The 54695-nt window shown below is 68.4% G+C and carries 56 protein-coding genes, 1 tRNA gene and 1 other RNA gene (2 of these 58 cut by a window edge); 24 read left to right on the top strand and 34 right to left on the bottom strand.

The genetic code is table 11. The features are described 5' to 3' along the window. The 5 genes from SH203_RS10250 to SH203_RS10230 all read right to left on the bottom strand — a co-directional run. Window positions 1-486: the beginning of a substrate-binding domain-containing protein gene (locus SH203_RS10250; RefSeq protein WP_087120837.1), read on the bottom strand. Its footprint begins 585 nt before the window's first position; only the first 486 of its 1071 coding nucleotides appear in the window; the start codon lies at window positions 484-486; the stop codon falls past the left edge of the window. A gap of 80 nt (window positions 487-566) precedes the next feature. Further along, window positions 567-1379 carry a phosphonate ABC transporter, permease protein PhnE gene (phnE, locus tag SH203_RS10245; protein WP_087120836.1) on the bottom strand — a complete coding sequence of 271 codons (813 nt, stop codon included), beginning with the start codon at window positions 1377-1379 and terminating at the stop codon, window positions 567-569. Further along, window positions 1376-2401 carry a phosphate/phosphite/phosphonate ABC transporter substrate-binding protein gene (phnD, locus tag SH203_RS10240; RefSeq protein WP_087120835.1) on the bottom strand — a complete coding sequence of 342 codons (1026 nt, stop codon included), beginning with the start codon at window positions 2399-2401 and terminating at the stop codon, window positions 1376-1378. The genes phnE and phnD overlap by 4 nt, the downstream gene beginning before the upstream one ends. After that, complete coding sequence (gene phnC / locus SH203_RS10235; protein ID WP_087120834.1) at window positions 2398-3207, bottom strand: phosphonate ABC transporter ATP-binding protein; 810 nt, start codon at window positions 3205-3207, stop codon at window positions 2398-2400. Before phnC ends, phnD begins: the two co-directional genes overlap by 4 nt. Before the next feature lie 91 nt (window positions 3208-3298). Further along, on the bottom strand, window positions 3299-4522 hold the full coding sequence (locus SH203_RS10230; protein ID WP_087120833.1) for a DUF2254 domain-containing protein: 1224 nt from the start codon (window positions 4520-4522) through the stop codon (window positions 3299-3301). Between the two features lie 242 nt (window positions 4523-4764). On the opposite strand from SH203_RS10230, the gene SH203_RS10225 reads away from it, so the two are divergent. Genes SH203_RS10225 through SH203_RS10215 form a run of 3 tightly spaced genes read left to right on the top strand, consistent with a single transcriptional unit; the run spans window position 4765 to window position 7536 of the window. Beyond that, the gene (locus SH203_RS10225) at window positions 4765-6030 is read left to right on the top strand and encodes a type III PLP-dependent enzyme (RefSeq protein ID WP_087120832.1); all 1266 of its coding nucleotides are present in this window, start codon (window positions 4765-4767) and stop codon (window positions 6028-6030) included. Between the two features lie 49 nt (window positions 6031-6079). Further along, entirely contained in the window at window positions 6080-6454 is a 375-nt protein-coding gene (locus SH203_RS10220; RefSeq protein WP_087120831.1) for a four helix bundle protein, read from the top strand. 41 nt (window positions 6455-6495) lie between these two features. Beyond that, the gene (locus tag SH203_RS10215; RefSeq protein WP_087120830.1) at window positions 6496-7536 is read left to right on the top strand and encodes a deoxyhypusine synthase; all 1041 of its coding nucleotides are present in this window, start codon (window positions 6496-6498) and stop codon (window positions 7534-7536) included. 2 nt (window positions 7537-7538) lie between these two features. Here SH203_RS10215 and SH203_RS10210 read toward each other — a convergent pair whose 3' ends face one another. The 7 genes from SH203_RS10210 to SH203_RS10180 form a co-directional block, all read right to left on the bottom strand. Then, window positions 7539-7871: an endonuclease domain-containing protein gene (locus tag SH203_RS10210; protein ID WP_234989474.1), complete on the bottom strand. Its 333-nt coding sequence runs from the start codon at window positions 7869-7871 to the stop codon at window positions 7539-7541. Between the two features lie 163 nt (window positions 7872-8034). Then, on the bottom strand, window positions 8035-8418 hold the full coding sequence (locus tag SH203_RS10205) for a VOC family protein (protein WP_087120828.1): 384 nt from the start codon (window positions 8416-8418) through the stop codon (window positions 8035-8037). 61 nt (window positions 8419-8479) lie between these two features. After that, window positions 8480-9598: a GTP-binding protein gene (locus SH203_RS10200; protein WP_087120827.1), complete on the bottom strand. Its 1119-nt coding sequence runs from the start codon at window positions 9596-9598 to the stop codon at window positions 8480-8482. 42 nt (window positions 9599-9640) lie between these two features. Next, complete coding sequence (locus SH203_RS10195; protein WP_087120826.1) at window positions 9641-9865, bottom strand: alkylphosphonate utilization protein; 225 nt, start codon at window positions 9863-9865, stop codon at window positions 9641-9643. A gap of 59 nt (window positions 9866-9924) precedes the next feature. Continuing rightward, on the bottom strand, window positions 9925-11970 hold the full coding sequence (locus SH203_RS10190; RefSeq protein ID WP_087120825.1) for an NAD(+) synthase: 2046 nt from the start codon (window positions 11968-11970) through the stop codon (window positions 9925-9927). 157 nt (window positions 11971-12127) lie between these two features. Next, window positions 12128-12895, bottom strand: coding sequence for a type I methionyl aminopeptidase (gene map / locus SH203_RS10185; protein ID WP_087120824.1), 768 nt, complete (start codon window positions 12893-12895; stop codon window positions 12128-12130). Next, window positions 12892-13104, bottom strand: coding sequence for a ParD-like family protein (locus tag SH203_RS10180; RefSeq protein ID WP_087120823.1), 213 nt, complete (start codon window positions 13102-13104; stop codon window positions 12892-12894). Before SH203_RS10180 ends, map begins: the two co-directional genes overlap by 4 nt. A 118-nt stretch (window positions 13105-13222) precedes the next feature. Here SH203_RS10180 and ftsY point away from each other — a divergent pair, with 118 nt between their 5' ends. From ftsY to SH203_RS10165, 3 genes are all read left to right on the top strand, one after another. Then, on the top strand, window positions 13223-14158 hold the full coding sequence (gene ftsY, locus SH203_RS10175) for a signal recognition particle-docking protein FtsY (protein ID WP_087120822.1): 936 nt from the start codon (window positions 13223-13225) through the stop codon (window positions 14156-14158). A 1-nt stretch (window position 14159) separates the two neighbouring features. Further along, complete coding sequence (locus tag SH203_RS10170) at window positions 14160-14780, top strand: inner membrane-spanning protein YciB (protein ID WP_087120821.1); 621 nt, start codon at window positions 14160-14162, stop codon at window positions 14778-14780. A 97-nt stretch (window positions 14781-14877) separates the two neighbouring features. After that, window positions 14878-15492 carry a MarR family winged helix-turn-helix transcriptional regulator gene (locus tag SH203_RS10165; RefSeq protein ID WP_087120820.1) on the top strand — a complete coding sequence of 205 codons (615 nt, stop codon included), beginning with the start codon at window positions 14878-14880 and terminating at the stop codon, window positions 15490-15492. On the opposite strand, the gene SH203_RS10160 is transcribed toward SH203_RS10165, so the two are convergent. The 5 genes from SH203_RS10160 to SH203_RS10140 form a co-directional block, all read right to left on the bottom strand. Further along, entirely contained in the window at window positions 15489-15887 is a 399-nt protein-coding gene (locus SH203_RS10160) for a phasin family protein (protein ID WP_087120819.1), read from the bottom strand. The two genes, SH203_RS10165 and SH203_RS10160, sit on opposite strands and share 4 nt — an antisense overlap. Window positions 15888-15955: 68 nt before the next feature. Next, the gene (locus tag SH203_RS10155) at window positions 15956-16729 is read right to left on the bottom strand and encodes a creatininase family protein (RefSeq protein WP_087120818.1); all 774 of its coding nucleotides are present in this window, start codon (window positions 16727-16729) and stop codon (window positions 15956-15958) included. 51 nt (window positions 16730-16780) lie between these two features. Further along, window positions 16781-17413 (bottom strand): TetR/AcrR family transcriptional regulator C-terminal domain-containing protein, encoded by a 633-nt coding sequence (locus tag SH203_RS10150; RefSeq protein WP_087120817.1) that lies wholly within the window; start codon window positions 17411-17413, stop codon window positions 16781-16783. Continuing rightward, entirely contained in the window at window positions 17413-19023 is a 1611-nt protein-coding gene (locus SH203_RS10145; RefSeq protein ID WP_087120816.1) for a DHA2 family efflux MFS transporter permease subunit, read from the bottom strand. The genes SH203_RS10150 and SH203_RS10145 overlap by 1 nt, the downstream gene beginning before the upstream one ends. Continuing rightward, window positions 19020-20105 (bottom strand): HlyD family secretion protein, encoded by a 1086-nt coding sequence (locus SH203_RS10140; protein WP_087120815.1) that lies wholly within the window; start codon window positions 20103-20105, stop codon window positions 19020-19022. The genes SH203_RS10145 and SH203_RS10140 overlap by 4 nt, the downstream gene beginning before the upstream one ends. 119 nt (window positions 20106-20224) lie before the next feature. Between SH203_RS10140 and SH203_RS10135 the strand changes: the two genes are divergently transcribed. Beyond that, complete coding sequence (locus SH203_RS10135) at window positions 20225-21544, top strand: NAD(P)/FAD-dependent oxidoreductase (protein WP_234989463.1); 1320 nt, start codon at window positions 20225-20227, stop codon at window positions 21542-21544. Then, window positions 21541-22287, top strand: coding sequence for an endonuclease III (gene nth / locus SH203_RS10130; protein ID WP_087120813.1), 747 nt, complete (start codon window positions 21541-21543; stop codon window positions 22285-22287). Before SH203_RS10135 ends, nth begins: the two co-directional genes overlap by 4 nt. On the opposite strand, the gene SH203_RS10125 is transcribed toward nth, so the two are convergent. Then, window positions 22284-23156, bottom strand: coding sequence for a RimK family alpha-L-glutamate ligase (locus SH203_RS10125; RefSeq protein WP_087120812.1), 873 nt, complete (start codon window positions 23154-23156; stop codon window positions 22284-22286). The genes nth and SH203_RS10125 overlap by 4 nt on opposite strands. 92 nt (window positions 23157-23248) lie before the next feature. On the opposite strand from SH203_RS10125, the gene SH203_RS10120 reads away from it, so the two are divergent. After that, window positions 23249-24265 (top strand): adenosine kinase, encoded by a 1017-nt coding sequence (locus SH203_RS10120; RefSeq protein WP_087120811.1) that lies wholly within the window; start codon window positions 23249-23251, stop codon window positions 24263-24265. A 157-nt stretch (window positions 24266-24422) separates the two neighbouring features. Here SH203_RS10120 and SH203_RS10115 read toward each other — a convergent pair whose 3' ends face one another. Continuing rightward, window positions 24423-25535 carry an aromatic ring-hydroxylating dioxygenase subunit alpha gene (locus SH203_RS10115; RefSeq protein WP_087120810.1) on the bottom strand — a complete coding sequence of 371 codons (1113 nt, stop codon included), beginning with the start codon at window positions 25533-25535 and terminating at the stop codon, window positions 24423-24425. 154 nt (window positions 25536-25689) lie between these two features. On the opposite strand from SH203_RS10115, the gene SH203_RS10110 reads away from it, so the two are divergent. Both SH203_RS10110 and SH203_RS10105 read left to right on the top strand, forming a co-directional pair. Then, complete coding sequence (locus SH203_RS10110; RefSeq protein WP_087120809.1) at window positions 25690-26637, top strand: alpha/beta fold hydrolase; 948 nt, start codon at window positions 25690-25692, stop codon at window positions 26635-26637. A gap of 112 nt (window positions 26638-26749) precedes the next feature. Continuing rightward, window positions 26750-28858 carry a PBP1A family penicillin-binding protein gene (locus tag SH203_RS10105; protein WP_087120808.1) on the top strand — a complete coding sequence of 703 codons (2109 nt, stop codon included), beginning with the start codon at window positions 26750-26752 and terminating at the stop codon, window positions 28856-28858. An 81-nt stretch (window positions 28859-28939) separates the two neighbouring features. Here the strand turns inward: SH203_RS10105 and SH203_RS10100 are convergent, their stop codons facing one another. From SH203_RS10100 to SH203_RS10085, 4 genes are all read right to left on the bottom strand, one after another. Beyond that, window positions 28940-29317, bottom strand: a complete 378-nt coding sequence (locus tag SH203_RS10100; protein ID WP_087120807.1) for a lysozyme inhibitor LprI family protein — start codon at window positions 29315-29317, stop codon at window positions 28940-28942. A 74-nt stretch (window positions 29318-29391) separates the two neighbouring features. After that, on the bottom strand, window positions 29392-30114 hold the full coding sequence (locus tag SH203_RS10095) for a M48 family metallopeptidase (RefSeq protein ID WP_087120806.1): 723 nt from the start codon (window positions 30112-30114) through the stop codon (window positions 29392-29394). Next, a complete protein-coding gene (locus SH203_RS10090) occupies window positions 30080-31360 on the bottom strand; it encodes a polyhydroxyalkanoate depolymerase (RefSeq protein ID WP_087120805.1) in 1281 nt (426 codons plus the stop codon). Before SH203_RS10090 ends, SH203_RS10095 begins: the two co-directional genes overlap by 35 nt. A gap of 80 nt (window positions 31361-31440) precedes the next feature. After that, complete coding sequence (locus SH203_RS10085; protein WP_087120804.1) at window positions 31441-32064, bottom strand: SCO family protein; 624 nt, start codon at window positions 32062-32064, stop codon at window positions 31441-31443. 44 nt (window positions 32065-32108) lie between these two features. Between SH203_RS10085 and SH203_RS10080 the strand changes: the two genes are divergently transcribed. Beyond that, window positions 32109-33596, top strand: a complete 1488-nt coding sequence (locus tag SH203_RS10080) for an ActS/PrrB/RegB family redox-sensitive histidine kinase (RefSeq protein ID WP_234989462.1) — start codon at window positions 32109-32111, stop codon at window positions 33594-33596. Between the two features lie 90 nt (window positions 33597-33686). After that, window positions 33687-34241, top strand: a complete 555-nt coding sequence (locus SH203_RS10075; RefSeq protein WP_087120803.1) for an ActR/PrrA/RegA family redox response regulator transcription factor — start codon at window positions 33687-33689, stop codon at window positions 34239-34241. Window positions 34242-34433: 192 nt separating this feature from the next. On the opposite strand, the gene SH203_RS10070 is transcribed toward SH203_RS10075, so the two are convergent. The 3 genes from SH203_RS10070 to ffs all read right to left on the bottom strand — a co-directional run bounded on the left by SH203_RS10070 (window position 34434) and on the right by ffs (window position 36940). Beyond that, window positions 34434-36281, bottom strand: a complete 1848-nt coding sequence (locus SH203_RS10070; protein WP_087120802.1) for a DNA polymerase III subunit gamma/tau — start codon at window positions 36279-36281, stop codon at window positions 34434-34436. Window positions 36282-36368: 87 nt separating this feature from the next. Next, window positions 36369-36746: a hypothetical protein gene (locus SH203_RS10065; RefSeq protein ID WP_143275718.1), complete on the bottom strand. Its 378-nt coding sequence runs from the start codon at window positions 36744-36746 to the stop codon at window positions 36369-36371. A gap of 100 nt (window positions 36747-36846) precedes the next feature. After that, an RNA gene (gene ffs, locus SH203_RS10060) (signal recognition particle sRNA small type) lies at window positions 36847-36940 on the bottom strand. A gap of 48 nt (window positions 36941-36988) precedes the next feature. Here ffs and nudC point away from each other — a divergent pair. Then, window positions 36989-37909 (top strand): NAD(+) diphosphatase, encoded by a 921-nt coding sequence (gene nudC, locus SH203_RS10055; RefSeq protein ID WP_087120800.1) that lies wholly within the window; start codon window positions 36989-36991, stop codon window positions 37907-37909. A gap of 289 nt (window positions 37910-38198) precedes the next feature. Here the strand turns inward: nudC and SH203_RS10050 are convergent, their stop codons facing one another. Continuing rightward, window positions 38199-38921, bottom strand: coding sequence for a 3-deoxy-manno-octulosonate cytidylyltransferase (locus SH203_RS10050; protein WP_200808896.1), 723 nt, complete (start codon window positions 38919-38921; stop codon window positions 38199-38201). A gap of 139 nt (window positions 38922-39060) precedes the next feature. On the opposite strand from SH203_RS10050, the gene SH203_RS15910 reads away from it, so the two are divergent. Further along, on the top strand, window positions 39061-39783 hold the full coding sequence (locus SH203_RS15910; RefSeq protein ID WP_087120798.1) for a cytochrome c family protein: 723 nt from the start codon (window positions 39061-39063) through the stop codon (window positions 39781-39783). A 79-nt stretch (window positions 39784-39862) separates the two neighbouring features. Here the strand turns inward: SH203_RS15910 and SH203_RS10040 are convergent, their stop codons facing one another. Continuing rightward, entirely contained in the window at window positions 39863-40477 is a 615-nt protein-coding gene (locus tag SH203_RS10040) for a malonic semialdehyde reductase (RefSeq protein ID WP_087120797.1), read from the bottom strand. 158 nt (window positions 40478-40635) lie between these two features. Between SH203_RS10040 and SH203_RS10035 the strand changes: the two genes are divergently transcribed. Both SH203_RS10035 and recR read left to right on the top strand, forming a co-directional pair. Beyond that, a complete protein-coding gene (locus SH203_RS10035; RefSeq protein WP_087120796.1) occupies window positions 40636-40965 on the top strand; it encodes a YbaB/EbfC family nucleoid-associated protein in 330 nt (109 codons plus the stop codon). Next, window positions 40965-41567: a recombination mediator RecR gene (recR, locus tag SH203_RS10030; RefSeq protein ID WP_087120795.1), complete on the top strand. Its 603-nt coding sequence runs from the start codon at window positions 40965-40967 to the stop codon at window positions 41565-41567. Before SH203_RS10035 ends, recR begins: the two co-directional genes overlap by 1 nt. A gap of 6 nt (window positions 41568-41573) precedes the next feature. On the opposite strand, the gene SH203_RS10025 is transcribed toward recR, so the two are convergent. After that, window positions 41574-41930: a hypothetical protein gene (locus SH203_RS10025; RefSeq protein WP_087120794.1), complete on the bottom strand. Its 357-nt coding sequence runs from the start codon at window positions 41928-41930 to the stop codon at window positions 41574-41576. A gap of 139 nt (window positions 41931-42069) precedes the next feature. On the opposite strand from SH203_RS10025, the gene SH203_RS10020 reads away from it, so the two are divergent. The 6 genes from SH203_RS10020 to leuA all read left to right on the top strand — a co-directional run bounded on the left by SH203_RS10020 (window position 42070) and on the right by leuA (window position 47154). Beyond that, entirely contained in the window at window positions 42070-43287 is a 1218-nt protein-coding gene (locus SH203_RS10020; RefSeq protein WP_087120793.1) for a DNA recombination protein RmuC, read from the top strand. 91 nt (window positions 43288-43378) lie between these two features. Further along, on the top strand, window positions 43379-43822 hold the full coding sequence (locus tag SH203_RS10015; RefSeq protein ID WP_234989461.1) for a hypothetical protein: 444 nt from the start codon (window positions 43379-43381) through the stop codon (window positions 43820-43822). 3 nt (window positions 43823-43825) lie between these two features. Beyond that, window positions 43826-44014 carry a helix-turn-helix transcriptional regulator gene (locus SH203_RS10010; RefSeq protein WP_087120792.1) on the top strand — a complete coding sequence of 63 codons (189 nt, stop codon included), beginning with the start codon at window positions 43826-43828 and terminating at the stop codon, window positions 44012-44014. A 53-nt stretch (window positions 44015-44067) separates the two neighbouring features. Further along, window positions 44068-45051, top strand: coding sequence for a TraB/GumN family protein (locus SH203_RS10005; RefSeq protein WP_087120791.1), 984 nt, complete (start codon window positions 44068-44070; stop codon window positions 45049-45051). Window positions 45052-45136: 85 nt separating this feature from the next. Beyond that, window positions 45137-45210, top strand: a tRNA-Gly gene (locus tag SH203_RS10000). A gap of 234 nt (window positions 45211-45444) precedes the next feature. Next, window positions 45445-47154: a 2-isopropylmalate synthase gene (gene leuA, locus SH203_RS09995; protein WP_087120790.1), complete on the top strand. Its 1710-nt coding sequence runs from the start codon at window positions 45445-45447 to the stop codon at window positions 47152-47154. Here leuA and SH203_RS09990 read toward each other — a convergent pair. The 3 genes from SH203_RS09990 to SH203_RS09980 all read right to left on the bottom strand — a co-directional run bounded on the left by SH203_RS09990 (window position 47151) and on the right by SH203_RS09980 (window position 50372). After that, window positions 47151-48155 (bottom strand): bile acid:sodium symporter family protein, encoded by a 1005-nt coding sequence (locus SH203_RS09990; RefSeq protein ID WP_087120789.1) that lies wholly within the window; start codon window positions 48153-48155, stop codon window positions 47151-47153. The two genes, leuA and SH203_RS09990, sit on opposite strands and share 4 nt — an antisense overlap. Before the next feature lie 83 nt (window positions 48156-48238). Beyond that, window positions 48239-50209 (bottom strand): acetate--CoA ligase, encoded by a 1971-nt coding sequence (gene acs, locus SH203_RS09985; RefSeq protein ID WP_087120788.1) that lies wholly within the window; start codon window positions 50207-50209, stop codon window positions 48239-48241. After that, on the bottom strand, window positions 50199-50372 hold the full coding sequence (locus SH203_RS09980) for a hypothetical protein (RefSeq protein WP_200808916.1): 174 nt from the start codon (window positions 50370-50372) through the stop codon (window positions 50199-50201). The genes acs and SH203_RS09980 overlap by 11 nt, the downstream gene beginning before the upstream one ends. A gap of 162 nt (window positions 50373-50534) precedes the next feature. On the opposite strand from SH203_RS09980, the gene SH203_RS09975 reads away from it, so the two are divergent. Beyond that, entirely contained in the window at window positions 50535-51146 is a 612-nt protein-coding gene (locus tag SH203_RS09975) for a response regulator transcription factor (protein ID WP_087120786.1), read from the top strand. Here the strand turns inward: SH203_RS09975 and SH203_RS09970 are convergent, their stop codons facing one another. Both SH203_RS09970 and SH203_RS09965 read right to left on the bottom strand, forming a co-directional pair. Beyond that, window positions 51147-54515, bottom strand: a complete 3369-nt coding sequence (locus tag SH203_RS09970; RefSeq protein ID WP_087120785.1) for a hybrid sensor histidine kinase/response regulator — start codon at window positions 54513-54515, stop codon at window positions 51147-51149. Window positions 54516-54608: 93 nt separating this feature from the next. After that, window positions 54609-54695, bottom strand: partial view of an MFS transporter gene (locus SH203_RS09965; RefSeq protein ID WP_087120784.1) — the 3' portion only. 1587 nt of this gene lie beyond the right edge of the window; the window shows 87 of its 1674 coding nt (coding positions 1588-1674); its start codon lies off the right edge, out of view; it ends in the stop codon at window positions 54609-54611.

Below are 54695 nucleotides of genomic sequence, written 5' to 3'. Positions count from 1 at the left end.
CTTGGCCGGGTTGGCGACGAAGGCGCCGTTCGCGCCCGGCACTTCCTTGGCCAGACCTTCATAGAGGTCGTTCAGTTCGAAGTTGAAGCCGTTACCGTTGCGGGCGGTGGCGATGACGATGCCGTCGAAGCCGATCTTGATCTCGACGATGTCGGTGACGCCGTTCTTGGCGCACAGGTCGAACTCGGACGCCTTCATCTGACGCGAGGCGTTGGCGATGTCGGGGGTGTTGGGGCCGACGCCCTGGCAGAAGGCCTGGATGCCGCCGCCGGTGCCCAGCGATTCGACGCGCGGCGCGGCGCCGCCCGAGGTGCGGGCGAAGGTTTCGGCGACGCGGGTGGCGAACGGGAAGACGGTGGACGAACCCGCCGCCCAGATGCCCGACCGGGTTCCAGACGGCGAACCGCCCGAACCGCCGCCGTCGCCGCAGGCCGCCAGGGCCATGAGGGCGGTCGCCGCCACGGCGTATTTCAGTGAACGGATCATCAGTCGCTCTCCCTGAGCCTCGATTTCGCGACGCTTAGACCAGAGGTTTGTGACGGTTTTTGCCTCCGTTCAGCGGCCCGTCACAGCAGGCGGCGGCGCATGACCTGCGACAGGGTGTCGATCAGGGTCACGGCGACCACGACGACGATCACGATGGCCGAGACGGCGCGGAAGTCGAAGGCGTTCATGCTGTCGAACAGCACCTGGCCGATGCCGCCGGCGCCGATCAGGCCCAGCACCGTCGCCGACCGGCTGTTGGATTCGAAACGATACAGGGCGAACGACGTCCACAGCGGCGCGACCTGCGGCAGTACGCCCCAGACGATCTCGTGCAGCTTGCCGGCCCCGGTGGCGCGCACGCCTTCGACCGGCCCCTTGTCGATGGATTCCACGGCTTCCGAGAACAGCTTGGCCAGGACGCCGGCCGTGTTCAGGGTGATGGCCAGAACGCCGGCCAGCGGCCCCAGGCCCACGGCGGTCACGAACAGCAGGCCGATCACCAGATCGGGCACCGAACGCAGCAGGTTCATCACCCAGCGCACCGGGGTCACGATCCAGACGGGGGCGATGTTGCGCGCCGCCGCCAGACCCAGCGGAATGCCCAGGATCACGGCCAGGAAGGTGCCCCACAAGGCGATCTGGACCGTCTCCCACATCTTGGCGACGAACATCTTCCAGTCGGCGAAATCGGGCCGCAGAAGGTCGTGGACGAACAGCTTGGTGCTTTCGTTGCCCGCGAACAGGCGCGAGATATTGCCCAGGTCCACAGCGTCGATGCTGTAGAGCAGGACGGCGGCGACGCCGCCCCAGACCAGGATGTCTGCGACCCAGGCCAGGGTCGATTTCTTGGGCGCCGCCGGAATGGCGAGCGCGGGCGACGCGGCTGTGGTCAAGGCCGGACCTCGCGCAGGCTGCGCAGGCGTTGCAGTTCGCGCTCGGCGGCGGCCGCGCCGGCGGCATCGCCCTTGGCGCGGGCCTCGCCCAGCTTCTGGTCGGCGATCATCTCGCGGATCGGGTCCAGATAGCTGTCGTCGGCGGCGGCGAAGCGCGAATATTCCAGGTCCGCCAGAATCTTGCGCTGGCGTTCGGCCTCGGCCCCTTCGCCCTGGCCATAGGTCAGGAAGAAGCTGCGAATCTTTTCCTTCAGCGCCGGGTCCAGGTCCTCGCGCACGACGATGCCGCTCTCGGGGATGGGGGGCGAGGTCCAGATGTCCTCGATCTGGGCGGCCAGCTGCGGGTTCTCCTTGCGCATGAACAGGGTGTTGACGCTGTTAGAGGTCGCCACGTCGATCACGCCGGTCGCCACGCCGAAGGCGTTGGCCTGGTGGTTGGCCGAGCGCACGGTCTTGAAGCACTGGCTGGGGACCACGCCGCGCGGATTGAACAGGAAGGTCAGGGGCGCCAGCGTGCCCGAGGTCGACTGGGCGTCGCCGATGCCGAAGTTGTACTTCTTGCCGCACGCCATGACCTGATCCAGCGTGATGCCCGACCCTTTCTTGACGATCAGGGTGGACTGATAGCTGTCCAGACCCTCGCGGTTGACGGTGCGGGCGATGACCTCGGCCTTGGCGCGGTCGATGGCCTCGACCTCGGGCTTGGCCGAGAACCAGCCGACCTGGGTGTGGTTGCCGCGCATGGCCTCGACCAGAACCGTATAGTTCGAGCCGAAATAGGGTTTCACCGGCACGCCGACGGCCTTGGACATGTCGTCCAGCAGAGGCTGCCACAGCGGGCCGGCCGAGGCCTGGCCTTCCGCCGACAGGATGGAGAAGGTCAGTTCCGCAGGCGCGCCGCCCTCGGTCTTCTTGTCGCCGCCGCCGCACGCGGCCAGGCCCAGGATCATCACGGCGGCGCCCGCCGCCGCCATCAGGCCGCGGAAGGCTTTGGGGGTGGGGGCAATACGGGACAGGCTCATGCCTTGGTCTCCCAGAACGCGTCCTCGAATTCGGGACCGTAGATTTCGATCAGGCGCTTTTGGTCCAGCGCCGTGGAAGGGCCGTCATAGACGATCTTGCCGCCCTGCAGCGCGATGACACGGTCGCAATAGCGGATGGCGTAGTCGACCTGGTGCAGGGTGACGATCACGCCCAGGCCGTCGCGCTTGTTCAGCTCGACCAGCAGCTCCATCACCTTGCGCGCGGACACGGGGTCCAGCGAGGCGACGGGTTCGTCGGCCAGAATGGCCCTGGCGCCCTGAACGATGGCGCGGGCGATGGCGCCGCGCTGCTGCTGACCGCCCGACAGGGTGTTGGCGCGCTGTGCGGCGTAATCCGAGACGCCGACGCGGTGCAGGGCCGCCATGGCCTTGTCCTTGTCGGACTGGGGCCACATCCCCAGAAGCCCCTGCCACGACGGCAGGCGGCCCAGGGCGCCCAGCATGACGTTGGAGAACAGGCTCAGGCGCCCGACCAGGTTGAACTGCTGGAAGATCATGCCCAGCTTGCCGCGCGCCTTGCGCACGGCGCCGGTGACACGGCCGTCCTTCTGCACCGTCTCGCCGAAGACCTGGATGGTCCCCTTGCCGGCGTCGATCGACTGAAGCCCGGTGATGGAACGCAGCAGGGTGGACTTGCCCGAGCCGGACGGCCCGATCAGGGCGACCATCTCGCCCGAGGCGACCGAGATCGAGACGCCGTCCAGCGCCTTTCGCGATCCGAAGGTCTTCGACACGTCACGCGCCTGGACTAGCCCGGGGGCGATGGCGGCTGCGGATGAACTCATGAACTCGCTAGGAGGCTGTGGCGAAGGGGCGCCGCATGACGCGACGAAGGCGTTTGGGCAAGTCCTAATCGCACGGCGTGAGGGATTTCGTCTAGCCTGCGCTTGTCCGCTCCTCGCCGCCGCAGCGCCGCAGGCGTTCGACGTCCGCGACGTTGGCGAAGTCCGCATCCTGCATCAGCCGCGCGTCCATGGCCCGCGCGGCGTCCGCCAGGATCGGGTGAGCGGACAGGGAGGTCAGCGCCTTTCGCAGCCGAACCGCGCTGGTCAGGTCGTGTGCGCCGTGACGCACCACGGGGCCGAAGATGTCGTCCAGCAGATCGTCCGCCGACAAGGGTTCGGCCAGCACGCGGTCGCAGGGCGCCCGCTCGTCAGGCGTGGTGTCGGCCCACAGGTCCAGAAGCCGCACCCCCGAGCCGATCACCCCGACCACGGTGCCGATGTCGTTGACGGCGGCCGACAGGGCCTTGTCCGCGATCTCGCCCAATACGATCAGGCCGTAACGCGGGTCCTGATCGAACGACCGTTCGCGGCCCAGGGCGAAGGCGGTCTGCACCGCGTCCGCGTCCACGGCGTCGCCGCTCAGCCGCGCCAGCGGCTCCCCGCGCATGACGAAGGCGCCGGGCCGGGCGATCACCTGAACGCGCCCGTCGGCCCGCTCGGCCGCCGCCTGCAGGCGCTGGACGTCCACGTTCAGCACATAGCCTGTCTGCGGGGCCGCGACGACCGGCCCCCGATCCAGCACGCCGGACGCGGCCCCGATGCGCGGTCGTCGCGCCTCGGCCGTCAGGGCGATCAGGGCCTCGGCCTCGACCCGTTCGACCGTGTGGCTGAGGCGCGCCAGCCGCGTCAGGCGGCTGACCCAGGTCAGCAGGCGAAAGGCCACCAGGGCGACCACGACCAGGCTGAACAGGAAGATGATCGCCCGGCCGCCCGGCCCGTAATATTGGGCATTGATCGCCGTGACCCCGACGATGGCGTAGAGGAAGGCGCCGACGAAGGTGGCCAGCGCCTTCTGGGTGCTTTCGTCGCCAGTGATCAGGGCGGCGGCCCGGGGCGTCGCTGCGCTGGAGACGCTGGTGTAGGCTGTGACCATGGCCCCCAGCGAAAAGGTGGCCACGGCCAGCAGGCTGGACGCCAGGATAGTCAGCACCGCCTCGACGGAATCGCCGCCGAACCGTTCCGCCAGCACCGGCGGCGCGAAAGGCGCGCCCCAGGCCCCGGCCAGGGCGGCGACCACGCCGAGCGCAGCATAGAGGCTGGCCCGCCACCACAGCTGTCGCGACATGCGCCGAAACAGGAATATCCAGCGATTCATTCACGCCTCCCGACGTCTGAACGACAGCCAAAGGCCAAGGTTGCCGTCCGGGCGCCATTCCGGGGGTGAACGGACATTTGTGACGGTCTAGCCCGGACCAAACCCAGGCCCCGCCATGAAATTACCGCTTTACATGACAGTCCACAGCCCCCATATCGCGCTCTCCGGCGGACCCCGTAGGTCTAACCGTTACGCGCTGCTAACGCCGGTCTGGGTTAACAATTATCAGGGGGTTACGTGAATTGCGCACGTACCAGCTTCCCCTGGACCTGGTCCGTGAGCGGCCTCCTGAACGTCCCGTCGCCCTCGTGCGGCCGCGTTCGGTTTCCGTAGCGGCGCGCTGGTTCCAGGATAATCTAAAGGCCGACGTCTTCTATGCGGTGAAGGCGAACCCGTCGCGGTGGGTCGTCGAGACCCTGATCGAGGCCGGCGTTCGCGCCTTCGACGTGGCGTCCATCGCCGAGATCGAACTGGTCCGTTCGGTCAGCGAGGACGTGCGTCTGGCCTTCATGCACCCGGTCAAGAGCCGGTCTGCGATCACAAAAGCCTATTTCGACCACGGCGTCCGCACCTTCTCTCTCGACTGCGTGGAAGAGCTGAACAAGATCCTCGACGCCACCGGCGGCGCGGACGACCTGAACCTGATCGTGCGCATGGCCGTCTCGGCCGACGGCGCGGCCTACACCCTGTCGGGCAAGTTCGGCGTCTCGTCGGACCAGGCCCCGGCCCTGCTGTTGGCCACGCGCCGGGCGGTCAGGGAAGGGCTGATGGGCGTTTCCTTCCACGTCGGCAGCCAGTGCATGCGCCCGACCGCCTATCAGGCCGCCATGGCCCAGGTCGGCCGGTCGATCAGCCGTGCGGGCGTGATCGTCGACATCGTCGATGTCGGCGGCGGCTTCCCGTCCGTCTATCCGGGCATGGTCCCGCCGGACATGAGCGAATACGCCGACGCCATCCATCGCGGCTTCAACGAGATGCCGGTGTCGGAAACGACCGAGCTGTGGTGCGAGCCCGGCCGGGCGCTGGTCGCCGAAAGCTCGTCGATCCTGGCCCGCGTCGATCTGAGGAAGGGCGACGCCCTGTATCTGAACGACGGCTCGTATGGCTCGCTGTTCGACGCGACCCACTCGCGCTGGCCCTTCCCGACCAAGCTGGTCCGGGACGGGGAGGCTTCGGGCGATCTTAAGGCGTTCCAGTTCTACGGCCCGACCTGCGATTCCATCGACCATATGCCCGGACCCTTCTGGCTGCCGGCCGATGTGCGCGAAGGCGACTTCATCGAGATCGGCATGCTGGGCGCTTACGGCGTGGCCATGTCGACGGGCTTCAACGGCTATGGCGAACACGACATCGCCGCGGTCGAGGACGCCCCGATGGCCTCGCTCTATGGCCTGGCGCCGCGTTCCATCCCCACCGTGCGCACCACGGCGGAAGAGAACGCCCGCAAGGTCGTGCGCCTGTCACGCCCCAAGGGTAAGGCCGGTCAGCGCAAGTCGCGCCGGAAGTAGGGCGCTACGCTGATCGTGAGAGGTGAATCGTGAGTCGTGATTGGCAACCATGAGCGACTTGCGAACCCACCGCGATCTCGATGTCTGGAAACTATCGATCGATTGGGTCGAAGCCGTTTACCGGTGTTCTGCGTCATGGCCTTCCGACGAACGGTTCGGTCTGATCAGTCAGGTCCGCCGAGCCTGCGTCAGCGTCGCCGCGAACATTGCGGAGGGCGCAGGTCGAAAGGGAACGGGCGAGTTCATCCAGTTTATCGGCGTCGTCCGAGGATCGCTCGCCGAGGTCGAAACGCATCTCATCATCGCCGGACGCCTGGGCTATCTAACGTCTGACCAACTTCAGCCCTTGCTTGCCGACATGGAGCGCATAGGGCGCATGCTCTCCGCCCTCTCGACGCGACTGAAGCAACGCCAGAACGCCTGACCGTATTATCCTACTCACGCCTCACGATTCACGAGTCACCCATGACCACCAACACCAAGGCCCAGCTGCTGCAGAACGTCGTCGAGCACGTCGACATCACCAGCTTCGACGCTCGCCCGATCATCGACTCGATGCGCAAGATGTCCTTCTCGTCGCGCGACACCGCACGCGCCGCCGACATCTTCTCGATGGCGATCGAGGACAAGGACTGCTCGCCCTGGCTGATCCTGGCGGGTTCGACCTCGGCTGGCGGCTGCATGGATGTCTATCGCGACATGGTGAAGTTCGGCATGGTGGACGCCGTGGTCGCCACCGGCGCCTCCATCGTGGACATGGATTTCTTCGAGGCTCTGGGCTTCAAACACTATCAGGCGGCCGGCGAGGTGGACGACAACGTCCTGCGCGACAACTACATCGACCGGATCTACGACACCTATATCGACGAGGAAGAACTCCAGGCCTGCGACCACACCATCCTGGAGATCGCCAACCGTCTGGAGCCGCGCGGCTATTCCAGCCGCGAGTTCATCTGGGAGATGGGCAAGTGGCTGTCGGAGGGCAATGCGAAAAAGCCCGGCTCGCTGATCCAGACCGCCTATGAAGAGGGCGTGCCGATCTTCTGCCCGGCCTTCGTGGATTCCTCGGCCGGTTTCGGTCTGGTCAAGCACCAGAAGGAACGCGCCGCCGCCGGCCAGCCCTATCTGATGCTGGACGCCATCGCCGACTTCCGCGAACTGACCGACATCAAGATCGCCGCCGGCGTCACCGGCCTGTTCATGGTCGGCGGCGGCGTGCCCAAGAACTTCGCCCAGGACACGGTCGTCTGCGCCGAAATCCTGGGCGTCGAGGCCGAGATGCACCGCTATGCGGTCCAGATCACCGTCGCCGACGTCCGAGACGGCGCCTGCTCGTCCTCGACGCTGAAAGAGGCCGCCTCCTGGGGCAAGGTCCAGACCACCCACGAACAGATGGTCTTCGCCGAAGCCACCACGGTCGTCCCCCTGATCGGCTCCGACGCCTACCACCGCGGCGCCTGGAAGGCCCGCGACAAGCGCCGCTGGAACAAGCTGTTCGGGAAGTAAGCTTATTTCGGTCCCTTCTCCCCTTGGGGGAGAAGGTGGCCGGCGGAGCCGGTCGGATGAGGGGGCTGTGTCCGCGTCCTCGCATGTCGCCGTATGGCTTCCGTCACCACGGCGGGATTCTTCGAAAATTCCGCGTTCCGAAACCGCAGTACCGTATAGTCTGCAAAGCGCAGCCGCTCATCCCGAACGGCGTCCCGCGCCTCGTGCAGATCATGCACGCCGCCATCCAGTTCGATGATCAATCTGATCTCATGACAGGCGAAGTCAGCGATCGCACCTGCGACTGGCGCCTGCCGTCGGAACTTCAATCCATCCAGCTGTCGGTTTCGCAGCATCGACCACAACACCGCTTCCGCGCCTGTCATGTCGGCGCGAAGGCGGCGTGACTGTCGGGTTCTCGGCGGCGTCTGCCACATCCGTATCCACCAGCCCCCTCATCCGTCTCGCTACGCGAGCCACCTTCTCCCCCGAGGGGAGAAGGATTGGAGTCGCGTCCGGTCAGCCGTTGAAGATGGCGCCGATTTTGTTGCCGGACGGGTCGCGGACGTAGGCGGCGAACCAGTCGGGGCCATAGTGCGCCCGGTGGCCCGGCGCGCCTTCGTCCGTCCCGCCGTGCGCCAGGGCGGCGGCATGGAAAGCCTCCACGGCCTCGCGGGATTCAGCCGGCAGTCCCAGCATGGTTCCGTTCCCCGCCGACGCCGTCTGGCCGTCGAAGGGCTGGCAAATCCAGACGGTGAACCCTTCGCCGGTTCCGCCGGCCGAATAGGCGCGCCATCCCGGAAAACTGACATGGCTGCTCCAGCCGACCGTGGCCAGAACGGCGTCGTAAAAGGCGTTCGCCGCGTCGGCGTCCTTCACGCCGAGAGTGAGATAGGGCTGCATGGACGGCTCCTCTTGAGTGAGAAGCGCATTCTTGTGTACGAATCAGAACAAAGCAAGAACTTTACGCGGCCGCGCACGCCTCGAACCCGGCCTTCAACGCGGCCTCGTCCAGATCACGGCCGATGAAGACGGCGCGGCTCCAGCGGCGTTCGGCGACGCCCCATTCGCGTTGCAGGTCGCCTTCCAGGATCATGTGCACGGCCTGGAAGACCAGGCGGCGGTTCTCGCCCTTCACGTCGATGATGCCCTTGGCCCGCAGGATGTTCTGGCCCTGCTCGCCCAGCAGCCGATCCAGCCAGGCGGTGAATTTCGCGCCGTCCAGCGGCCGGTCCAGCGACAGGGAGATGCCCTTGATGTCGTCCTGATGTGCGTGACCGCGCGCGCCATGCGAATGGTCGTGGTGATGGTGATCATGACCATGATCGTGATCGTGGTGATCGTGGCCGCAATGTTCGTCATGCACATGGCCGTCCGCGCCGTGCGGCGGGTTCACGAAGTCCGGCTTGACCTCGAGAATGCGCTCCAGATCGAAGGCCCCCAGGCCCAGCACCTGATCCAGCGGCACGTTCGACCGTTCGGCCCGCACGATGGGGGCCAGCGGGTTCAGCGCCCGCAGACGCGCCTCGACCGCATCCAGTTCGTCCGCCGTCGCCAGATCGACCTTGTTCAGAATGATCCGGTCGGCGAAGGCCACCTGCTCGCGCGCTTCCTTGGAGTCGTCCAGCCGCGCCATAACGTGTTTGGCGTCGACCAGGGTCGTGACGCTATCCAGCTGGGTCTTGGCCTTGACGTCCTCGTCCACGAAGAAGGTCTGGGCCACCGGACCGGGGTCGGCCAGGCCCGTCGTTTCCACGATGATGGCGTCGAAGGCGGGCTTTCCGGGACGCTGGCGCTTCATCAGGCCGGCGACCACGCGGATCAGGTCGCCGCGCACCGTGCAGCAGACGCAGCCGTTGTTCATCTCGAACACGTCCTCGTCGGCGCCGACCACCAGGTCGTTGTCGATGCCGATCTCGCCGAACTCGTTGACGATCACCGCATAACGCTTGCCGTGGTCCTCGGTCAGGATGCGGTTCAGCAGCGTCGTCTTGCCCGCGCCGAGATAGCCGGTCAGGACGGTGACGGGGATATTGCCATTCGTGGCGGCGGTCGAGGCGGGGGCGGCGAGGGTGTCGGTCATAGGCCGCTAGATGGCGGTTGCGTCCCCGGATGAAAAGGGGCCTTACGCCTTCTTGACGAACTCGGTCCGCAGGACCAGGCCGCGCACCTTCTCCACATTGGCCTCGATCTCGTCGGGGTCGCCGGTCAGGCGGATGTTCTTGACCATCGTGCCGCGCTTCAGCGTCACGCCGCCCGATCCCTTGACCTTCAGGTCCTTGATCAGGGTCACGCTGTCGCCGTCGGCCAGGATGTTGCCGTTGGAGTCTTTGGTCACGTCTTCGGTCATGGCCAAGCTTCTAGCGCCGGGCGGTTCGAATATCCATACGTCAGGTGCGGGATTTGCCCTCAGGCGTCCGGCACGTTCGCGTCCAGTTCGTCCAGCCACACCCGCGCCGATCCGTCAGACGGCGCGCGCCAGTCGCCGCGCGGCGACAGCGAACCGCCCGTCACGACCTTGGGTCCGTTCGGCAGGGCCGAGCGTTTGAACTGGGCCGTCTGGAAGAAGCGGATCAGGAACTTTCTCAGCCAGCCCTTGATGGTGGCCAGATCGTATTCGACCTTTTCGTCCTCGGGCGTATTGGCGGGCCATTCGCCCATGGTCCGGTCGCCCCAGGCCTGATGCGCCAGGAAGGCGACCTTGGACGGCGCCATGCCGAACCGGCTGATGTAGAACAGGAAGAAGTCGTTCAACGCATAGGGGCCGACCGTCCCCTCCGTCGACTGGATCACGCCGTCCTTGGCGGGGACCAGTTCAGGCGAAATCTCGGTGTCCAGAATGGCGTGCAGGGTCTCGCGCGCCTCGCCGCCGATCAGGTCGCCTGCCGCCACCCAGCGGATCAGGTGCCGGATCAGCGTCTTCGCCACCCCGCCGTTGACGTTGTAGTGGCTCATATGGTCGCCGACGCCGTATGTGGCCCAGCCCAGCGCCAGTTCCGACAGGTCGCCGGTCCCCAGCACAAACGCCTTGTGCTGGTTGGCCAGCCGGAACAGATAGTCGGTCCTCAGGCCCGCCTGCACATTCTCGAAGGTGATGTCGTGGACCGGCCGACCCTCGGCATAGGGGTGGCCGATGTCCTTGAACATCTGTTCGGCGGCGGGGCGAATGTCGATCTCGGCGCCCGTCACGCCCAGCGCGTTCATCAGGGCCCAGGCGTTGGATTTCGTCCCGTCAGAGGTTGCGAACCCCGGCATCGTATAGGCCAGGATGCTTGTCCGAGGCAGGTCCAGCCGGTCGAAGGCGCGGCAGGCGACCAGCAGGGCCTGGGTCGAATCCAGCCCGCCGGACACCCCGATCACCAGCGACCTGGCCCCCGTCGCCGTCATCCGGCGCATCAGGCCCTGCACCTGGATGTTGAAGGCTTCGTAGCAGTCCTGGTCCAGCCGTCCGGCGTCGTCGGGCACGAAGGGGAACCGGTCCAGCGGCCGGATCAGTTCGCTGACCTCATGGTCCTCGCGCGCCAGGAAGGGCACGACGGTCGCCGCCTCGCCTTCGTTCCGGGCGCATTCGGAAAAGGTGCCGTTCCGCAGGCGGTCCAGCCCGATCCGGTCCACGTCCACGTCGGCGATCGTCAGATGGCTGTCCAGCGCGAACCGCTCGCCCTCGGCCAGCTTGGACCCTAGTTCATGGATCGTCGCCTGACCGTCCCAGGCCAGGTCGGTGGTCGATTCGCCCCAGCCCGAGGCGGCGAAGACATAGGCCGACAGGGTGCGCGCCGAATGGCTGGCGCTCAGCATCGCCCGCTCGTCCGCCTTGCCGATGACGATGTTGGACGCCGACAGATTCAGCAGGATGCGCGCCCCCGCCAGCGCCGCGCGCGTCGAGGGCGGCAGGGGCGCCCAATAGTCCTCGCAGATTTCGACCGCGAAGACGAAGCCCGGCCGGTTCGCCGCCTCGAAGATCAGGCCCGGCGCGAAATCCACCGTCTCGCCGTTCAGCCGGATCACGTCCTCGGTTCGCGCCGTCGCCGGGGCGAACCAGCGTTTCTCGTAATATTCGCGGTAGTTGGGCAGATAGGTCTTGGGAACCACGCCCAGCACCTCGCCCCCGCCCATCACCACGGCGCAGTTGAACAGGGCGTCGCCGCTGCGGATCGGCGCCCCGATCACGGCGATCAGATCGGCGTCCGCCGTCGCCTCGGCCACAACCGCGATCTGCCGCTCCACCTCGTCCAGCAGGGCCGCCTGCATATGCAGGTCGTCGATGGCGTAGGCCGATAGCGACAGTTCGGGAAAGACCATCAGGTCCGCCCCCTGTTCGCCCGCCTGACGGATCAGCGTCAGATGCTCGCCCGCATTGGCTTTCGGATCGCCGACATGGACCACCGGCGTCGCCGCCGCCACGCGCACGAAACCGTGCGTCTTGGGGGAGTGGAAGGAGGAGATGTCAGCCATCGGATCGTCCTGCGCCCGGTCTCGCCGGTCCTTGGACCCTTATATAGGCGCGAAAGATGAAGGGACGGAATCCTTCGCTAAGGGCGAAGCGCAGGACGATCCCGCCTGGGGGCAATCGACACTCAGCCCCGGAACGACGAACGAATGGGGTTTGAACCTAGCGCCCCGGCGTCTCGTCCGGGCGAAGGGTCAGCACCCGAACCCCGTCCTTCGTCACCGCCACCGTGTGTTCGAACTGGGCCGACAGCTTGCCGTCCCCGGTCACGACGGTCCAACCGTCGTCCTCGGTGCGAACCGTGCGGACGCCCTGGTTCAGCATCGGCTCGATGGTGAAGGTCATGCCTTCGCGCAGGGTGACGCCCGTTCCCGCCCGACCGAAATGCAGCACCTGCGGCTCCTCGTGCATCTCGCGGCCGATGCCGTGCCCGCAATAGTCGCGCACCACGGAATAGCCAGCCTGTCTGGCGTGGCGTTCGATGGCGTGGCCGATGTCGCCCAGGCGCGCGCCCGGCCGCACGTCGCGGATGCCCTTCCACATCGCCTCATAGGTGGTCCGCACCAGACGTCGCGCCTGCGGTCCCACCGAACCGACCAGATAGGTCTTGGAGGAATCGGCGATGAAGCCGTCCTTCTCCAGGGTGATGTCCAGATTGACGATGTCGCCGCTCTTCAGCACCTCGTTCGCCGAGGGCACGCCGTGACAGACGACCTGATTGATCGAACTGTTCAGCACGAAGCCATAGCCGTACTGGCCCTTGCTGGCCGGTCGCGCCTTCAGTTCGTCGACGATGAAGGCCTCGACCCGGGCGTCGATCTCCAGCGTCGTCATCCCCTCCAGCGTCAGGCCGTCCAGATGGGTGAAGACCGAGGCCAGCAGACGGCCCGAGGCGGCCATCAGCGCGATCTCTTGCGGGGTCTTGATCACGCCGCCGCGTCCGTCGGGGTCGGCGCATCAACGCCCGCCGCCTTCAGCTCGCGCGCGACCAGGTCCTGAAACGTCAGGCCGGGGTTCATCTCGCCCAACATGCCGATCCTGATCCAGAAGGCCGCCTGGGCGTTGATGGAGCGATAGGAGGTCTTGGCGGCCCGCCGCAACTGCTCGTGCAGCGCGTCCTCGATGTTGACGATGCCCATGCCGGTTCTCGAATATATGAAACGTATGCGATGCGTATAAAACGTGAGCGCGCCGACGCAAGCGCCTGTTTGTGCGAATGCGGATGACGGCCGCCTTCGCCCCCGCTAAAGCCATCCCATGACCGACACGCCGAAAAAAGGCTGGTTCCAGCGCCTGTCCGCTGGGCTCTCGCGCTCCTCCAGGCAGATGACCGATCAGGTCGTGGCCACCTTCATCAAGGAACCGCTGTCCGAGGCGTCGCTTGAGCAGCTGGAGGAGCATCTGCTGGAAAGCGATCTGGGGCCCGCCGCCTCGGCCCGGATCGTCGAGCGGTTCCGCACCCTGAAGTTCGGCAAGGACGCGCCCGAACGCGAGGTCAAGGAGGCCCTGGCCGAGGCGGTCGCCGCCGAACTGTCGCCGCGCCAGGCGACCTTCGACCCCTTGTCCGGCCCCAAACCCTATGTCGTCCTGTTCGTCGGGGTGAACGGATCGGGCAAGACCACGACCCTGGGTAAGATCGCCGCCGATCTGACGGGCAAGGGCGCCAAGGTGATGATCGTCGCCGGCGACACCTTCCGCGCCGCCGCCCGCGAACAGCTGAAGGTCTGGGCCGAGCGCTCGGGCGCCGACTTCGAAAGCCGTCGCGACGGCGCCGATGCCGCGGGCCTGGCCTTCGACGCCTATACAAAGGCGCGGGCCGAAGGCTACGACGTCGTCCTGATCGACACCGCCGGCCGGCTTCAGAACAAGTCCGCCCTGATGGACGAACTGCTCAAGATCGTCCGCGTGCTGAAGAAAATCGATCCGGAGGCGCCGCACGACACCCTGCTGGTGCTGGACGCCACCGTGGGCCGCAACGCCCTGGCCCAGGAACAGATCTTCGGCCGCACCGCCTTCGTCACCGGCGTGGTCATGACCAAGCTGGACGGCACGGCGCGCGGCGGGGTTCTGGTGCCGGTCGCCCAGGCGTCCGACGCCCCCCTGATGTTGATCGGCGTCGGCGAAGGGGTGGAGGACCTGCAACCCTTCGACGCCCGCGCCTTCTCCCGCTCGCTGGTGGGACTGGAAGACTGACATGACCGAGACGCCGAAAAAGGCTTCCAACATCCGCCAGGCCGTCGATTTCGGCGCCCTCGTGGCCTTCATGGCCGCCTATGCGATCAACCGGTTCGCGCGCGGTCTGGACGGGCAGGAAGCCCTGGTCCAGGCGACCTGGGTCCTGGTCGGCGCATCGCTGATCGCCCTGATCGTCGGCTATGTGGTGGAGCGTCGTCTGGCGCCCCTGCCGCTGCTGACCGGCGGTTTCGCCCTGATCTTCGGCGTGCTGACCATCGTCTTCCACGACCCGAACCTGCTGAAGATCAAGCTGTCGATCCAGAACGGCGTGCTGGCGGTGGTGCTGCTGGGGTCGCTGCCGCTGAACCGCTATCCGTTCAAATATCTGCTGGGCGAGGCGATCCGCATCACCGACGCGGGCTGGCGCGGCCTGACCCTGCGTTACGGCCTGTATTTCGCCGCCGTCTGCGTCGTCAACGAGGTCGTCTGGCGCACCCAGTCCGACGACACATGGGTCGCCTTCCGCGGCGGCCTGTGGGTCGCCTCGGCCGTGTTCGGCGTCTGGCAGGTCTTCTTCATCATGAAGCATCTGATCAAGGACGACGAGCCGACGCCCGTCTCGCCCGACACCGGACTCTAGGGGCGGGCGGAACTGTCACGGAATCGACGCGCTTTTCCCGTCAAATCGTTAAGCTGGGCTGGTACGTGTTCGGACGAAACTGAAGGGGATCGGTTCGATGGTGAAGGCCGGCAAGTCAGCCCGGAAAGTCGGGCCGCTGGGCGCCTCGCCCAGCCATCTGATGCATCGCGCGCTGCAGCTGGCGCTGGACATCTACGCCGAGGAGACCGGCGCCGACGGCCTGACCCAGCGTCAGTTCGCCGTGCTGGAGGCCGTGTCGCTCAAGGCCGGCCTGACCCAGACCGAATTGGTCCGCATGACCGGCATCGACCGCTCGACCCTGGCCGATCTGGTCACGCGCATGACCGCCAAGGGCCTGCTGGAGCGCGAACGCTCGACCCTGGACGCCCGCGCCAAGGCCGTGCGGCTGTCCGCTGAGGGCGCGGCCCGGCTTGAGGCCGCCCGCCCGCTGGTCGAGGCGGCGGACAAGCGGATCATGGCCCTGTTGCCCAAGGGGCAGCGCGACAGCTTCCTGGCGCAGCTGGCCGAATTGGCCGCCGCCGCCGACGCCGCCCCCGACGCCGCCAAGGCCGAGGCCAAGGCCGCCAAAAAGGCGCTCAAGGCGGCCGAAAAGGAAACGAGAAAGGCCGAAAAGGCGGCCCGCAAGGCCGACCGCCCGGCCAAGCCCGCCAAGGTCAAGAAGCCCAAGCCCAAGCCGGCGGAACCGGCCTAGGTCTTCTTCCGCAGCCGTTTGGCGTTGGCGGTGGCGGTCTTGTGGATCGGCGCGACCGCATCGGCCTGCGCCTTCATCAGGGCGTCGTTCAGCGTCAGGGCCTGGTTCGCCGCGCGGCTCCACCATCCCAGAGCATAGCGGAACTGCGCCTCGGCCGCCTGAGCCGGGGTGCGCGCCTCGCCGATGGCGGCGGCGGCGCGCAGCACATGCGCGCCCTCGTCCATCGCCGCCTGGCCCAGCCGTCGGCCGATGGCCCCGGCGCTGGCGGCGACGGCCCCGGCCGAGGCGGTCAGGGCCTCGGCCTTTTCCGAACTCATCAGCGACAGCTCCTTCAGGTCCGGGCCCGTCGCGCTGGTCAGGTCCGACGCCATCCGTCCGGTGCGGGCGGCGATCACCTCGGCGGAGGCGGCCAGCAGCTCGGCCCCGACCAGGGCGGCGTCGGCGACCGTGGGCGTCCGGCGGCTCAGGACGCGACCCCCGGCTGGACCTCGGCGGCGAAGGCCGCGACGTCGGACAGCAGGGCGGGGATGGCTGCGTCGATGATCTCCTGACCCTTCTCCGGGCTGGCCTGGGCGGGGTCCGAGCCGATCCGGCCGTCGGGGAAGCGGGCGCGATAGTCCAGGGCGTCGCGGATCGGCCCGTTCGGCGCGATCTGCGGGCTGTAGTCGGCCGTCTTGATCCGGTCGGGATAGGCGGCCTGGGTCACGGCGATCTCGGACGGGGTGGCGTGCATCCCGTGTCCGGTCGGAAACAGCCGGTTGCACAGGCCGTTGACGCCCGGCAGGTCCCACCAGTTCTTCAGCTTCAGGATGAACGGCGGATTGTCCTCGACGAAGCTCCACTCGGCGTAGATTTCCGCGATCGTCGCCTCGATGGTGGCGACATTGCCGCCGTGGCCGTTCAGGAAATAGATTCGCTCGAACCCGTGTCGGCTCAGCGACGAGACCCAGTCGGTGATCGCGGCCATGAAGGTCGAGGGGCGCAGGGAAATGGTCCCCGCGAAGGCCAGATGGTGCTGGGCCATGCCGATGTTGAAGGTCGGCGCCACGATCAGGTTGGCGTCCGTCTTCTCGGCCGCATGGGCGATGATCTCGGGGCACAGCCAATCGGTGCCCAGAAGCCCCGTCGGCCCGTGCTGCTCGTTGGAGCCGATGGGCACCACCACCGTCCTGGACAGCGCCCCGCCGTCGTTCAGGCGGGCGTCGATCTCGGGCCAGGAGGACAGATGGATCAGCATGGGCGGGCCTTCACTCTAAAAAGCAGACGCGCGGAGATTAGCGCGACGGGATCAGGAAGTCGCCTGAACCGATCGGTCAGGCGACGATTTCGGCCGATGGGCGGTGACGAAGATGCGCGCCGCCTCCCTGGCCCGGGCCGCGCGCTTTTCGGGCGCCAGTTGCGGCACGTCCAGCATGGCGCGCAGATGGCCGTGTCCCAGCACCAGGCCCGAGAACATCTCGGCCGCCTGTTCCGCGTCCCGGACGTCCAGCAAGCCCAGTCGCGTCTGCTCCTGCAGCCAGCCGGCCAGCACCGTCAGGCTTTTCAGCGGCCCGGCCTCATAGATGGCGTGGGCGATCTCGGGCGCCTCGACCGACACCAGGGCCACGCCGCGCATCGAGCCCACCTTGTCGGCGCTGCACACCCGGTTCAGCAGGGTCAGGGCCAGGTTTTCCAGCACGGTCTGCGGATCGCCGGCGGTGCGCAGGGGCGCAACGATGTCCTCCACCCGTTTGGCGGCCAGGGCCTGGGCGATCTCCAGCTTGGAGGCGAAACGGTTATAGACGGTTTGTTTGGACACGCCCGCCAGCCGGGCGATCTCGTCCATCTTGGCCTGCAGCCCCTTGTCGGCGAACAGGGCGGCGGCGGCGTCCAGGATCGCCTCGCTCTTCTTCTCGTCCACCTGACCCCGACGGCGCGCCATCAGTGGGCGTCCGAGGGCGGGGCGCCGGCCTGGGCCTTCACCGGCTGGGCCAAGAGGGTGACGAAGGCCGCGCCCGCGCACATGACGCCCAACAGGGCGAAGGCGTCGCCGAAGGCCATGGTCGTCGCCTGCTTCTGCAACATGCCGTAGATGGCCTTCATCGCCGAGGCGGCCGGGTCGATGGTGCCGGCGAACCGATGGGTCATGCCGGCCATCATCTGACGCACCGCCTGGTCGCCCTGTCCGATGGCGCTGGTCAGTTCGCTCAGGTGCAGGGCGGTGTTGGAGGTCAGGCTGGTGTTCAGGATCGCCAGGCCGAAGGCGCCGCCGACGTTGCGCGCCAGATTGACCAGGCCCGAGGCGTTCTTGACCATGTGCGGCGGCAGGGTGGCCATCGTCACCTGCTGCGAGGCGATCATGGCCAGCATCACGCCCACGCCCCGGAAGGCCTGGACCGAGGCGAACTCCCAGAAGCCCCAGTTCTCGGTGACGGCCCGCGCCTCCCACATGCCCCAGGCGCACAGCATGAAGCCGCCGAACATCAGGATACGGGCGTCCATCTTTCGCACCAGACGCCCGGCGAAGGGGGCGGTGGCGAACATGGCCAGGCCGGACACGACCATGGTGGTGCCGACCTCCGACGAGGAATAGTGCAGCACCCGCCCCAGGAACAACGGCAGCAGGAAGGTGCCGCCGAACAGGGCGAAACCGACGATGAAGGTCATGATGAAGCCGACCAGGAAGTTGCGGTTGCCGAACGCGCGCAGCTCCACGATCGGCTGGCGATAGGTCAGCGATCGCCAGACGAAGATCGGCCCGGTCACGGCCGCCACCACGGTCAGCAGCAGGATGTGGGTGTCGTCGAACCAGTCGTTCTTGGCCCCTTCCTCCAGCACGAACTGCATCGACATCAGGAAGACGGCCATCAGCCCCAGCCCCCACCAGTCGAATCCCTTGGCCAGGGACGGGTCGCCCTTGTCGAAATTGGCGTAGCGTCCGACCAGGAACAGCACGATCAGCCCCGGTCCGACGTTGATGAAGAACAGCCAGCGCCAGCTCAGCCACTCTGTCAGGTGCCCGCCCAGCGTCGGCCCCACCGTCGGGGCCAGGGTGACGATCAGTCCCATGACCACGCTGGCCGTGACCCGCTTTTCGGGCGGGAAGGCGGTGAAGGCCACGGCGAAGACGGTCGGGATCATGGCCCCGCCGACGAAGCCCTGGATGGCCCGGAACAGGATCATGGTGTCGATGGAGGACGACAGACCCGTCGCCACGCTCATCAGCACGAAGCCGGCGCAGGAGGCCAGGAACAGCCGCTGGGTCCCCCACAGTCGCGACAGGAAGCCGGACAGGGGGATCATCACTACCTCGGGGATCAGATAGGCGGTCTGAATCCAGCTGATCTCGTCGGCCGAGGCGCCTACCCCCGCCTGGATCTGGGGCAGGGAGGCGGCGACGATCTGAATGTCCAGGATGGCCATGAACTGGCCCACCACCATGCCGGCGAAGCCCAGCAGCAGCATGGTCCAGTTGATCTCGGGATGGCCGGCGACGGGGCCCTTGGACGCAGCGGGGGCCCCGCCGTCGGCGGCGGGGACGGCGGCGGTCACTGGCCTGCGGCTCCGGTCGTCGTGGCGGCTTCCGCGAAGCTCTGGCCGCCCTGGCTCTTAAGGTCGATCTTGACGTCCACCGACAGGCCCGGCCGCAGGGCCAGGTTCCGGTCGTCGCCGCTGACCACGATCCGCACCGGCACGCGCTGGGTGATCTTGGTGAAGTTGCCGGTGGCGTTCTCGACCGGGATCAGGGCGAACTCGGACCCGGTGGCGGGCGCGAAGCTGTCGACCCGGCCCTGGATCTTGCGGCCGGGGAAGGCGTCGGCGGAAATCTCGACGGCCTGGCCCAGCCGCACCTTGTCCAGCTGCGTCTCCTTGAAGTTGGCGACGATATAGGTGTGGGTCAGGGGCACGATGGACAGCAGCTGGGTTCCGGCGTTCACGAACTGGCCGGCGCGGACGCTGCGGGCGCCGACGACGCCGGCGGCGGGGGCGCGGATGACGGTGCGCTCCAGGGCGATGCGGGCCTGATCGACCACGGCGCGGGCCTGTTCGACGGCGGCGACGCTCTGCTGGCGGGTCGAGCCCAGCACGCCGGCGGTGCGCTGTTCGGCGACCAGGGCGGCCTGGGCCTGCTGCACGCTGGCGGCGGCGGTGGCGGCCGAGGCGCGCTCGGTCTGGATACGTTGTTGCGACACCCAGCCCTGTTCGGCCAGCTTGCCGTAACGATCCACCTCGGCGCGGGCCAGGCCGGCCTGGGCGTGGGCCTGACTAACGGCGGCGGCGCGGGCGGCGATGGTCGCCTGTTCCTGCTCGGCCTGGGCGTCGACGTGGCCCACGGCGGCGATGGCGGCGGCCAGATTGGCCTCGGCCTGGGCCAGTTGGGCCTTCTGGTCGGAATCGTCCAGCTTGACCAGGATCTGGCCCGCCTCGACCCGCTGGTTGTCGCCGACCAGAACCTCGGTCACGCGACCGGACAGCTGCGGGCTGACCAGGGTGGTGTCGGCCTGGACGAAGGCGTTGTCGGTGCTTTCCCACCGCTGGCCGTTCAGCCACCAGATCGCGCCCCCGACGATCAGCGCAAGGCCGACGATCACCGCCGCGAACAGCGGCAGACGTTTCTTGAGTTCAGGCGACATGGCGAAATCCGGGGAGGGGGTGCGACCGTTTGAAGCGGGGCTAAAATGGACTTAACCGTCCAAAAATCAATGACCGTTGATGCGAATGTTTTGCGTCCTGTCCGGGCGGGGCGGATTTCGTGTATCTTTCCCGTCGCATGACCGACTTCGCCAAGGCCTCCAATCCCCTTCCGTCCCAGGTCGACGTGGTCGTGGTCGGCGCCGGCGCGGCGGGGATCGCGGCCGCGCGCCGCCTGATGCGGCCCGGCCTGTCGGTTCTGGTGCTGGAGGCGCGAAGCCGGATCGGCGGGCGGGCCTTCACCCGGCGGGTCGAGGGCGAAGGCCTGGACATGGGCTGCGGCTGGTTGCACTCGGCCGACGACAATGTGTTGGCGGGCCGCGTGGAGGCCGAGGGGCTGACGCTGGACCGGACCCCGCCGCCCTGGCGCAAACAGGCCTTCGACCACGAGATGACGCCCGCCGATCAGGCCGCGTTCGGCGAGGCCTTCGCCGCCTTCGATCAGCGGGTTTCCGAAGCCGCCGCGCGAGGAGAAGACCGCCCGGCGGCCGACCTCTTCGATCCCGACTGCCGCTGGAACGCCCATATGGACGCCATCTCCGGCGCCCTGAACGGCGCGCGCTTCGCCGAGGTCTCGACGCTGGACTACGACGCCTATGGCGATACCGGCGTGAACTGGCGGGTGCGCGAAGGCTATGGCCGGCTGATCGCGCGTCTGGGCGAGGCTGCAGCCCCGGTCACGGTGACGGATTGCGCCGTGCGTCGGATCGACCGTTCCGGCCCTGTGCTGAGGCTTCATACCGATCGCGGCGAACTGACGGCGCGGATCGTCGTCCTGACCACGCCCAACAGCCTGATCGCCAACGAGACCGTCCGCATCGACCCGCCGGTTCCGGCCCTGCTGGAGGCGACGGCCGGCGTGCCGCTGGGCCTCGCGTCCAAGGTGCATATGACGGTGCGCGGCGCGGGGGATTTTCAGCCCGACACCCAGCTGTGGACCCGCACCGGCACCGCCCAGACCGGCGGCTATCACCTGCGGCCGTTCGGCCGGCCGATGATCGAAGCCTATTTCGGCGCCGACCTGGCCTGGGGGCTGGAGGCCGAGGGGGCGGCGGCGCTGGCCGACTTCGCCGTGTCCGAACTGGTCTCGGCCCTGGGCTCGGACATGCGGCGGCGGCTGGATGCGGTCGCGGTCAGCGGCTGGGGCGTCGATCCCTGGTCTCGCGGCGCCTACTCCCACGCCCTGCCGGGCCGCGCGGGCGACCGGGCGAAACTGCGCGTCGCGGTCGAGGATCGCATTTTTCTGGCCGGCGAAGCGACGGCCCCGGTCTATTACGGCACGGCCCACGGCGCCTGGATGGAGGGCGAACGCGCCGCCGAGGCGGCCCTGACCGCCTTGGGGATTGACCCGCGACGGCATGACGGCGACAGCGAGGCATGAAGCCCGTCAAGGCTGGAAAGCCCGCTGCCAAACCGACCGCCAAACGCCCGTCGATCATGACGGGCGCCGCCATCCCCGTGCTGCGCTGGCCCCCCGACGAGGACCGGGTCGAGGCCATCTTCGAGCGGCTGGCCGGGGTCATGCCCGATCCGAAGACCGAGCTGAACTTCTCCAACCCCTATACGCTGGTCGTCGCCGTCGCCCTGTCGGCCCAGGCCACGGACGTCTCGGTCAACAAGGCGACCGACCGCCTGTTCCAGGTCGCCGATACGCCCGAGAAGATGCTGGCCCTGGGGGAAGAGGGACTGATCCCCTACATCGCCTCCATCGGCCTGTATCGGGGCAAGGCGCGGAACGTCATCGCCCTGAGCCGCATCGTGCTGGAGCAGCACGGCGGCCACGTGCCGTTGAACCGCGCCGACCTTCAGGCCCTGCCCGGCGTGGGGCGAAAGACCGCCTCGGTGGTGCTGAACGAACTGGGGATCGAGGCGGCCATCGCCGTGGACACCCATGTGTTTCGCGTCTCGCACCGGCTGGGCCTGGCCAACGCCGGCACGCCCGACAAGGTCGAGGATCAGCTGTTCAAGGTCGTGCCCGAAGACTGGCTGCCCAAGGCGCACCACTGGCTGATCCTGCACGGCCGCTACACCTGCACGGCGCGAAAGCCCAAATGCCTGTCGTGCCTGATCGCCGACCTGTGTCCGTCGCGGGCCGGGCTGATCGCCCTGGGCGAGGCGGCCTAGACCTTCAGCCGCGCGGCCACGGCGGCGGCGAAGCCCGCGCCGTTCGCCGGGTCGTGGTCCAGATAGAAGTCCGGCTCGATCAGTTCGGCCTCCATCAGCACCCAGGCGCCCGCGTCGTCGCGCGCCATATCGATGCGGGCGTACAGCAGCGGCTCGGCGATGGCCGCCAGCACCTGTTCGGCCAGGGCCATCGCCTCGGCATCCGGCGTCACGGTCCGGTAAAGCCCGCCGAACTGCATCTGGATGCGGAAGTCGCCGGGAACGGGGCGTTTGTTGACCGCATGACTGAACCGCCCGCCGAAGAACAGCAGCGAGGTCTCGCCCTCGGTCTCGATGGATTTCAGATAGGGCTGGATCATCGCCGCCCCTTCGGGCGCCTCGGTCAGAGCCTCGCCCGGCGACAGGCGCAGGGTGCGAAACGCCCCGGCCGACACCGTCGGCTTGACGATCAGGACCGGCGCGCCCGTCTCGGCGAAGGCGGCGTCCACCTGATCCTGGGTTACGCGGTCGGTCCAGCGCGTCGGCGGGATCGGCACGCCCTGGTCCGCCAGCCGCGCCAGATAGACCTTGTCCGAGTTCCAACGCAGCACCTCGGCCGGATTGGCGACCGGCAGGCCCGCGCGGCTCCATGTCTCGCACCCCGCCAGCCAGCGTTCGTGATCGCGATGATAGCCCCAGGCGATGACCGGCAGGATCAGATCGTGGGCCGCCAGCCCCGAGGCGTCCTCCACATGATCGGTCCAGGGCGTGGCGATCACCCGCGCGCCTGTGTCCTCCAGCACCGCCGTCAGCCGGGCCAGCACCTCGGGCCAGCGGCCGATGTAGGACTTGTCGGCGGGATCGGGGGTCAGGACGGCGATCTGGGTCATGGCGTCCTCATAGCGAAGCTGCGGATTACATATAAGGGCATCCTTATATGATTTCGGGTGACGCGCGGCCTTCCAGCCGCTAAGGCGCGACCATGACCCAGAACACCGCCCAATACGACGTCTGCGCCGTCGGCAACGCCATCGTCGATGTCCTCAGCCCCTGCGACGCCGCCTTCCTGACGGCCCAGGACCTGGCCCCCAACTCGATGCAGCTGGTCGACGCCGAACGCAGCACCGCCCTGTATGACGCCATGGCGCCGGGCGTGGAGGCCTCGGGCGGTTCGGCCGGCAACACGGTGGCGGGCGTCGGCTCGTTCGGCGGGCGGGCGGCCTATATCGGCAAGGTCGCCGACGACACCCTGGGCCAGGTCTTTACCCACGACATTCGCGCGGCGGGCGTCCATTTCGACACCCCGGTCCTGACCGGCGGCGCCGACCAGGGCTTCGGCACCGGCCGCTGCCTGATCAACGTCCTGCCGGACGGCGCGCGCACCATGGCCACCTTCCTGGGCGCCGCGAACCAGCTTTACGCCGACGACATCGACCAGGCCCTGATCGCCGCCAGCGAGATCGTCTATCTGGAAGGCTATCTGTTCGACCCGGCCCCGGCCCGCGCCGCCTTCGAGCGCGCCGCCACGGCCGCGCACCAGGCGGGCCGCAAGGTCGCCATCACCCTGTCCGACACCTTCGTCGTCGCCCGTTGGCGGGCCGAGCTTCTGGACTTCGTCACCCAGTCCGCCGACATCGTCCTGGCCAACGAGGCCGAACTGGGCGCCCTGTTCGAAACCGAAGACTTCGAGGCCGCCGCCGCGAAACTGGCCGCCATCGTCGACATCGCCGCCGTCACGCGCGGCGAGCACGGTTCGGTCGTGATCCGGGGCGATCAGCGCGTCACGGTCGCCGCCTATCCGGTCGCCAAGGTCGTCGACACCACCGGCGCCGGCGACCAGTACGCCGCCGGCTTCCTGCTTGGCGTTGCCCGAGGTTTGCCGCTGGAAGACGCCGCCAGGCTCGGCTCGCTGGCCGCCTCCGAAGTCATCGCCCATTGGGGACCCCGCCCGATGGTCAAACTGGTCGACCTGGCCGCCGAGCATGGGTTGAAGCTGTAAGACCGAGTGTCTCCTCCCCACGCAGTGGGGAGGTGGCTCGGCGCTTCTTCAGCGCCGTGACGGAGGGGGTCTTCAACGCATCGCAGGCGGCTGTGGGACTTCAAAAGCCCCTCCACCGCTACGCGGTCCCCCTCCCCACACAGTGGGATGTGCGTCTTCAACTCTTCCACCTCAGCGTCGTGGGCTGGATCGGGTTGACGAACGGCCGGTCCTCGGCGCGGCTCTTCAGCCATTCGCGCTTCAGCTGCTGATACCATTTCGCCTGTTTGTCGGCGTCGTCGATCCAGATCAGGGCGGGGTCGTAGCGCAGGCCCTCGTTCTGCAGGTTCACCATTCCGCCGTCCTGTTTCAGGAAGGCGACCACGCCCATCCGCAGGAAGGGTTTGGCGATGTCGAACACCCAGTGGTCGGACCAGAACATCTGGGTGATGCGGGTCCTGGTTTCAGTGATCGGCGTCAGGCAGGTCAGGGCCAGCACCTGTTTCTCGCCCACCTGGATATGTTCCCAGCGATAGCCGGGCAGGCGGAAGGTGATCTCGGTCGCGGGCGCTCCGCCCAGAATCTTGTAGAGGCGGCTGTTCGACGAGGGGGCGTGGCGCACCATGGCCCAGCCGGCCTCGGTCGGGGCGAAGGCCTTGGCCTTTTCGTGCATCGAATGTTCGGACCGCCACCACCATTGCTGGTGGACGTAAGGCCCGTGTGCGGGGTCCATCAGGCCTACGACGGCGTGGTCGATGTGGCTGTCGAAATCCATCGCCTCGACCAGCTTGGCCTCGCCGCCGACGACGCCGGGGAAGACTGGCGGCTCGTGGTCCGGGGCCATCGGATTGCGGGCGTCCGACGCCATCCAGACGAAGACGATCCCCTGGCTTTCGCGCACCGGATAGGCGCGCACGCGGATGCGGTCGGCCTCGAACGCCTGATCCTCGACCAGCGACGGAATGGCGGCGCACACCCCGTCGGTGCGGAAGCGCCAGCCGTGATAGGGGCATTCGACCGTCTCGCCCTCGCCGGGCTTCTCGACCAGTCGGCCCGCCGACAGGGGCGCCGCGCGGTGCGGACAGATGTCACGCATCGCATAGACCTGGCCCGCCTTGGTGCGGCCGATCAGCACCGGCTCGCCCATGATCTCGTGGCGTTTCAGGCTGCCGGGCGCGACGTCGCGACCCAGGGCGACGAAATACCAGGCGTCCGTCACGAACCCCTTGCCGAAGGCGGTCGGCGGGGCCTTGGCGGCGGGGGCGGAAGGCTGGACGGGTTCGGCGGTCATCCGCGCTGTTTAACAGCGCCGCCGCCGCCGCCATAGACCCCCTCGCGACCGACGACGGGACGGTTTGTCCACCCGGCGGCTTCCCCTCGGCGGCCGGACGCGATTAAGTCCACATCCAAGATCGCCGTCTGCCGCGTCGAAGGGACGTTCCGCCATGCTCCGCCTATTCGCCATCGCCGCCGCTATCCTTGCCGCGCCCGTCGCCGCCGGGGCCCAGGACGGTCACGCGACGCATCCCGAACACGGCCATGCGGCCTTCCAGTCCGACCGCATCCGGGTGGCGGTCGACGGCGACATGGACGGGCGCGACATCATCCTGATCCCCGGCCTCAGCTCCTCGCCCGAGATCTGGCAGGGGACGGTGGACCATCTGGCCGCGCAGGACGGCGTGGGCTGGCGCATCCACCGCATCCAGGTCGACGGCTTCGCCGGGGCGCCGCCCGCCGGCAACGCCCAGACGGGAACCGCGCCCACGCCCGTCGCCGCCCCCGTCGCCGAGGAGATCGCCCGCTACATCCGGGAGCAGGGCCTGACCCGGCCCGCCGTCGTCGGCCATTCGATGGGCGGGACCATCGGCCTGATGCTGGCGGCGCGCCATCCCGACCGGGTGGGGCGGCTGATGGTGGTGGACATGGTGCCCTTCATGGGCGCGATGTTCTCGGCCCCCGGCGCGACGGCCGAGACGGTCGCCCCCGTCGCCGACCAGATCTGGGCCGCCCAGTCCAACAGCCCGCGCGACGCCTATGTCGCCCAGGCCACGGCCAGCATCACCGGCATGATCAACACCGAAAGCCGCCGCGAACTGGCGCTGCAGAACATGCGCGACAGCGACCAGAAGGTTTCCGCCGCCGCCTTCCGCGAACTGATCGCCACCGACCTGCGCCCCGAACTGTCCCGCATCACCGCCCCGACCGAGGTGCTGTACGTCAAGTTCAACGACCCGCGCATGACGCCCCAGATCACCGACGCCATCTATCAGGCCTCCTACGCCGGCCTGCCGGGCGCGACCCTGAAGCGGATCGACGACAGCGCCCACTTCATCATGTTCGACCAGCCCCGGGCCTTCTACGACGCGCTGGACGCCTTTCTTTCGGCGAAATAGCCGCTCACGGTCGCGTGATCTCGGCGGGGGCGTTTCGGCGGCGGCGCTTAGGGGATATGACAGCGACATAGGCGAACCGCGTCGCTTCCGGCGCGGCATCTGAAGGACAGACATGGCGGGACCAGTGAACGCGGGCGGACCACAGGCCCAGGGCAAGCCCCGCCGGTCCGCGTTGCAGCGGCTGCTGTATTGGAGCGCGGTGCTGGCGGTCTGGGGGCTGATCTTCCTGGTCGTCTTCTTCGCCGTCTTCGCGCGCGGCCTGCCCGACACCTCCAGCCTGTACCGGGTCGATCGCCAGCCCTCGATCACCTATCTGGATCGCAACGGCGCCCTGATCGCGACGCGCGGCACCCAGATGGCGCCGCCCGCCGATCTGGACGCCCTGCCGGACTATGTGCCGGCGGCCTTCATCGCCATCGAGGACCGGCGCTTCTACAACCACCCCGGTTTCGACCCCATCGGCATGACCCGGGCCATGGTGCGCAACCTGCGCGCCGGGCGGGTGGTGCAGGGCGGTTCGACCCTGACCCAGCAGCTGGCCAAGAACCTGTTCCTGACCCCCGACCAGAACCTGCGCCGCAAGGTGCAGGAGCTGATGCTGGCCGTCTGGCTGGAGATGAAATTCTCCAAGAAGGAGATCCTTGCCCTCTATCTGAACCGGGTCTATTTCGGCGCGGGCGCCTATGGGATCGAGGCGGCGTCGCAACGCTATTTCGACAAGTCGGCCAAGAATCTGACGGTCGGAGAGGCCGCGCTTCTGGCGGGCCTGCTGAAGGCCCCCTCCCGCTATTCGCCGGTGTCCGAGAGCGAGCGCGCCGCCGCCCGCGCCACCGTCGTCCTGAACGAAATGGAGGAGGCCGGGGTCATCACCGCCGCCCAGCGCGAACAGGCCGTGACCCAGCCGGTCATCGTCTCGCGGACGCTTGCGACCCAGCACGCCCAGTATTTCATCGACTGGCTGGACAAGTCGATCCGCGGCCTGGTCGGCGAACCGACCGAGGACATGGTGGTCGAGACCACCCTGGACCTGACGCTTCAGACCGCCGCCGAGCGTTCGGTGCGCCGCATCCTGGACCGCGACGCCGGCAAGGGCGTGCAGCAGGCGGCCCTGGTCGCCCTGGACGGCGACGGGCGGGTGCGCGCCATGATCGGCGGCTCGTCCTATGCCGACAGCCAGTTCAACCGCGCCGTCGACGCCCGCCGCCAAGCCGGTTCGGCGTGGAAACCCTTCGTCTATCTGGCGGCGATGGAGGCCGGATTCACGCCCCAGACCCCGGTGGTCGATCAGCCCATCACCATCGGCAACTGGTCGCCCAAGAACTATTCCGGGACCTTCAGCGGCCCGATGACCATCGCCCAGGCCGTGGCCCAGTCGACCAATACGGTGGCGGCCCAGGTCGCCGATCAGGTGGGACGCGACAGCGTGGCCCGCGCCGCCCGACGCCTGGGCATCGAAAGCCGCATCGGTCTGGAGCCGGCCATGGCCCTGGGCGCCGTCGAGGTCTCGCCGCTGGAGATGGCCACCGCCTATGACGCCTTCGCCAACGGCGGCCGTCGTGTTCAGGCCTACGGCATCAGCCGCATCCGCACGCCCCAGGGCCGCGTCATCTATCAGCGCGACACCGGCCAGAGCGGCCAAGCCATCAACAATCCGCCGCTCTATTACATGAACCAGCTGTTGCGCGGCGTGGTGACGGGCGGCTCCGGCCGGTCGGCGGCGATCGCGGGCCGCGACCTGGCGGGCAAGACCGGCACCACCTCGGACTACAAGGACGCCTGGTTCGTCGGCTACACCGGCGGCTTCGTCACCGCCGTCTGGGTGGGCAAGGACGACAGCACCCCCATGCGCGGCGTCACCGGCGGTTCGTCCCCCGCCGCCATCTGGAAGGGCTTCATGGAGGCGGCCCTGCCGCGCCTGAACGCCCCCGCCATCCCCAACGGCCCCCCCATGCCCGAGGGCTGGGTGGCCCCCGATCCGGTCGGCGATCTGATGAGCGGGCTGGACCAGGGCGGCGTGCTGGTCGATCCGGTCGATCCCGACCAGGGCGAACCCTATGTGGATCAGCCCGGCGCGGTCGTTTCGCCGACGCAGCCCAAACAGCTGACTCCCCAGCAGCCGACTCGCCCCTCCGGCCCGCCGCCCGGCTATCGCGATCCGCCGAACCAGCAGCCCGAGGGACGACCTCAGCCCGAGCGCAAGGGCGACGCCCTGTTCTTCTGATCGGGTTTCAGGTCAGGGGCGCACAGAAAAGGGAGGCGACCCTGCGGTCGCCTCCCTTTGTCTTTTCAGGCTAAGCCCGCCTCAGCGCGGACAGGACAGGTCGCCTTCCTTGCATTGCGCCAGATTGCGCAACTGCTGGGTCCGCTCGGTCGTCAGCTGGGCCAGACAGGTCGAATGGACCATCGGATAGGCCGATCCGCCCTGAACGCCGGACGCTTCGAAGCGGCATTGCTGGTCGCGGAAACTGATCCAGGTGCGCTGGGCGGTGCGCAGCAGGGTGCGGCTGGCGGGCGACAGCCGGGCCATCGTCGCCGTGTACTGGCTGTTCAACGCGCTGTCGGCGCGCTGCAGCGCCTGTGCGGCGTTGGCGTTCATCGTCGCCTGGGACTGGGCCGACGCCGAAGAGGCGGCGGCGACCGCCAGCCCAAGGGCGAGGGACAGGGAGAGGAGGGTCTTCATGGGGCGTTCCTGTAGGGGTGACGCCGATGAAACGCGCCGGGCGGCCGGAGTTTCCGTGGTCCGTCGTGATCGTCTCAGCGCCCCACGGCGTGCAGGGCGCCCCCGTGGTCCTTCAACCATTTGCGCCACGGGCGATGATCCCCGACCAGCCGTTCGACCACGGACCAATAGGCCGGGCTGTGATCGGCGTGGACCAGATGGGCGACCTCGTGCGCGGCGAGGTAGTCGATCACCGGCGGCGGGGCCATGACGACGCGCCAGGAATAGCGGATGGTGCGATTGTGCGGGCTGCACGAGCCCCAACGCGACCGGGTGTCGGCGATGGACACCCTGACCGGCGCCTGGCCCAGGGCGCGCAGATGATGGTCGGTGCGCTCCAGCAGCGTGTCGCGCGCCTCGCGCTTCAGCAGGCTCTCGACCCGCCGGGCATAGGCCTCCCCCTCGCCGCCCGAGCGGATGACCGTTCCGTCTTCGACCAGCCGCGCGGCCCCCGCGCCGGGAGCGGCCTCCAGCCGCACGGGACGACCGCGCAAGGCGATGACCTGTCCCGGCTCCAGCGGCCGACCCTTGGGCCGCACCGCCAGCCGTTCGCTGATCCACACGGCCTTGGTCCGGGCGAAGGCGACGGCCTGGGTCAGGCCCCGCTCGCTGGGGGCGATCACCACCGCCTCGCCCGCCCGCGCGTCAATCCGCACCGACAGGCGCCGCGCGCGCGGATTGACGGACAGTCTCAGGACGGGACCGGCGCCGGCCCCGCCTTCGTCAAGCGACAGCCGCTGACCGTTGCGGTACGCCACCGAGGGCCTCGTTCTGGGCGATGAAATCGCGGACGCGGGGATAGATTTCGTCGCGGAAACGACGGCCGTTGAACACGCCGTAATGGCCCACTTCCGGCTGGACGTAGAGGACGCGGCGATCGTCGGGGATGTTGGGGCACAGGCCATGCGCGGCCTGGGTCTGGCCGACGCCCGAGATGTCGTCCTTCTCGCCCTCGACCGTCATCAGGCCGATGTCGGTGATCTTCGTCAGATCGACCCTGCGCCCGCGATGCTCCAGCAGGCCGCGCGCCAGCAGATGCTGCTGGAAGACGATGTCGATGGTCTGGAGATAGAACTCCTCGGTCAGGTCCAGCACCGACAGATATTCGTCGTAGAATTCCTCGTGCTTCTCCACCCCGTCGCCGTCGCCGGCGATCAGGCTGTTGAAATAGTTCCAGTGGGCGTCGCGGTGGCGATCCTCGTTCATCGACATGAAGCTGTAGAGCTGGACGAAGCCCGGATAGACCCGCCGCCCGAACCCCGCATAGGGCAGGGGCACGGTGTGGATCATGTTGGACTTGAACCAGGTGAAGGGCTTTTCCTCGGCCAGCTGGTTGGTCACGGTCGGCGACAGGCGCGCGTCGATGGGCGAACCCATGAAGGTCATGGACAAGGGCCGGTTCTCGTCCTCGTCCTCGGCCATCACCGCGCCGGCCGCCAGAACCGGCGGGCCGGGCTGGCACACGCCGACGACATGGGCGCGCCCGCCGATCTCGGCCAGCATCAGGCGGATGTGGTCGATATAGTCGAAGAAGTCGAACCGTCCCTCAAGCACCGGAACCTGCCGGGCGTTGATCCAGTCGGTGACATAGACGTCGTGGTCCTGAAGAAAGGCCTCGACCGTGCCGCGCAGCAGGGTGGCGTAGTGGCCCGACAGCGGCGCGACGATCAGGACCGCCGGCCCGGCGGCGGGCTTCCTGGCACGCTTCAGGTCGCCGATGTTGCGCGCGAACCGGACCAGCCGGCACCAGGGGCTCTGCCAGATCACCTGTTCGGTGGTCCGCACGGTCTTGCCGCCGATCTCCAGCGTCTCCAGCTTCCAGGCCGGCTTGCCGTAGCGCCGCGTCACGCTCTCGAACAGTTCGGCCGAGGCGTAGGCGGTGCGCCCGATGGCGGTGTCGGCCGCCGGGTTCAGCGGCGAGGTCCAGAAACTGCGGGCCATCTGCGCTCCGATACGGAAGGGCAGGGCCGACTGATAGGCGAGTTCGTGAAAGGCGTAGAGCATGACGATCCGTTACGGCCGGGCGCCGTTTGTGCAGGGCAACATATAACGCCGCGCCCTGCAAAAGGATTATGGGATCGTCCTTATCCCCGCGCCATGGCGTCCTCGATGATCTTCGTCGTCTTTTCCGGCCCCATCCCATAGGCGACGGCGGTGCGGAACCGGCCGTCCGGCCCCATCAGATAGACGGTCAGGGAGTGGTTCATCGTATAGGTCTCGCCCTCGCCGACCTTCTGATAGAAGGCGCGATAGGCTTTTGCCGCCGTCGCCACCTGGTCCGGCGTGCCGGTCAGGCCGATGGTCCCCTTGGGAAAGCCGTCCGACGACAGATAGTCCTTCAGCGCCTGGGGCGTGTCGCGTTGGGGGTCGATGCTGACGAAGACGATCTGCAGGTCGTTCGCCTTGTCGCCCAGCCGCTGCTGCACGGCCGCCAGTTCGGCCAGGGTCGTGGGGCAGAACTCGGGGCAATAGGTGAAGCCGAAGAAGACCAGGCTCCATTTGCCGTTCAGCATCGTCTGGTCGACCGTCCGGCCGTCCTGGTTCACCAGCTGGAAGTCGCCGCCGATCAGCGGCTGGCCGGTCGAGGTCGTCTCCGCGCCGTTCGAGGGGGCGCCGCGTCCGCCGACCACCACCATGGTGATGATGGCCAGCGCCGTCGCCACGGCGATGCAGGCGCCGGCGAACAGCAGGACGGAACGACGCGGCATGACGACCTCTCACGAAATGGCTCCAGCCGGTCTATAGAAGCCGCGTGACCTCGACAGAAGCCCGCATCGCGCCGCATGACGCGCCATCGTTCCAGGCCCTGCCGTCCGATCCGCTGGACGGCTGGCGCGACGTCCCGCGCCGGGGCCGGGGATTTTCGCTCAGGACGCTGATCGTGCTGCGCTGGCTGACCATCCTGGGCCAGAGCGCGGCGATCCTGACGGCGCATCAGGGTCTGCACTTCCCCCTGCCGCTGTGGCCCTGTCTGATCGTGATCGCCGTCAGCGCGGCGGTGAACGTCGGCGCCATGGCGCGGGTGCGGCGGCTGGAGGCCAGCCTGCCCGACGGCAAGCAGACCGCCATCCACCTGGGTTTCGACATCTTCCAGCTGGGCGTCCTGCTGGCCCTGACCGGGGGGCTGGAGAACCCTTTCTGCCTGTTGCTGGTCGCGCCCGTGACCATCGCGGCGGCGGCCCTGCCTGCGCGTCAGGCCCTGATGCTGGGCGTGCTGGCCCTGGTGGCGGTGGGCCTGCTGTTCTTCTGGTCCGAGCCGCTGCCGTGGCGCCCCTACGAGGATTTTCACCTGCCACTTCTTTATCGGCTGGGCATGGCCATGGCCCTGGTGACGGGGGTGGTCTTCACCGCCGGCTACGCCTGGCGGGTGGCGGCGGACGCCGAAAAGCTGGAGCTGGCCCTGGCCACGACCCAGGACGTGCTGCAGCGCGAACAGCGTCTGGCGGCGCTGGGCGGACTGGCGGCGGCGGCGGCGCACGAACTGGGCACGCCCCTGGCGACCATTCAGGTCGTGGCCAAGGAGTTGCAGCGCGCCTCGGCCCCCGACAGCGACGCGGCCGAGGACGCGGCCCTGATCCTGCAACAGGCCGAACGCTGCCGGGGCATTCTGACCCAGCTGTCGCAACAGCCCGAGGGCGACGACGCCCTCTACGCCGACGTCTCCCTGAAGGCCCTGCTGGAAGAGGTGGTGGAGCCGCACCGGGGCTTCGACCTCGCCTTCGACGTTCTGGTCAGGACCCCGCCCGGCCAGCCCGCCCCGCGCGTGCGTCGCCTGCCCGAGGTGATCCACGGCCTGTCCACCCTGGTCGAGAACGCCGCCGACTTCGCCGCCGCCACCGTGCGGGTCCAGGCGGTGGTGGACGCCGGCTGGATCGAGATCGACATTCTGGACGACGGGCCGGGCTTCTCCAGCGACATCCTGCCCCGTCTGGGCGAGCCCTATGTGACCAGCCGGCCCCAGGGCAAGGCGCGTCAGGCTTTGGCCGCCCAGATCGCCGCCGCGACCCGCCCGTCCCGGCGGCGCGCGCCCGCCGCCGTCGACGCCCCCATCGCGCCCAGCCAGGGCGGCATGGGTCTGGGCTTCTTCATCGCCCGCACCCTGCTCGAACGCACCGGCGGATCGGTCAGCGTGGGGCAGGGCCTGCCCCAGCCAGGCGTCGCATCCGACGCCAGGATCGCGCCGCGCGGCGCCCGCGTCGCCGTGCGCTGGGCCCGTCCCGCGCTGGAGGTCGCGGCCTGAATCCGCTGGGTCGAAGCGTCGCAGGCGGAACCTTGGCCTTGACCCGCGCGCTACCGCTTCCGACTTGAAGGGGCAGGAGAAACCAAGATCATGTCCGAACTCGAAACCCGTATCGCCGCCCTGCCCGACAAGTCCCTGCTGCTGCTGGACGACGATCAGGCCCTGCGCACCCGCATGGGACGCGCGCTGGAGGCGCGCGGCTTTCAGGTGACGACGGCCGAATCGGTCGCCGAAGCGACCCTGACCCTGCGCGACAAGGCCCCGGCCTTCGCCGTGCTGGACATGCGGCTTGAGGACGGCAACGGTCTGAAGGTCGTCGAGGCGGTGCGCGAAAAGCGTCAGGACGCCCGCATCGTCATGCTGACCGGCTATGGCGCCATCGCCACGGCCGTCGCGGCGGTCAAGGCCGGCGCCGTCGACTATCTGTCCAAGCCCGCCGACGCCGACGACGTGGTCAAGGCCCTGCTCGCCACCGGCGAGGCCCCCGAGCCGCCCGAAAACCCCATGAGCGCCGACCGCGTCCGCTGGGAGCATATCCAGCGCGTCTATGAGCTGTGCGACCACAATGTCTCGGAAACCGCCCGCCGCCTGGGCATGCACCGCCGCACCCTGCAACGCATCCTCGCCAAGCGCGCGCCGCGCTGATCCCCCCCCCTCATCCGTCACCCTCGGGCTTGTCCCGAGGGCCCACGGCAGGTTCGGACACGGTCGTTGGAGATTGCGTTCAGGTTTCGGGCCATATCCATGCAGCCGTCTTGCTCAACCGTGGGCCCTCGGGACAAGCCCGAGGGTGACGGGGTTTGAGATCAGAACGAGCTCTTCCGCTGAACTTACGCTCTAATCCTCGTCGTCGTCCTCGACCACGTCGGGGATTTCGGGGGTGACGACGGTGGGGGCCAGGGTGCGGATCTCGCCCAGCTTGGCGCCGGGGAAGGCCAGCAGCACGGCCTGGACGAAGGGATTGGCCTCGACCTCGGCGCGTTCGGCGATCCGGGCCTTTTTCTGCAGTTCGATGACCGTCTCGGCCCCGCCCTGTCCGTTGGCGGCGATCAGCCAGGTGCGGCCGGTCCATTCGCGCAGCCGGGCGGCCAGTTTGCGGGCCAGTTCGACCGGCGCGCCCTGAACACTCTCATAGACGATGGCGCCGGGCTTGAACGAGACCGGCTTCACGAACCGCTCCACGTCCATCTGCAATCCGACCTCGCGCTTTTCGCCGATCAGGGCCACGACCTGTTCGAAGCTTTGCGGATCGGGCAGGGCGGGGGCCATCACCGGCCGCGCGGCCAGTTGGGCCGAGGTTCCGCCTCCCCCGCCGCCGCCCCCTCGCGGCGCCGAGCCGCCGCCGATGGGTTCGCCGGATTGCAGCCGTTTCAACGCCTCCTCCGGTCCCGGCAGGTCGGCGGCGTAGGCCAGGCGCACGATGGCCATTTCGACCGCATCGGCCGGATTGGGCGCGCGCCGCACCTCGTCCAGCGCCTTCAACAACATCTGCCACGTCCGCGACAGGGTCGCCGCCGGGATCGCCGCGCCCAGGGCCGCCAGCTTCTGCGCCTGATCGTTGGGCAGGCGCGTCGCGTTCGGCCCCAGCATCTTGGCCACCGAGGCGGCGTGGCAATGCTCCAGCAAGTCGTTCGTCACCTGCACCGGATCGGCGCCGAAGCCGTACAGGGTGCGGAAGTTTTCCAGGGCCTCGGGCGTGCGGCCCGCCATGATCGATTCGAACAGGGCGATGGTCTGGGTCCGGTCGGCCAGACCCAGCATGTCGCGCACCGTCTCGGTCTTGACCATCTGGCCGCGCTCGGCCTGGACCAGCGCCTGGTCCAGCAGCGACAGGCCGTCGCGCACCGACCCCTCGGCGGCGCGTGAGATCAGGGCTAGGGCGTCGGCCTCGATCTTCATGCCCTCGCGGTCGGCGATCCGCCCCAGATGCTCGACCAGGATTTCCGGCTCGACCCGGCGCAGGTCGAACCGCTGGCACCGGCTCAGGATCGTGACCGGCACCTTGCGGATCTCGGTGGTGGCGAAGATGAATTTGGCGTGGGGCGGCGGCTCCTCCAGCGTCTTCAGCAGGGCGTTGAACGCCTGCGTCGACAGCATATGGACCTCGTCCAGCACATAGACCTTGTAGCGCGCCTCGACCGGCGCATAGCGGACGCTTTCCAGGATGTCGCGGATGTCGTTGACGCCGGTGTGCGACGCCGCGTCCATCTCCATCACGTCCATATGCTGGCCGGCCATGATGGCCGCGTCGTGCCGACCGTGGGCGGTCAGGGCCAGCGACGGCTTGTCGATGCTGTCGGTCTCGTTGTTCAGGGCGCGGGCCAGCAGACGCGCGGTCGTGGTCTTGCCGACCCCCCGCACGCCCGTCAGCATGAAGGCGTGGGCGATCCGCCCGGTGGCGAAGGCGTTGGTCAGCGTTCTGACCATCGCCTCCTGCCCGATCAGATCCTCGAAGGTGCGCGGACGGTATTTGCGCGCCAGCACCTGATAGGCGGCCCCGTCGTCGGCGGGGGCCTCCGTTTCGGCCGGAGCCGAACTGGGAACGACAGGGACGACAGCCGGCGCAGCGGCCGCCTCGGGCGCCGCAGCAGGCGCGCCGAACATGTCGTCGGTGTTCTCGTCGCGTTCGACGACGTCGTCCTCTTCCCAAGGCGGGCCGTCGAGATTCGGGTCGTTGTCCGTCATGCGAGACGTCTTACAGCGGCAAAAGGACGGGGCGAAGCAGCCGTCTGTTAAAAAGATGACTTCCCGGCCTTGTCGGTTACGTTGAACCTAAACGGGAAGCTCCCTCAGTTTTATATGCGCATAGCCCCGCATCGACAGATCGCGCATGATCGTTTCGACCTCTCGATAGCGAGCGGACTCATCGGCTCGAACATAGATCGGCTGCTCGACGTCAACGCCGAACGCATAAAGTGTTCGGCCTATCTCGGCCTTCGAAGCGAGAACCCGTCGCTCGCCGGACCCGGTGGAGACTTCCACCGTTCCATCGGCATTCAAACCAATCTCCGCCGGGTTTCGGTAGGAAATGCCGAAACTGCACATCATCCCGGGAGGCATGCGGATTTCAGTCAGCTGATGGCGCGGCTCTGGGGGCGCCGATCCACAGGCGCACAAGGGCAACGTCGCAATGAGCCACAGCCACTTCATATACCGACAGTCTCATAATCGGCGACGCTCGACAACGAGCATCGGGACGCGCTCAAACAGCGCGCGACCGCGTCGTGAGCGTTAGCGCCAGAAAGAAGGAGAGGGTGGAGACCGCGACCCGAAGGGGAATTCGTTGTGGCTGCTGCCTTCCGGCCCTGACCAGATTGGCGAAGCCTTCGCCCGCGATCTCCGATTGGGGATATGACGGGTGCGGCGGTGGGAATCAAGGGCTACAAGGACGCATGGCTCATCAGAACATCTTCGCCGGCAATCCGCTCGACCGGGCCGGGGACCTGCGCAACGATCCCGACTGGCTGGCCGAACAGGCGGCCAAACCCTACGCCCAGGCCCTGGTGCTGTGGGAGGGGCGGCCGCTGATCGAGGAGACGGCGCAGGGGCCGCGTCTGGTCTGGCTGTCGATGACCCATGCGCGGACCCTGGTGCGCGACCGCGAGGCCTTCCTAGGCCTGTGGAAGGACGAGCCGGTCTTCGCCATCGAGTTCGAAGGCTCCATCGACCCGGCGGACGGGCCGGTCGGGGGGCTGGGCGTCTTTCACGACATGCGCGCGGCGGCGGCCCTGTTGCCGGCGTCGGACGCGGCCATGGCGGGCGGGGCCAAGAGCCTGTTCGACTGGCGGCGCAGGCACGGCTTCTGCGCCAACTGCGGCGCCCTGTGCGAGACGGCCTCGGGCGGGTGGAAGCGGCGCTGCCCCGCCTGCGGGACCGAGCATTTTCCCCGCGTCGATCCCGTCACCATCATGCTGCCGATCTACAAGGGCGGGGCCGAGCCGATCTGCCTTCTGGGGCGTCAGGCGGCCTGGGCGCCGGGCCGGATGTCGGCCCTGGCCGGGTTTCTGGAGCCGGGCGAATCCATCGAGGAGGCCTGCGCCCGCGAGGTGAAGGAGGAGGCGGGGCTGACGGTCGTCGACACGACCTATCATTCCAGCCAGCCCTGGCCCTTCCCGTCCCAGTTGATGATCGGGCTTTTGGCCGAGGTGTCCGACGATCAGGCGGCGCCCGACCAGACCGAGCTGGAATCGGTCGCCTGGCTGACCCGCGCCGAGGCCAGGGCCGTGCTGGACGGCGACCACCCGACCATCAGCGCCCCGCCCCCCTTCGCCATCGCCCATAGCCTGATCCGGGCCTGGGTCGAGGAGGCGTGAACAGACTCTCCCTCCCCGCAGGGGGAGGGGGAAAGATCGGCTTCATCCTATTTCCGAAACGGAACGCGACTGATTCCAGCGACTTGCGGCCCGGCATCGACCGTCTGCCATACAGGGCTTCGGCCTGGGTTATGATCCTCGCCGGGTCTTTGACATCGTCGTGCGGCCGGGGCGGAAAGCCGGAAATTGCACCTGTGCAATTTCGCCGAAAAATTAATCGAACAAAATCAGCGTCGTCCGCGCGAATTGCACTCATTGCACCATGTTTTCCGAGGTGCAATCCTTTGGGTCAGGCCAGCGCCCGCGCCGCCTCCAGGTCCGCCGGATTGTCGACCGACAGGGGGGCTTCGTCGATGACGGCGGCCCAGATCTGCATCCCCATCTCCAGCGCCCGCAGCTGTTCCAGCTTTTCGCGCCTTTCCAGAGGCGACTGCGGCGCGGCGCAAAAGCGGTTCAGGGCCTCGCGGCGATAGCCATAGACGCCGATATGACGCCACACCGGCGCATCGCCATAAAGGGTCGAGCGGGTGAAATAGAGGGCGCGGCCCTGACGTTCGCCTTCCCCCAGGGCCAGCACCGCCTTGACCACATCGGGATTGGCGCGGTCGGAAATGTCGGCCTCGGCGGCGACCAGGGTGGCGATGTCGCAGCTTGGCTCGCCATGCAGGATGGCCGCGCAGGCCGTGGCTAGGCCGGGGCTGGCGAAGGGCATGTCGCCCTGGACGTTGATCACGGCGTCGAAATCGCCCTCTGGGTCGATGGCGTCGACGGCGGCGCGGATGCGGTCCGATCCGCTGGGCAGGGCCGGATCGGTCAGGATGGCCCGCCCGCCCTTGGCCTCGATCGCCTCGACGATCTCGGGATCGCCGGCGGCGACCACGACCGGGAGGCCAGAGGCCTCGGCCTGGCGATAGGCGCGCACGATCATCGGCACGCCGCCGATCAGGGCCAGGGGCTTGTTCGGCAGACGGGTCGCCGCCATGCGAGCGGGTATCATTATCAAAGGATTCATCGGCTTCCCTGACGCCTTACATGTCCGGCGGCCGCCCGGCCGGTTGCGAAGGCCGCGCTAGCGTGCCAGACACGCCAAGGCAAGACTATGACCAGGCGGCTCAACGGCCTGGAAGCGGCAGAGGGGAGCGACGGGGCGCATGAGCGGCGATCTGAAGTGGAACAAGATTTTCGGCGCGGCCTTGGGGACGGCGTTCGTCATCCTGGTGGTGCAGCAGGCCTCGGGCCTCGTCTATCATTCCGCGCCACCGGAGAAGATGGGCTATTTCGTCGACGCGCCGGACGAGGCGGCGGGCGGCGAAGCGCCTGAACTGGCCCCGGACTGGGGCACGGTCCTGCCGACCGCCGACCTCGCCGCCGGCGAGGCCGCTTTCGCGCGCTGCCAGGCCTGTCACGACGCGCACCAAGGGGGCGCCGACAAGATCGGCCCGAATCTGTGGGGCGTGCTGGGCGGCCCGGTCGAGCATCGCGCGGGCTTCGCCTATTCCGACGCCATGACCAAGCACAAGGCCGAGGCGCCGACCTGGGGCTATGACCAGATCAACAGCTTCATCACCGCCCCGGCCAAATATGTGCCGGGCACCAAGATGTCTTTCGCCGGCATCCGCGACACCCAGACGCGCATCAATCTGATCGCCTGGCTGCGGACCCAGGGCTCCAGCGGCTTCGCCATTCCCGCCCCCGATCCCGCGCGTCAGCCGGGCGCTGCCGCTCCCGCCGCCGGCGCCGAAGCCCCCGTGGCCGAAGGCGCCGCGGCGACCGAGGCGACGGCCAAGACCCCCGCCGAGGGCGCGCCCGCCGCGACCCAGGCTGCGCCGGCCGCTCCGCCCGCCGCGACCAGCCCGGCGCCCGCCAACCACTGATCGCCCCGGCGACCTCAGAACGACAAAAGGGCGGCCCCGACGGGCCGCCCTTCTTCGTTGTCGGCGAGAAACCGTCGCTTCAGACGATCCGCGCCGCCTCCTCGAACGACAGGCGCGGCGCGCGCGGGAACAGGTTCTCGTCCGAGCCATAGCCCAGGTTCAGGATGTAGTTCGGCTCGACGTTGCTGTCGGCGAAGAACTCGGCCTTCACCCCCGCCGCGTCGAAGCCGGACATCGGCCCGACGTCCAGCCCCAGGGCGCGGGCGGCGATGGTCAGATAGCCGCCCTGCAGCGCGGCGTTGCGGAAGGCGGTTTCGCGACGCCCGGCCTCGTCCGCGAACCAGGCGCTGGCCCCCGGCGCATGGGGAAACAGGGTGTCCAGGCGTTCGTGGAAATCCAGGTCGTGACCCAGGATCAGCGTCACCGGCGCCTGGGCCGTCTTCTCGCGATTGCCCTCGCTCATCAGCGGGACCAGACGCGCCTTGGCCTCGGGCGAGGTAACGAAGACGAAGCGGGCGGGCGAGCCGTTGACCGCCGTGGGCCCGAACTTGGTCAGCTCGTACAGCCGATGCAGCAGCTCCGGCGCCACGGGCCGGTCGGTCCAGCCGTTGCGCGTCCGCGCCTCGGTGAACAGCTGCGACAGGGCGGCGTCCGACAGCGGGGCGTCGCGGTGGGTGAGGGCGTCATAGGCCATGAGACTGACTTTCGGATTACAATAGCAACGTATGCAGGTGCTAATTAGTGCGCCGCGCCACGGCTGCAAGCGCCAATGCGGCGCCACTGCGTTTCCGATTCTGCGATCCGACGCCGAAACCTCTGTCGCACGGGGCGTCTTCGCCCTATCTAGGAGCCATGAAAGATCTGACCCAACTGATGCAGCAGGCCCAGGCGATGCAGCAAAAGCTGCAGGACGCCCAGACTAAAATGGCCGAAACCACCGCCGACGGCTCTTCGGGCGGCGGCTTGGTGTCCGTGTCCCTGAAAGGGCCGGGCGAGATTACGGCCATCAGGATCGACGACAGCCTGCTGACGCCGGGCGAAGGCGAGATCCTGGCCGATCTGATCGTCGCCGCCCATGCGGACGCCAAGCGCAAGCTGGACGAACAGAACAACGCCCTGATGCGCGAGGCCGCAGGGCCCATGGCCGGGATGAACATTCCCGGAATGCCGAAACTGTTCTGATGGCCGCCTCCGCCGGGCCGGAGATCGAACGGCTCATCTCACTTCTCGCCAAACTGCCGGGTCTGGGTCCGCGCTCGGCCCGGCGCGCGGCCCTGGCCCTGTTGAAGCGGCGCGAGCAGCTGCTGGTCCCGCTGGCGGCGTCCCTGGCCGAGACGGCGGAAAAGGTCGTGTCCTGCTCCGTCTGCGGCGCGCCGGACACCCGCGACCCCTGCGCCATCTGTTCGGATGGGTCGCGCGACAACGGCCTGATCTGCGTGGTCGAGGAGGCCGGCGCCCTGTGGGCGATGGAACGCTCCGGCGCCTTTCGCGGCAAATACCATGTGCTGGGCGGCCTGTTGTCCGCGCTGGACGGGGTGGGGCCTGAGCATCTGCGGATCACCGAACTGGTCGGACGAGTAAGAGGCGGCGGCGTGCGCGAGGTCGTGCTGGCCCTGCCGGCCACCGTCGACGGCCAGACCACCGCCCACTATGTCGCCGAGCGCATCGCCGGGGCGGAGGTCGAGGTTACGTCCCTGGCGCGGGGCGTGCCGGTCGGGGGCGAGCTGGACTGGCTGGACGACGGCACCATCGTCCAGGCGCTGAAGGCCCGCCGTCCGACCTGACCGGGATCAGTTGGACGGCTGGGTCGGGGCGTTGACGTTGGGCGCTTCGCCGGTGGGCACGGGCTGGGCGCGGCCTTCGGCGTCGGTCGGGGCGTCGGCGGCGGGCGGCGTCCGGCTGTCGCCGTCGAAGGCGCGCGTATCGGCCGCCTGTTCGCCAGTCGTCGGGTTCTGCGACTGGAAGGCGCCGTTCGACACGAACCAGAAGCCCAGCAGCAGCAACGCCGCCGCCAGGGTGGACACCACCAGCAGCACCAGGATGCGCGGGCTCTTCTTGCCGGCTCGGACATATTCGGCGTCGACCGGCCGACCCTGATGCACGGCGTCGGCGGCCTTGTCGTGACGGTCGGGTTCTTGCGGGTTCATCGTGGTCCTCCTCCGATTTCAGCCAACCAACGTGACGCGAAGGGCTGCGTTCCTGAACGCGACGTCCGGCCGCCCGCGCCCCGACGCCGGGAAAGGGTGGACGCTTCTCATGGCCGGAGATTCCCGCTAGGAACGGAGCATGAACATGATCGCCGTCGTCCTCTCCCTTCTCGCCGCCGCCCTCGGGGCCGGCTTCCTGTGGGCCTTCATGGGCTGGCAGAGGACGCGCGGCGAACTGGCGGCGGCCCAGGCGCGGGTCGAGGCGGTCGAGGACAGCCGCGTCACCATGGCCGAACTGCTCAAGGCCCAGGCCGCCCAGTCGGCCCAGGTCGTCGCCGACCAGATGGTCAGCCGCGCCACCGAGACCTTCCGCGCCCAGGACCTGCTGGCGCGCGAACGGATGGCCGCCCAGCTGAAGCCGGTGTCCGACACCCTGACCAAGTTTCAGGAACACGTCGCCGCGCTGGAGAAGACCCGGTCGGAAGAGACGGGGGGCCTGCGCGAACAGCTGGCGGCCCTGATGGCGGCGTCCTCGGCCACGCGCGACGAGGCGCGCAAACTGACCGAGGCCCTGCGCGGCAACACCGGTCGGCGCGGCCGCTGGGGCGAACAGACCTGCCGCAACGTGCTGGAGGCCGCCGGCATGGCGGGCCGGTTCGACTTCACCGAACAGACCTCCAGCGCCGACGACGAGGGGCGTCAGAACCGGCCCGACTTCATCGTGCGCCTGCCCGGCGGCGGCATGTTCGTCATCGACGCCAAGGTGCCGCTGGCCTTCGAGGACGACGACGGCGACGAGGAGGCCCGCGCCCGCTCCGTCGGCCTGCGCACCGCCGCCAGCCTGAAGACCCATGTGCGCCAGCTGTCATCCAAGGCCTATCAGGACCAGTTCAAGCCCAGCCCGGACTTCGTCGTCCTGTTCGTGCCGGGCGACAGCTTCCTGGCCGTGGCGCTGGACCATGCGCCGGACCTCCTGTCCGACGCGATGGAATCGCGCGTCGTCATCGCCACCCCCTCGACCCTGTTCGCCCTGTGCAAGGCCGTGGCCTATGGCTGGCGGGCCGAGGAGCAGGCCGCCAACGCCGACAAGGTCGCCGCCCTGGGCCGCGAACTCTACAAGCGGCTGTCCGTCATGGGCGGCCACGCCTCCGCCGTCGGTCGGGCGCTGGATCAGGCGGTCGGCAAATATAATCAGTTCGTCGGTTCGCTGGAGAGCCAGGTCATGGTCTCGGCCAAACGGTTCGAGGACCTGCAGGTCGATCACGAGGGCAAGACCCTGCCCGATCTGGCGCCGGTGGAAACCGCCCCGCGCATCCTGAGCCGTCCCGAACTGATCGCCGCGCAACCCAACGACTGACGCCTTCTCGTTCTGGAAAGGGTGTTTGACATCGTGAAGGGCTGATGTAAAAGAGGCTTGTCTAAGCATTCGGCGAACGGCGAGGCCCGTCATGAAATCCGTCAAACCTCTCGGCGCAGTCGGCGTCATCGGCATCGTCGTCGTGCTGTTCGTCCTGGGGGTGGTCGCCGGGATCGGCGCGGCCATCCTGTCGGATCGACCCGGCGTCGGCGGTCTGATCGGATCGGGCGCCTTCCTGATCGCCGTCATGGCCGCGGTTCTCGTCGTCACGATCTGGTGGTGGCGTCGTCTCGACGAGGCCGCCCGCGAGGCGCACAAATGGGCGTGGTACTGGGGCGGCAGCGCCGGAATGGCCGTGGGGCTCGCCCTCGTATTGACCGTGACAACCCGCAACGTCGATCTCGGCCGGTTCATGAGCGCCGACGCCAACGCCGGCGACCTGATCGTCGGCGGAATGATGAGCATCCTGCTGTTCCAGCTGGCCGACTACGCCCTGGCCTGGGGCTGGTGGTGGCTGGCGCGGATGCGGGGCTGAGCCATGAACAACCGTCTCAAGGTCCTGCGCGCCGAACGCGACTGGAGCCAGGCGCAGCTGGCCGAACAGCTGGGCGTGTCGCGCCAGACCGTGAATGCGCTGGAAACCGGCCGCTACGATCCCTCCCTGCCTCTGGCCTTCAAGATCGCCCGCGTCTTCGGCCAGCCCATCGAATCCATCTTTTGCGAATAGCCCGGCCGGCACGCCGCGCCGATCGCCGCCTCCCGTTCTAACAAGGACCCGACATGACCTTGGTTCGCCTGCTCAAGACCTCGGTCTTCACTGTCGCTCGGGGCGCCGTCGGCGTCGCCGGCGGTCTGGCCCTGTTCGCCGCCGTCGCGGGTTCGCCCGTTCAGGCCCATGCCGAGGCCCTGACGCAGGCCCAACCCGCCCCGACCGCCGCCGCCCCGGCGCCGATCCAGGGTCAGGGACCGGCGCTGTGGGTGGTCAAGGATGCGGATTCGACCCTGTATTTGTTCGGCTCGGTCCATGTGCTGCGTCCGACGACCGGCTGGGCCAGTCCGCGCGTCCAGGCCGCCTTCGACAGCGCCTCGGACATCTGGTTCGAGATCAGCAACCCCGACGATCAGGCCGCCCTGATGCCCCTGATCCAGCAGCGGGGCCTGTCGCTGGACACGCCGCTGTCCAGCCGCCTGACGCCCGAAGAAAATACGCAGCTGGACGCCGCCGCCCAGTCGATGGGCGCCTCCGCCGCCCAGCTTCAGCCGATGCGGCCCTGGCTGGCGGCGCTCAGCCTGTCGGTCGCGCCCCTGGTCAAGGCCGGCTACGATCCCAAGTCCGGCGTCGAACTGGTGCTGAAGGCGCGGGCCGAGGCGGCGGGCAAGCCGATCCACGGCTTCGAGACGATCGACAAACAGATAGGCATTCTGGCTGACCTGCCCGACGACGTGCAGCTGGCCTTCCTGCGCGAGACGCTGAAGGACTACGAGAACGCCGCGACCAAGCTGGACGAAATGGTCTCGGCCTGGGCCAGCGGCGACGTGGACGCCATCGACCGGGTCATGGTTGAAGAGATGAAGGACGCCTCTCCGGCCCTCTATCAGGCGCTGCTGGTGAACCGGAACGCCGACTGGGCGAACCAGATCCAGACCCTGCTTCAAGGCTCGGGCACGGCCTTCATCGCCGTGGGCGCCGGACATCTGGCGGGCGCCGACAGCGTCCAGGCCCAGCTGAAGGCGCGCGGCGTGGACGTCCAGGCCGTCCAATAGGCGCGCATCGCGCTTGAGCCGACGCCGACCAAGGGCTAAGGGGTCGGGCGAGGGCCGTGTCCACGCCGCCTTCGACCGACCCGATGCGGGCATGATGTAGTGGTAGCCTGGCAGCTTCCCAAGCTGCTCGTGCGGGTTCGATTCCCGCTGCCCGCTCCAGTCGGTCTCTCTTCCACGCCGGTCGTCGGTCGGGGGGTGGATTGTTTCTCCCGGCGATCCTTGATAGGCTTGGGCGTGGTAAATTCTTTCGCCTCGCTCCTGACGGCCTCGCCCTGCGTGCTTTCGCGCGCGGGTCTGCGACTTATCGGCTGCCGCCGGGACTGACGGCTGCCCGGCGGCGGAACACGCTGTCGTAAACCCCTTCAAGATCGCAAGACGTTCAGGAGACGCACGGTGCTGCGCGACCCCTCCATCAAATATCGCCCCTTTCCGGTCGTGGACCTGCCGGATCGCCAGTGGCCCGGCCGGACCATCGACAAGGCGCCGCGCTGGCTGTCGACCGACATGCGCGACGGCAACCAGGCCCTGATCGACCCGATGAACGCCGAGAAGAAGCAGCGCTTCTTCGACCTGTTGGTGAAGATCGGGATCAAGGAGATCGAGGTCGGCTTCCCCTCGGCCGGGGCGACCGAGTTCGACTTCATCAGCGGCCTGATCCGCTCGGGCGCCGTGCCGGACGATGTGACGGTGCAGGTGCTGACCCAGGCGCGGGCCGATCTGATCGCCCGTTCGTTCGAGAGCCTGGAGGGCGCGCGGACCGCCGTGGTCCATATGTACAACGCCGTCTCGCCAGCCTGGCGCCAGATCGTCTTCGGCATGGATCGCCCGCAGGTGAAGGCCATCGCGGTCGAGGGCATGAGCCGGATGCGCGAGCAGGCGGAACGCCGTCCCGACACCGACTGGCGCTTCGAATACAGCCCCGAGACCTTCTCCACCGCCGAGCTGGATTTCAGCCTGGAGGTCTGCGAGGCGGTGATGGACGTGATCGCGCCCACGCCTGAAAAGCCGCTGATCATCAACCTGCCGGCCACGGTCGAGGCGGCGACGCCGAACGTCTATGCCGACCAGGTGGAATGGTTCTGCCGCCACATCTCGCGGCGCGACAGCGTGATCATCTCGGTCCATCCGCACAACGACCGGGGGACGGGCGTGGCGGCGGCGGAACTGTCTGTCATGGCCGGCGCCGACCGGGTCGAGGGCTGTCTGTTCGGCAATGGCGAGCGCACCGGCAATGTCGATCTGGTGACGCTGGCGCTGAATCTGTACACCCAGGGGGTCGATCCGGGGCTGGACTTCTCGGACATGGACGGGGTGATCCAGACGGTCGAACACTGCAACGCCCTGCCGGTCCATCCGCGCCATCCCTACGCCGGGGAACTGGTCTTCACCGCCTTCTCGGGCAGCCACCAGGATGCGATCAAGAAGGGCTTCGCCGCCCAGGCCCAGCGCAACGACCAGATCTGGAACGTGCCCTATCTGCCCATCGACCCGGCCGATCTGGGCCGGTCCTACGAGGCGGTGATCCGCGTCAACTCCCAGTCGGGCAAGGGCGGCTTCGCCTGGGTGCTGGAGCAGGACAAGGGGCTGAAACTGCCCAAGCGGATGCAGGCCGACTTCAGCCAGCACGTCCAGGCCTATGCCGACGAGGTGGGGCGCGAACTGACCGCCGCCGACATCTGGGACGTGTTCCGTTCGGTCTATGCGCCGGAAGGCGGCAATGGGCCGTTCGCCCTGATCGACTATGAAGAGGGCCGCTCGGCCCCCGGCAAGGAGCGCCGCTTCACCGGCCGTATCCGCCTGAACGGCGAGGAACGCCGGATTTCAGGGCGAGGCAACGGCTTCCTGTCCAGCGTGCTGGACGCTCTACGTGAAGATTGCGGTCTGGCGCTGGACATCGCGGACTACCACGAACACGCCATCGGCCAGGGCGGCGACGCCCAGGCGGCGGCCTATGTCGAGTGCCGAACGGCGGACGGCCGCGCCATCTTCGGCGTGGCGACGGACCCGGACGTGGCCACCGCCTCCCTGAAGGCCCTGCTGGGCGCCGCCAACCGCGCCGGCGCAGCGATCAAGGCTAAGACGCCGAGCCTGGCGGACGGCTAGGTGGTTCCGACCTGCGGCTCGTCCTTCAGGCGGGCCGCATCTTCGCGGGCGTAACGCTGGGCGATGATGGTGCAGGCGAACAGCTGGATCTGGTGGAACAGCATGATCGGCAGCACGATCAGCGGCACGGAGGCGCTGGCGAACAGGATGCTGGCCATCGGAACCCCGGCGGCCAGCCCCTTCTTCGATCCGCAGAACAGGATGACGATCCGGTCGCCGCGGTCGAACTTCAGCGCGCGGCCGATGGTCAGGGTCAGGCCCAGCACGATGGCCAGCAGCACGACGTTCAAGGCCAGCACCTTGGCCAGATCGCCCGGCGACACCTGCGACCAGACGCCCGCGACCATGCCCTCGCTGAAGGCGGCGTAAACGATCAGCAGAATCGAGCCGCGATCGACCAGACTGGTCAGCCTGGCGTGTCTCGTCAGCCAGCCCACCAGCAGCGGACGAAACAGCTGACCCACGGCGAAGGGGGCTAGAATCTGCAGGCCGATGTCCAGGATGGACTGCAGGCGGACGCCCCCGCCCGCCCCGCCGATCAGCCATGCGACCAGCAGGGGGGTGATGATGACGCCCAGCAGGTTCGACAGGCTGGCGCTGGTCAGGGCGCCCGCCACATTGCCCTTGGCGATGGAAGTGAAGGCGATGGATGACTGCACCGTGGACGGCAGGAGGCACAGATAGAGCATGCCCGTCAGCAGGTCGGGCTGCAGCGATCCACGCATCAGAAAGACGATGCCCAGACCCAACACGGGAAACAGCAGGAATGTGCTGAGGAAGACCGCGCCCTGAAGCCGCCAGTGCATCAGGCCCGCGCCGATGGCGGCCGGCGACATCCGCGCGCCGTACAGGAAGAACAGCAGGGCGATGGCGACCTTGACCACCCCGTCCAGCACCACCGCCGCCTGCCCTGCTGCAGGCGCCAACGCCGCCAGAACCACCATGCCGATCAGGGCCAAGAGATAGCCGTCGATCGGCAGGCGGGACAGGAAGCGGGGCATGGCGAACTCGGGATGGGGCGGGCGCTGTGGTGATAGGCCGCCCAGGCCCGGGGGTGAAGCCCGGGCCTTTACTCAAGCCTGCGTCAGGCCCCGGCGCGGTTCCTGACCAGATCGTCCACCACCGACGGATCGGCCAGGGTCGAGGTGTCGCCCAGCGATCCGATCTCGTTTTCGGCTATCTTGCGCAGGATGCGGCGCATGATCTTGCCGGAGCGGGTCTTGGGCAGGCCCGGCGCCCACTGGATCACGTCGGGCGCGGCGATGGGGCCGATTTCCTGACGCACATGGGCGACCAGGGCCTTCCTCAGCTCCTCGGTCGGTTCGACTCCCTTGTTCAGGGTGACATAGGCGTAGATGCCCTGACCCTTGATGTCGTGGGGGAAGCCGACCACCGCCGCCTCGGCGACCACATCGTGCAGCACTAGGGCGCTCTCGATCTCGGCGGTGCCCATCCGGTGGCCCGAGACGTTGATGACGTCGTCCACCCGGCCGGTGATCCAGTAGTAGCCGTCCTCGTCCCGGCGGCAGCCGTCGCCGGTGAAATACCGACCCGGATAGGTGGAGAAATAGGTGTCGAAGAACCGCTGGTCGTCGCCATAGACGGTGCGCATCTGGCCCGGCCAGCTGTCGGTGATGCACAGATTGCCCGATACGGCGCCGGTCAGTTCCTGACCCTCGGCGTCCACGATCTGCAGTTCGACGCCGGGCAGGGGCAGGGTCGCTGAGCCGGGCTTCAGGTCCGTGGTGCCGGGCAGAGGCGTGATCAGATGGCCGCCCGTCTCGGTCTGCCACCAGGTGTCCACGATGGGGCAACGGCCGTCGCCGACGACCTCGTGATACCAGCGCCAGGCCTCCGGGTTGATCGGCTCGCCCACCGTGCCCAGCAGGCGCAGCGAGGCGCGAGAGGCGGCCTTCACCGGCCCGTCGCCCTCGCGCATCAGGGCGCGCAAGGCGGTGGGGGCGGTGTAGAAGATCTCGACCTTGTGCTTGTCCACCACCTGCCAGAACCGGCCGGCGTCGGGATAGTTGGGCACCCCTTCGAACATCAGGGTCGTCGCCGCGTTCGCCAGCGGCCCATAGACCAGATAGGAGTGGCCCGTGACCCAGCCCACGTCGGCGGTACACCAGAAGACCTCGCCGGGGCGATAGTCGAAGACGATCTCGTGCGTCCAGGCGGCCCAGAACAGATAGCCGCCCGTGGTGTGCAGCACCCCCTTGGGCTTTCCGGTCGAGCCGGAGGTGTAGAGGATGAACAGCGGGTCTTCGGCGTTCATCGGTTCGGGCGGACAGTCCGCGTCGGCCTTGGCCGCCTCCAGCCCGTAGTCGAAGTCGCGGCCCTCGGTCATCGGCACGTCGCGGTCGGTGCGGCGCACGACCAGAACCGTGTCGACCTTCACCTTCTTCAGCGCCTCGTCGACATTGGCCTTCAGCGGCACGTGCTTGCCGCCGCGCAGCCCCTCGTCGGCGGTGATGACCAGGTTGGAGCCGCAGTCCTCGATCCGGCCGCACAGGCTGTCGGGCGAAAAGCCGCCGAACACCACCGAATGAATGGCCCCGATCCGCGCGCAGGCCAGCATGGCGTAGGCGGCCTCGGGGATCATCGGCAGATACAGGGTGATCCGGTCGCCCTTCTTGGCCCCATGCGCCTTCAGCACATTGGCCATGCGGCACACCTCGGCGTGCAGTTCGCCATAGGTGATGCGGCGGCTGTCGGCGGGATCGTCGCCTTCCCAGATGATGGCCGTCTCGTCCTTGCGGTGCGGCAGGTGGCGGTCGATGCACTCGACCGAGACGTTCAGCACCCCGTCCTCGAACCAGCGGATGCGGAAATCCTCCTTCCTGAAGGAGACGTCCTTGATCTTCGTCGGGGGGGTGATCCAGTCCAGCCGCCTGGCCTGTTCGGCCCAGAAGGCGTCGGGGGTCTCGCGGGCGGCGACCCGCGCGGCCTCATAGGTCTGCCGGTTCACATGGGCCTTGTCGGCCCAGTCCGCAGGGACGGGATAGAGGTCTTGGTCAGGCACGCGGGGCGTCTCCGGCAGGGGATCAGAATCCATATTTGGCGAACAGGATCAGACGAGTCATGTCGCCGCTGGCGCCGGTCTCGATCTCGCGATCCGCAAACATCAGCTCGGCGCCCACATCAAACGCCCTAACCGGCGAGCAGATCAAGTTGGGCTGGAGGACGGCGGCGTCCGCGATGAGGGTGTTGCGGGTCATATCGATCTCCTCCGCGCCCATCTTCGCAGGCGTCCTTGAGGAAAGCTTTCCGCCGATGCGGTCGCCAGACCATTGGCCATTGGTCTAGTTTAGACCAAAGTCTAACAGCGCCATGGGGGCGACGACGCGGCCGGTCAGACGCCGCGCAGGGAAGGACGCCTGATGGATCGCATCGTCGTCGCCGACGACCATCCGCTGTTTCGCGCCGCCCTGCGCTCGGCGGTCGACAAGGCTGCGCCGGGCGCCGAGGTGATCGAATGCGCCAGTCTGGCCGAGGCGCGGGCGGCGCTGCAAGCCGGTCCCGTCGACCTGCTGCTGCTGGACCTGAAGCTGTCGGACAGCGAGGGGATGGCGGGGCTGGCGGCGTTGCGGGCCGAACATCCAGCCGTGCCCGTCGCGGTGGTCTCCGCCAGCGAGGACGCCCCCGTGGTGCGAAACGCCCTGGGGCTGGGCGCCGCCGGCTTCATTCCCAAGTCCGCCGCCCTGCCGCAGATGGTCGAGGCCATCGCCGCCATCCTGGCCGGCGACGGCTGGGCGCCCGAGCTGCCCGAGGTCGCCGATGACGGTCTGGCCGAACGGGTGGCCAGCCTGACCCCCTCGCAGCTTCGCATTCTGGAGGGCCTGAAGGCCGGGCGGCTGAACAAGCAGATCGCCTTCGACCTGGGCGTGTCCGAGGCCACCATCAAGGCGCACCTGACCAGCGTGTTCCGCAAGCTGGGCGTCCAGAACCGCACCCAGGCGGTCATCCTGGCCAAGCAGATGGACCCCGGCTGATCAGCTGGACAGAAAGGCCTTCAGCGCCGCCGGCTTGATCGGCTTGGGCAACAGGACCGCGCCCGCCGCCGTCGCCTGTTCGTTCAGGCCGTCGCGGGTGTTGGCGGTGACGAGGGCGATGCGTCGCACACCTTGCGCCCGCAAGCCGTCGATCACGGCGAACCCCTCGGGCCCGTCGCCGAGGTGAAGATCGACCACGGCGGCGTCGAACGGCCCTTGCGCCGCTTCGGCCGCCTCCACGCCGGCGGCCAGCGTCGGCCGCGCGCCCCAGCGGGTCAGAAGGGCGTCCAGCGCCTCCAGGATCACCGGCTCGTTGTCCACGCACAACACCCTCAGCCCCGCCAGCGGCAGGCGCACGTCGCGCGGCGGCGCGATCTCGGGGGCCGCGTCGGGCGCGCAGCGGCGCAGGTCGATGCGGAAGGTCGCGCCGGCCCCCAAGGCGGACCTCAACGACAGCGGATGGTCCAGCAGATGCGACAGCCGCTTGACGATGGCCAGGCCCAGGCCCGCGCCCGGTTCGTCCACCGCCGCGCCCGGCAGGCGAACGAACTCGTCGAAGACGGTGTCCTGCTGCGCCTCGGGAATGCCGCGCCCGGTGTCGCAGACGAACAGCCGCACCGTGTCGCCGGCCCGCCGCGCCCCGACCAGAACCCGCCCCCGGTCGGTGTAGCGGATGGCGTTGGCGATCAGGTTCTGCAGCATGGAGCGCAGCAGGTCGCGATCCGACGTGACCCACAGCCGCGTCGGCGTCAGGGTCAGGCGCAGGCCCTTGGCCTCGGCCACCGGCGCGAACTCGCGCCGCAGATCGTCGAACAGACCGCCCAGCGATACCCGCGTCACATTGGTCCGCACCCCGCCGGCCTCCAGCTTGGACAGGTTCAACAGGGCGGTCAGCAGGCGGTGGGCGCTGTCGATGGCGCGGTCGGCGTTGGCGGCCAGGGTGCTGCTGGCCGTCTCCTGCACCGCCGGCTCCTCCTTCAGGGCCGCGATGAACAGGCGGGCGGCGTGCAGGGGTTGCAGCAGGTCGTGGCTGGCGGCGGCCAGGAACCGGGTCTTGGAGGCGGTGGCGTCCTCGGCGATCCGGCGGGCCTCGTCCAGCCGGGCGGTGCGGTCGGCGACGCGCGCCTCCAGCCGCTCGTTGGCCTCTTCCAACTGACGCGCGGCGTGGCGCAGGGCGGTGATGTCGGTATAGCTGGTGGCGTAGCCCCCGCCGGGGATCGGCGCCCCGGACGAGCGCAGCACACGGCCGTCGGGCTGCTGGCGTTCATGGTCGTGGGGGATGCGGCGGCTCAGCGCCTCCAGCCGCCGTTCGACCCAGGCCTCGATGTCGTTCGGGCTCTCGCCCCGCTCGGCGTTCAGGCGATAGATGGTGGCGATGGGCAGGCCGACGTGGACGAAGCCGACGGGCAGGTCGAACATGGCCACATAGCGCCGGTTCCAGGCGGTGACGCGCAAATCCTCGTCCACCACGATCACGCCCTGGTCGATGTTGTCGAGCGTGGTCTGCAACAGGTCGCGGTTGAACTGGACCGCCTGGGACGCCTCGTCCAGCATCCGCACCACGTCCTCGGGCGCCCGGCCCACCCCGGCCAGGGCGGCGGCGATGACGCGGCGGGCCGAGGCCGCGCCGATGGCCCCCGCCAGCATCCGCTCGGCCGCGCGGGCCAGGGCGGCGTCGGCCGGATCGGCGTCGCGCAGACGCACGGCGGTCTCTCGCCCCCAGGCTGAAAAGGCGCGCTCGGCCCGCTCGTCGCCGATGAAGCGGGCGACCAGGGCGCGCAGGTCGCCGACCGAGGCGCCGGACGGGGCGGGGCGGTTCTCGCTCCAGTCCGGGCCGATCCTGTCCACGAAGGCGCGGGCCTGGACCCGGTCGATCAGGCGCGGCCGGGCGAGGCGCGACACCCCGACATAGACCGCCAGATTCAGCGCCAGACTGAGGAAGACCCCCAGCGCCAGCGGGTCCTTGATCCCCATCATGACATGGATTTGCCAGGGGGCGCCGGGCGTCAGCTGGGGCAGGGCCAGAAGGATCAGCCAGACCAGAACCCCGACCCCCAGACCCGCCAGCGCCCCCTTCGCATGACCGCCGCGCCACAGGACCGCGCCGAACAGGGCGGGGGCCAGCTGGGCCATGGCGGCGAACGACACCAACCCCATGGCCGCCAGACCGCGCGACTGGTCCGTGGCCTGATAATAAAGCCAGGCGAGCAGCAGCACCGCGACGATGGCGCCGCGCCGCACCTGCAGGATCACCCCCGCCATGTCCGAGGCGTCGCCGCGCATCCGCCAGCGGTCGCGCGCCAGGAAGGGCAGGATCAAACTGTTGGACACCATGGCCGACAGGGCCACGGCCTCCACGATCACCATGGCGGTCGCGGCCGAGAAGCCGCCGACGAAGACGACGGCGGTCAACAGGGTCTGACCCCGCTCGAACGGCAGGGCCAGCACCAGCAGGTCCGGATTGACCGTCGGCGCGAACAGGGCGCCCGCCGCCACCAGCGGCAGCACCGCCAGACTGGTCATCATCAGATACAGCGGAAAGATCCATCGCGCCCGCCGGACGTCGGACGGCTGGGCGCCCTCCACGAAGGCGACGTGGAACTGACGCGGCAGGCAGAAGATCGCCAGGGTCGACAACAGGGTGATGGCGGTGAAGCGGGGCGTGATGTCGGGCGGCGCGGCCAGGCCCCCCAGCGCCTCGACGATCCGGGGCGGCGACCCCTGGTTCGCCAGCATGACCAGGGCGAAGACGGCGACGAACAGCAGGGCGCCCAGCTTCACCATCGATTCCAGGCCGATGGCCTGGATCAGGCCGCGATTGTGTTCGGTCAGGTCGGGCCGGCGGGCGCCGAACAGGACCGCGAAGAAGGCCAGAACCCCGGCCAGCACCAGAACCGTCAGCCGCTCGGACCCCGCCACGGGCGTCCCCGCCGTCAGCAGCTCGCCCGCCATCGACAGCGACTTCAGCTGCAGCGCGATATAGGGCAGGGCCCCCAGTATGGCGACCAGGGTGACGGCGGCGCCCAGCCCCTGGCTCTTGCCGTATCGCGAGGCCACGAAGTCGGCCACGGAGCCGACGTTCTCGCGCCGGGCGGCGGCGGCGATGCGGCGCCACAGCGGGAACAGCAGCGTCACGCCGATGATGGGGCCGATATAGATGGGCATATACTCCCACCCGTCGCGCGCCGCCGTGCCGACTGCGCCGTAATAGGTCCAGGAGGTGCAGTATATGGCCAGCGACAGGGCATAGACCGACGCGCCCAGCCCCTTGCCCCTGGCGCGGGTCGCCGGCCGTTCCTGATACCAGGCGACGGCGAACAGGATCGCCATATAGGCCGCGACGAGGCCGAGGATCAGCAGGCTGAACATTTGGGCATCTGAACCGGGCGGGTGGGATTGCTCAAGAGAAAGGGCGGACTGCCTCTCGACAGCCCGCCCCCTCATCCGCGCCTGAAAGCAGGATCAGGCGTTGAGATCGACGTCCTTGCCTTCCTTGACCAAGAGGAAGCCCAGCACGACCGTCGCCAGCGCCACGACGATCGGATACCA

It is taken from the genome of Brevundimonas sp. SH203 (assembly GCF_002157625.1).
Taxonomy (GTDB): domain Bacteria; phylum Pseudomonadota; class Alphaproteobacteria; order Caulobacterales; family Caulobacteraceae; genus Brevundimonas.
Note: the sequence above shows the minus strand (reverse complement) of the source record. Positions and strands in the feature narration are given on the sequence as shown.

What these genes read in the sequence shown, in the direction of transcription:
- phnD (WP_087120835.1), bottom strand. Translation starts at nt 2,401, where the DNA reads ATGAGCCTGTCCCGTATTGCCCCCACCCCCAAAGCCTTCCGCGGCCTG.
- phnC (WP_087120834.1), bottom strand. Translation starts at nt 3,207, where the DNA reads ATGAGTTCATCCGCAGCCGCCATCGCCCCCGGGCTAGTCCAGGCGCGT.
- SH203_RS10230 (WP_087120833.1), bottom strand. Translation starts at nt 4,522, where the DNA reads ATGAATCGCTGGATATTCCTGTTTCGGCGCATGTCGCGACAGCTGTGG.
- SH203_RS10220 (WP_087120831.1), top strand. Translation starts at nt 6,080, where the DNA reads ATGAGCGACTTGCGAACCCACCGCGATCTCGATGTCTGGAAACTATCG.
- SH203_RS10215 (WP_087120830.1), top strand. Translation starts at nt 6,496, where the DNA reads ATGACCACCAACACCAAGGCCCAGCTGCTGCAGAACGTCGTCGAGCAC.
- SH203_RS10210 (WP_234989474.1), bottom strand. Translation starts at nt 7,871, where the DNA reads ATGCTGCGAAACCGACAGCTGGATGGATTGAAGTTCCGACGGCAGGCG.
- SH203_RS10205 (WP_087120828.1), bottom strand. Translation starts at nt 8,418, where the DNA reads ATGCAGCCCTATCTCACTCTCGGCGTGAAGGACGCCGACGCGGCGAAC.
- SH203_RS10200 (WP_087120827.1), bottom strand. Translation starts at nt 9,598, where the DNA reads ATGACCGACACCCTCGCCGCCCCCGCCTCGACCGCCGCCACGAATGGC.
- SH203_RS10195 (WP_087120826.1), bottom strand. Translation starts at nt 9,865, where the DNA reads ATGACCGAAGACGTGACCAAAGACTCCAACGGCAACATCCTGGCCGAC.
- SH203_RS10190 (WP_087120825.1), bottom strand. Translation starts at nt 11,970, where the DNA reads ATGGCTGACATCTCCTCCTTCCACTCCCCCAAGACGCACGGTTTCGTG.
- SH203_RS10180 (WP_087120823.1), bottom strand. Translation starts at nt 13,104, where the DNA reads ATGGGCATCGTCAACATCGAGGACGCGCTGCACGAGCAGTTGCGGCGG.
- ftsY (WP_087120822.1), top strand. Translation starts at nt 13,223, where the DNA reads ATGACCGACACGCCGAAAAAAGGCTGGTTCCAGCGCCTGTCCGCTGGG.
- SH203_RS10170 (WP_087120821.1), top strand. Translation starts at nt 14,160, where the DNA reads ATGACCGAGACGCCGAAAAAGGCTTCCAACATCCGCCAGGCCGTCGAT.
- SH203_RS10165 (WP_087120820.1), top strand. Translation starts at nt 14,878, where the DNA reads ATGGTGAAGGCCGGCAAGTCAGCCCGGAAAGTCGGGCCGCTGGGCGCC.
- SH203_RS10155 (WP_087120818.1), bottom strand. Translation starts at nt 16,729, where the DNA reads ATGCTGATCCATCTGTCCTCCTGGCCCGAGATCGACGCCCGCCTGAAC.
- SH203_RS10150 (WP_087120817.1), bottom strand. Translation starts at nt 17,413, where the DNA reads ATGGCGCGCCGTCGGGGTCAGGTGGACGAGAAGAAGAGCGAGGCGATC.
- SH203_RS10140 (WP_087120815.1), bottom strand. Translation starts at nt 20,105, where the DNA reads ATGTCGCCTGAACTCAAGAAACGTCTGCCGCTGTTCGCGGCGGTGATC.
- nth (WP_087120813.1), top strand. Translation starts at nt 21,541, where the DNA reads ATGAAGCCCGTCAAGGCTGGAAAGCCCGCTGCCAAACCGACCGCCAAA.
- SH203_RS10125 (WP_087120812.1), bottom strand. Translation starts at nt 23,156, where the DNA reads ATGACCCAGATCGCCGTCCTGACCCCCGATCCCGCCGACAAGTCCTAC.
- SH203_RS10120 (WP_087120811.1), top strand. Translation starts at nt 23,249, where the DNA reads ATGACCCAGAACACCGCCCAATACGACGTCTGCGCCGTCGGCAACGCC.
- SH203_RS10115 (WP_087120810.1), bottom strand. Translation starts at nt 25,535, where the DNA reads ATGACCGCCGAACCCGTCCAGCCTTCCGCCCCCGCCGCCAAGGCCCCG.
- SH203_RS10110 (WP_087120809.1), top strand. Translation starts at nt 25,690, where the DNA reads ATGCTCCGCCTATTCGCCATCGCCGCCGCTATCCTTGCCGCGCCCGTC.
- SH203_RS10105 (WP_087120808.1), top strand. Translation starts at nt 26,750, where the DNA reads ATGGCGGGACCAGTGAACGCGGGCGGACCACAGGCCCAGGGCAAGCCC.
- SH203_RS10100 (WP_087120807.1), bottom strand. Translation starts at nt 29,317, where the DNA reads ATGAAGACCCTCCTCTCCCTGTCCCTCGCCCTTGGGCTGGCGGTCGCC.
- SH203_RS10090 (WP_087120805.1), bottom strand. Translation starts at nt 31,360, where the DNA reads ATGCTCTACGCCTTTCACGAACTCGCCTATCAGTCGGCCCTGCCCTTC.
- SH203_RS10085 (WP_087120804.1), bottom strand. Translation starts at nt 32,064, where the DNA reads ATGCCGCGTCGTTCCGTCCTGCTGTTCGCCGGCGCCTGCATCGCCGTG.
- SH203_RS10075 (WP_087120803.1), top strand. Translation starts at nt 33,687, where the DNA reads ATGTCCGAACTCGAAACCCGTATCGCCGCCCTGCCCGACAAGTCCCTG.
- SH203_RS10070 (WP_087120802.1), bottom strand. Translation starts at nt 36,281, where the DNA reads ATGACGGACAACGACCCGAATCTCGACGGCCCGCCTTGGGAAGAGGAC.
- SH203_RS10065 (WP_143275718.1), bottom strand. Translation starts at nt 36,746, where the DNA reads ATGAAGTGGCTGTGGCTCATTGCGACGTTGCCCTTGTGCGCCTGTGGA.
- nudC (WP_087120800.1), top strand. Translation starts at nt 36,989, where the DNA reads ATGGCTCATCAGAACATCTTCGCCGGCAATCCGCTCGACCGGGCCGGG.
- SH203_RS10050 (WP_200808896.1), bottom strand. Translation starts at nt 38,921, where the DNA reads ATGAATCCTTTGATAATGATACCCGCTCGCATGGCGGCGACCCGTCTG.
- SH203_RS15910 (WP_087120798.1), top strand. Translation starts at nt 39,061, where the DNA reads ATGAGCGGCGATCTGAAGTGGAACAAGATTTTCGGCGCGGCCTTGGGG.
- SH203_RS10040 (WP_087120797.1), bottom strand. Translation starts at nt 40,477, where the DNA reads ATGGCCTATGACGCCCTCACCCACCGCGACGCCCCGCTGTCGGACGCC.
- SH203_RS10035 (WP_087120796.1), top strand. Translation starts at nt 40,636, where the DNA reads ATGAAAGATCTGACCCAACTGATGCAGCAGGCCCAGGCGATGCAGCAA.
- recR (WP_087120795.1), top strand. Translation starts at nt 40,965, where the DNA reads ATGGCCGCCTCCGCCGGGCCGGAGATCGAACGGCTCATCTCACTTCTC.
- SH203_RS10025 (WP_087120794.1), bottom strand. Translation starts at nt 41,930, where the DNA reads ATGAACCCGCAAGAACCCGACCGTCACGACAAGGCCGCCGACGCCGTG.
- SH203_RS10020 (WP_087120793.1), top strand. Translation starts at nt 42,070, where the DNA reads ATGAACATGATCGCCGTCGTCCTCTCCCTTCTCGCCGCCGCCCTCGGG.
- SH203_RS10015 (WP_234989461.1), top strand. Translation starts at nt 43,379, where the DNA reads ATGAAATCCGTCAAACCTCTCGGCGCAGTCGGCGTCATCGGCATCGTC.
- SH203_RS10010 (WP_087120792.1), top strand. Translation starts at nt 43,826, where the DNA reads ATGAACAACCGTCTCAAGGTCCTGCGCGCCGAACGCGACTGGAGCCAG.
- SH203_RS10005 (WP_087120791.1), top strand. Translation starts at nt 44,068, where the DNA reads ATGACCTTGGTTCGCCTGCTCAAGACCTCGGTCTTCACTGTCGCTCGG.
- SH203_RS09990 (WP_087120789.1), bottom strand. Translation starts at nt 48,155, where the DNA reads ATGCCCCGCTTCCTGTCCCGCCTGCCGATCGACGGCTATCTCTTGGCC.
- acs (WP_087120788.1), bottom strand. Translation starts at nt 50,209, where the DNA reads ATGGATTCTGATCCCCTGCCGGAGACGCCCCGCGTGCCTGACCAAGAC.
- SH203_RS09980 (WP_200808916.1), bottom strand. Translation starts at nt 50,372, where the DNA reads ATGACCCGCAACACCCTCATCGCGGACGCCGCCGTCCTCCAGCCCAAC.
- SH203_RS09975 (WP_087120786.1), top strand. Translation starts at nt 50,535, where the DNA reads ATGGATCGCATCGTCGTCGCCGACGACCATCCGCTGTTTCGCGCCGCC.
- SH203_RS09970 (WP_087120785.1), bottom strand. Translation starts at nt 54,515, where the DNA reads ATGTTCAGCCTGCTGATCCTCGGCCTCGTCGCGGCCTATATGGCGATC.